This window comes from Hydrogenophaga sp. L310 (assembly GCF_055703065.1).
In genome coordinates this window covers 165640-223170 of record NZ_JBVPZA010000006.1, presented here as the reverse complement: position 1 = coordinate 223170, position 57531 = coordinate 165640, and the positions used below count along the sequence as shown (strand labels likewise).

General features: G+C 66.0%; 51 protein-coding genes, 1 tRNA gene and 1 pseudogene (2 of these 53 cut by a window edge). 33 read left to right on the top strand and 20 right to left on the bottom strand.

Features of this window, described 5'->3' with window-relative positions; translation table 11 throughout:
- From AC0GNO_RS12790 to AC0GNO_RS12770, 5 genes are all read right to left on the bottom strand, one after another.
- On the bottom strand, positions 1-1057 hold the 5' portion of the coding sequence (locus AC0GNO_RS12790; RefSeq protein WP_472904186.1) for a sigma-54 interaction domain-containing protein. Its footprint begins 434 nt before the window's first position; only the first 1057 of its 1491 coding nucleotides appear in the window; its start codon is at positions 1055-1057; its stop codon lies beyond the left edge, outside the window.
- Positions 1058-1225: 168 nt separating this feature from the next.
- Positions 1226-2719, bottom strand: a complete 1494-nt coding sequence (locus AC0GNO_RS12785) for a tripartite tricarboxylate transporter permease (RefSeq protein ID WP_472904185.1) — start codon at positions 2717-2719, stop codon at positions 1226-1228.
- Between the two features lie 30 nt (positions 2720-2749).
- Entirely contained in the window at positions 2750-3286 is a 537-nt protein-coding gene (locus AC0GNO_RS12780; RefSeq protein ID WP_472904184.1) for a tripartite tricarboxylate transporter TctB family protein, read from the bottom strand.
- Positions 3287-3362: 76 nt separating this feature from the next.
- Positions 3363-4322, bottom strand: coding sequence for a Bug family tripartite tricarboxylate transporter substrate binding protein (locus AC0GNO_RS12775; RefSeq protein WP_472904183.1), 960 nt, complete (start codon positions 4320-4322; stop codon positions 3363-3365).
- 123 nt (positions 4323-4445) lie between these two features.
- A complete protein-coding gene (locus AC0GNO_RS12770; RefSeq protein WP_472904182.1) occupies positions 4446-5462 on the bottom strand; it encodes a porin in 1017 nt (338 codons plus the stop codon).
- A 247-nt stretch (positions 5463-5709) separates the two neighbouring features.
- Here AC0GNO_RS12770 and AC0GNO_RS12765 point away from each other — a divergent pair, with 247 nt between their 5' ends.
- The 3 genes from AC0GNO_RS12765 to AC0GNO_RS12755 all read left to right on the top strand — a co-directional run bounded on the left by AC0GNO_RS12765 (position 5710) and on the right by AC0GNO_RS12755 (position 8312).
- Complete coding sequence (locus tag AC0GNO_RS12765) at positions 5710-6399, top strand: response regulator transcription factor (protein ID WP_472904181.1); 690 nt, start codon at positions 5710-5712, stop codon at positions 6397-6399.
- A gap of 68 nt (positions 6400-6467) precedes the next feature.
- The gene (locus AC0GNO_RS12760; protein WP_472904215.1) at positions 6468-7832 is read left to right on the top strand and encodes a sensor histidine kinase; all 1365 of its coding nucleotides are present in this window, start codon (positions 6468-6470) and stop codon (positions 7830-7832) included.
- An 18-nt stretch (positions 7833-7850) separates the two neighbouring features.
- On the top strand, positions 7851-8312 hold the full coding sequence (locus tag AC0GNO_RS12755; protein ID WP_472904180.1) for an RNA-binding S4 domain-containing protein: 462 nt from the start codon (positions 7851-7853) through the stop codon (positions 8310-8312).
- A gap of 120 nt (positions 8313-8432) precedes the next feature.
- Here the strand turns inward: AC0GNO_RS12755 and AC0GNO_RS12750 are convergent, their stop codons facing one another.
- Both AC0GNO_RS12750 and AC0GNO_RS12745 read right to left on the bottom strand, forming a co-directional pair.
- On the bottom strand, positions 8433-9344 hold the full coding sequence (locus AC0GNO_RS12750; RefSeq protein ID WP_472904179.1) for a DMT family transporter: 912 nt from the start codon (positions 9342-9344) through the stop codon (positions 8433-8435).
- Positions 9345-9614: 270 nt separating this feature from the next.
- Positions 9615-9872 carry a hypothetical protein gene (locus AC0GNO_RS12745; protein WP_472904178.1) on the bottom strand — a complete coding sequence of 86 codons (258 nt, stop codon included), beginning with the start codon at positions 9870-9872 and terminating at the stop codon, positions 9615-9617.
- A gap of 66 nt (positions 9873-9938) precedes the next feature.
- Here AC0GNO_RS12745 and AC0GNO_RS12740 point away from each other — a divergent pair, with 66 nt between their 5' ends.
- The 4 genes and pseudogenes from AC0GNO_RS12740 to AC0GNO_RS12725 all read left to right on the top strand — a co-directional run bounded on the left by AC0GNO_RS12740 (position 9939) and on the right by AC0GNO_RS12725 (position 13209).
- A complete protein-coding gene (locus AC0GNO_RS12740) occupies positions 9939-11732 on the top strand; it encodes an acyclic terpene utilization AtuA family protein (RefSeq protein ID WP_472904177.1) in 1794 nt (597 codons plus the stop codon).
- A gap of 150 nt (positions 11733-11882) precedes the next feature.
- A pseudogene (locus tag AC0GNO_RS12735) lies at positions 11883-12313 on the top strand (transposase); the annotation flags it as partial.
- Complete coding sequence (locus AC0GNO_RS12730; protein WP_472904216.1) at positions 12273-12518, top strand: hypothetical protein; 246 nt, start codon at positions 12273-12275, stop codon at positions 12516-12518. The pseudogene AC0GNO_RS12735 and the gene AC0GNO_RS12730, both read left to right, overlap by 41 nt.
- Before the next feature lie 4 nt (positions 12519-12522).
- A complete protein-coding gene (locus AC0GNO_RS12725) occupies positions 12523-13209 on the top strand; it encodes an enoyl-CoA hydratase/isomerase family protein (RefSeq protein WP_472904176.1) in 687 nt (228 codons plus the stop codon).
- Positions 13210-13398: 189 nt separating this feature from the next.
- Here AC0GNO_RS12725 and AC0GNO_RS12720 read toward each other — a convergent pair.
- From AC0GNO_RS12720 to cysS, 6 genes are all read right to left on the bottom strand, one after another.
- Positions 13399-13491, bottom strand: a tRNA-Ser gene (locus tag AC0GNO_RS12720).
- 56 nt (positions 13492-13547) lie between these two features.
- Entirely contained in the window at positions 13548-14828 is a 1281-nt protein-coding gene (locus tag AC0GNO_RS12715; protein WP_472904175.1) for an aspartate kinase, read from the bottom strand.
- A 100-nt stretch (positions 14829-14928) separates the two neighbouring features.
- Positions 14929-15930, bottom strand: coding sequence for a tRNA lysidine(34) synthetase TilS (gene tilS / locus AC0GNO_RS12710; protein ID WP_472904214.1), 1002 nt, complete (start codon positions 15928-15930; stop codon positions 14929-14931).
- 10 nt (positions 15931-15940) lie between these two features.
- Entirely contained in the window at positions 15941-16930 is a 990-nt protein-coding gene (locus AC0GNO_RS12705; protein ID WP_305363048.1) for an acetyl-CoA carboxylase carboxyltransferase subunit alpha, read from the bottom strand.
- 110 nt (positions 16931-17040) lie between these two features.
- Positions 17041-17688, bottom strand: coding sequence for a DNA-3-methyladenine glycosylase family protein (locus AC0GNO_RS12700; protein ID WP_305363049.1), 648 nt, complete (start codon positions 17686-17688; stop codon positions 17041-17043).
- Positions 17688-19076 (bottom strand): cysteine--tRNA ligase, encoded by a 1389-nt coding sequence (gene cysS / locus AC0GNO_RS12695; protein WP_472904174.1) that lies wholly within the window; start codon positions 19074-19076, stop codon positions 17688-17690. Before cysS ends, AC0GNO_RS12700 begins: the two co-directional genes overlap by 1 nt.
- A 317-nt stretch (positions 19077-19393) precedes the next feature.
- Between cysS and AC0GNO_RS12690 the strand changes: the two genes are divergently transcribed.
- Genes AC0GNO_RS12690 through AC0GNO_RS12665 form a run of 6 tightly spaced genes read left to right on the top strand, consistent with a single transcriptional unit; the run spans position 19394 to position 24743 of the window.
- The gene (locus tag AC0GNO_RS12690; protein ID WP_472904213.1) at positions 19394-20416 is read left to right on the top strand and encodes a tetratricopeptide repeat protein; all 1023 of its coding nucleotides are present in this window, start codon (positions 19394-19396) and stop codon (positions 20414-20416) included.
- Positions 20416-21921, top strand: coding sequence for a L,D-transpeptidase family protein (locus AC0GNO_RS12685; RefSeq protein ID WP_472904173.1), 1506 nt, complete (start codon positions 20416-20418; stop codon positions 21919-21921). Before AC0GNO_RS12690 ends, AC0GNO_RS12685 begins: the two co-directional genes overlap by 1 nt.
- Positions 21921-22538: a peptidylprolyl isomerase gene (locus AC0GNO_RS12680; RefSeq protein ID WP_472904172.1), complete on the top strand. Its 618-nt coding sequence runs from the start codon at positions 21921-21923 to the stop codon at positions 22536-22538. The genes AC0GNO_RS12685 and AC0GNO_RS12680 overlap by 1 nt, the downstream gene beginning before the upstream one ends.
- 2 nt (positions 22539-22540) lie before the next feature.
- Positions 22541-23047 (top strand): peptidylprolyl isomerase, encoded by a 507-nt coding sequence (locus AC0GNO_RS12675; RefSeq protein WP_472888505.1) that lies wholly within the window; start codon positions 22541-22543, stop codon positions 23045-23047.
- Between the two features lie 26 nt (positions 23048-23073).
- Positions 23074-23886, top strand: coding sequence for a UDP-2,3-diacylglucosamine diphosphatase (locus tag AC0GNO_RS12670; protein WP_472904171.1), 813 nt, complete (start codon positions 23074-23076; stop codon positions 23884-23886).
- A 5-nt stretch (positions 23887-23891) separates the two neighbouring features.
- Complete coding sequence (locus AC0GNO_RS12665) at positions 23892-24743, top strand: M90 family metallopeptidase (protein WP_472904170.1); 852 nt, start codon at positions 23892-23894, stop codon at positions 24741-24743.
- A 43-nt stretch (positions 24744-24786) separates the two neighbouring features.
- Here the strand turns inward: AC0GNO_RS12665 and AC0GNO_RS12660 are convergent, their stop codons facing one another.
- On the bottom strand, positions 24787-27540 hold the full coding sequence (locus AC0GNO_RS12660) for a DUF349 domain-containing protein (protein ID WP_472904169.1): 2754 nt from the start codon (positions 27538-27540) through the stop codon (positions 24787-24789).
- A 725-nt stretch (positions 27541-28265) separates the two neighbouring features.
- Here AC0GNO_RS12660 and AC0GNO_RS12655 point away from each other — a divergent pair.
- The 3 genes from AC0GNO_RS12655 to nrdR all read left to right on the top strand — a co-directional run bounded on the left by AC0GNO_RS12655 (position 28266) and on the right by nrdR (position 31180).
- Entirely contained in the window at positions 28266-29168 is a 903-nt protein-coding gene (locus AC0GNO_RS12655) for a lytic transglycosylase domain-containing protein (RefSeq protein ID WP_472904168.1), read from the top strand.
- Between the two features lie 286 nt (positions 29169-29454).
- A complete protein-coding gene (gene glyA, locus AC0GNO_RS12650) occupies positions 29455-30699 on the top strand; it encodes a serine hydroxymethyltransferase (RefSeq protein ID WP_472904167.1) in 1245 nt (414 codons plus the stop codon).
- A 31-nt stretch (positions 30700-30730) separates the two neighbouring features.
- Positions 30731-31180 (top strand): transcriptional regulator NrdR, encoded by a 450-nt coding sequence (gene nrdR / locus AC0GNO_RS12645; RefSeq protein WP_472904166.1) that lies wholly within the window; start codon positions 30731-30733, stop codon positions 31178-31180.
- Positions 31181-31252: 72 nt separating this feature from the next.
- Here the strand turns inward: nrdR and AC0GNO_RS12640 are convergent, their stop codons facing one another.
- Positions 31253-31801, bottom strand: coding sequence for a GspH/FimT family pseudopilin (locus AC0GNO_RS12640; protein WP_472904165.1), 549 nt, complete (start codon positions 31799-31801; stop codon positions 31253-31255).
- A 372-nt stretch (positions 31802-32173) separates the two neighbouring features.
- Between AC0GNO_RS12640 and AC0GNO_RS12635 the strand changes: the two genes are divergently transcribed.
- The 16 genes from AC0GNO_RS12635 to tolA all read left to right on the top strand — a co-directional run bounded on the left by AC0GNO_RS12635 (position 32174) and on the right by tolA (position 46640).
- Positions 32174-32587, top strand: a complete 414-nt coding sequence (locus tag AC0GNO_RS12635; RefSeq protein WP_472904164.1) for a type IV pilin protein — start codon at positions 32174-32176, stop codon at positions 32585-32587.
- Positions 32584-33087 carry a GspH/FimT family pseudopilin gene (locus tag AC0GNO_RS12630; protein WP_472904163.1) on the top strand — a complete coding sequence of 168 codons (504 nt, stop codon included), beginning with the start codon at positions 32584-32586 and terminating at the stop codon, positions 33085-33087. The genes AC0GNO_RS12635 and AC0GNO_RS12630 overlap by 4 nt, the downstream gene beginning before the upstream one ends.
- Complete coding sequence (pilV, locus tag AC0GNO_RS12625) at positions 33087-33668, top strand: type IV pilus modification protein PilV (protein ID WP_472904162.1); 582 nt, start codon at positions 33087-33089, stop codon at positions 33666-33668. Before AC0GNO_RS12630 ends, pilV begins: the two co-directional genes overlap by 1 nt.
- An 8-nt stretch (positions 33669-33676) precedes the next feature.
- A complete protein-coding gene (locus AC0GNO_RS12620) occupies positions 33677-34756 on the top strand; it encodes a PilW family protein (protein ID WP_472904161.1) in 1080 nt (359 codons plus the stop codon).
- Complete coding sequence (locus AC0GNO_RS12615; RefSeq protein WP_472904160.1) at positions 34756-35319, top strand: hypothetical protein; 564 nt, start codon at positions 34756-34758, stop codon at positions 35317-35319. Before AC0GNO_RS12620 ends, AC0GNO_RS12615 begins: the two co-directional genes overlap by 1 nt.
- A 65-nt stretch (positions 35320-35384) precedes the next feature.
- A complete protein-coding gene (locus tag AC0GNO_RS12610; protein WP_472904159.1) occupies positions 35385-38657 on the top strand; it encodes a pilus assembly protein in 3273 nt (1090 codons plus the stop codon).
- 97 nt (positions 38658-38754) lie between these two features.
- A complete protein-coding gene (ribD, locus tag AC0GNO_RS12605; RefSeq protein ID WP_472904158.1) occupies positions 38755-39876 on the top strand; it encodes a bifunctional diaminohydroxyphosphoribosylaminopyrimidine deaminase/5-amino-6-(5-phosphoribosylamino)uracil reductase RibD in 1122 nt (373 codons plus the stop codon).
- Between the two features lie 114 nt (positions 39877-39990).
- Positions 39991-40638 carry a riboflavin synthase gene (locus tag AC0GNO_RS12600; protein ID WP_472904157.1) on the top strand — a complete coding sequence of 216 codons (648 nt, stop codon included), beginning with the start codon at positions 39991-39993 and terminating at the stop codon, positions 40636-40638.
- Positions 40635-41765: a bifunctional 3,4-dihydroxy-2-butanone-4-phosphate synthase/GTP cyclohydrolase II gene (gene ribBA / locus AC0GNO_RS12595; RefSeq protein WP_472904156.1), complete on the top strand. Its 1131-nt coding sequence runs from the start codon at positions 40635-40637 to the stop codon at positions 41763-41765. Before AC0GNO_RS12600 ends, ribBA begins: the two co-directional genes overlap by 4 nt.
- Before the next feature lie 34 nt (positions 41766-41799).
- Positions 41800-42264 (top strand): 6,7-dimethyl-8-ribityllumazine synthase, encoded by a 465-nt coding sequence (gene ribH, locus AC0GNO_RS12590; RefSeq protein ID WP_472904155.1) that lies wholly within the window; start codon positions 41800-41802, stop codon positions 42262-42264.
- Between the two features lie 2 nt (positions 42265-42266).
- Positions 42267-42806: a transcription antitermination factor NusB gene (nusB, locus tag AC0GNO_RS12585; RefSeq protein WP_291187155.1), complete on the top strand. Its 540-nt coding sequence runs from the start codon at positions 42267-42269 to the stop codon at positions 42804-42806.
- Positions 42807-42827: 21 nt separating this feature from the next.
- Positions 42828-44048 carry a pyridoxal phosphate-dependent aminotransferase gene (locus AC0GNO_RS12580; protein WP_472904154.1) on the top strand — a complete coding sequence of 407 codons (1221 nt, stop codon included), beginning with the start codon at positions 42828-42830 and terminating at the stop codon, positions 44046-44048.
- Entirely contained in the window at positions 44045-44506 is a 462-nt protein-coding gene (ybgC, locus tag AC0GNO_RS12575) for a tol-pal system-associated acyl-CoA thioesterase (RefSeq protein ID WP_472904153.1), read from the top strand. The genes AC0GNO_RS12580 and ybgC overlap by 4 nt, the downstream gene beginning before the upstream one ends.
- Positions 44507-44536: 30 nt before the next feature.
- Complete coding sequence (gene tolQ / locus AC0GNO_RS12570; protein WP_305363075.1) at positions 44537-45229, top strand: protein TolQ; 693 nt, start codon at positions 44537-44539, stop codon at positions 45227-45229.
- Between the two features lies 1 nt (position 45230).
- On the top strand, positions 45231-45671 hold the full coding sequence (locus AC0GNO_RS12565) for a biopolymer transporter ExbD (protein ID WP_472904152.1): 441 nt from the start codon (positions 45231-45233) through the stop codon (positions 45669-45671).
- 12 nt (positions 45672-45683) lie between these two features.
- Positions 45684-46640 carry a cell envelope integrity protein TolA gene (gene tolA, locus AC0GNO_RS12560; RefSeq protein WP_472904151.1) on the top strand — a complete coding sequence of 319 codons (957 nt, stop codon included), beginning with the start codon at positions 45684-45686 and terminating at the stop codon, positions 46638-46640.
- A 44-nt stretch (positions 46641-46684) separates the two neighbouring features.
- Here tolA and AC0GNO_RS12555 read toward each other — a convergent pair whose 3' ends face one another.
- From AC0GNO_RS12555 to AC0GNO_RS12535, 5 genes are all read right to left on the bottom strand, one after another.
- Positions 46685-47548, bottom strand: a complete 864-nt coding sequence (locus AC0GNO_RS12555; protein WP_472904150.1) for a universal stress protein — start codon at positions 47546-47548, stop codon at positions 46685-46687.
- A gap of 13 nt (positions 47549-47561) precedes the next feature.
- Positions 47562-49040, bottom strand: a complete 1479-nt coding sequence (locus tag AC0GNO_RS12550) for a SulP family inorganic anion transporter (protein ID WP_472904149.1) — start codon at positions 49038-49040, stop codon at positions 47562-47564.
- 363 nt (positions 49041-49403) lie between these two features.
- Entirely contained in the window at positions 49404-51638 is a 2235-nt protein-coding gene (locus AC0GNO_RS12545) for an ATP-binding protein (RefSeq protein WP_472904148.1), read from the bottom strand.
- Between the two features lie 123 nt (positions 51639-51761).
- Positions 51762-55328 (bottom strand): DNA polymerase III subunit alpha, encoded by a 3567-nt coding sequence (gene dnaE, locus AC0GNO_RS12540; RefSeq protein ID WP_472904147.1) that lies wholly within the window; start codon positions 55326-55328, stop codon positions 51762-51764.
- Between the two features lie 48 nt (positions 55329-55376).
- Positions 55377-56120 (bottom strand): COG4648 family protein, encoded by a 744-nt coding sequence (locus AC0GNO_RS12535; protein ID WP_472904146.1) that lies wholly within the window; start codon positions 56118-56120, stop codon positions 55377-55379.
- Positions 56121-56329: 209 nt separating this feature from the next.
- On the opposite strand from AC0GNO_RS12535, the gene AC0GNO_RS12530 reads away from it, so the two are divergent.
- A protein-coding gene (locus tag AC0GNO_RS12530; protein WP_472904145.1) for a beta-ketoacyl-ACP synthase crosses the window boundary here: on the top strand, positions 56330-57531 show its 5' portion. It continues 19 nt past the right edge of the window; the window shows 1202 of its 1221 coding nt (coding positions 1-1202); the start codon lies at positions 56330-56332; its stop codon lies beyond the right edge, outside the window.

The following is a 57531-nucleotide window of genomic DNA, read 5'->3' as shown; positions in this document are numbered from 1 at the left end:
GGACTTCGATCAGCAGGGGGACATCGTCGCGGCGCTCGCGCAGCGGTGGTACCCGGATCGGCAACACGTTGAGCCGGTAATACAGGTCCTCGCGAAAACTGCCCTCGCGCACCATGTGCTGCAGGTCGCGCGAGGTGGCCGCCACCACGCGCACGTCGAATCGGACCAGCTTGTTGGAGCCCAGCGGCTCGATCTCGCCTTCCTGCAAGGCGCGCAGCAGTTTGACCTGCACCGACATCGGCATGTCGCCCAGCTCGTCGAGAAACAGGGTGCCGCCGTCGGCCAGCTTGAACTTGCCGTCGCGGCCCTTCTTGTCGGCCCCGGTGTAGGCGCCGGGCGCGACGCCGAAGAACTCGGCTTCGAGCAGGGTGTCGGGCACGGCCGCCATGTTCACGCTCACGAAAGGCCGACCAGCGCGCGGCGATGCGGCATGGATGGCGTGCGCCAGCAGTTCCTTGCCGGTGCCGGTTTCGCCCAGCAGCAGCACCGGGCTGGGCGACGAAGCCGCGCGCCGCGCCTGGCGTTTCACTTCCAGCGCGCCCGGGCTGGTGCCCACGAAACTGGCGAAGGTGTATTTGCTGCGGCGCTGGCTGGCGAGCTCGCGCCGGGCGTCGCTCAGGTCCTGCTCCAGCCGCGCGAACTTGGCGATCAGCGGCTGCAGCGTGGTTTCGGGGTGGTCGAACAGCACGATGCCCAGCACGCCGATGACCTCGCCCGCGTCGTCGCGCAGCGGGATGCGGCTGACCACGAAGGTGCCCGCCTTGTTGGTCAGCAGGTCGATCAGGATCGGCTTGCCGGTGGCCAGCACCTGGTGCATCTGCGTGTTCTGCACCACGCTGGAGACCGGGTGGCCGACGAAGTCTTCTTCGCGCTCGAAACCCAGCGCCGGCAGGAAACGGCGGTACTGGTCGTTGATCCAGACCACGCGGGCCTTGCGGTCCACCAGCATCATGCCTTCGCTGGCGGTGGCGAACAGGTCGAACATGGAGCGCGCGGCAAGCTCCAGGATGCTCTGTGCGTCACGGGGGAGTCGGTTGTCGGCGGTCATGGGTGGCATGGTAGCGCCCATGACCGATGCCCTTGCTTGCCCAAGCAGATCCTCTGTCGGAGCGTCACCCCTGCGAGTGAAACGGTGCCAGCCAGGGCACCGCCGGGCCGGCTCTGCCGGACGGCCAGTGCCGCCCCCTGGAGGGGGTCGCGCGCAGCGCGGCAGGGGTGTTCTGGCTCACGACCGCCGGTGCCAGGCCAGCAGGCGCGGCGTGACCAGCACCAGCACCACGATGGCCAGCAGCGTGGCCGACATGGGGCGCTGGAAGAACACCGCCACACTGCCCTCGCCGATCGACATGGCGTTGCGGAACTGCGCCTCGGCCAGCGGCCCCAGGATCAGGCCCACGATCACCGGCGCGGTCGGAAAGTCGAACCGGCGCAGCATCACACCCACCAGCGCCAGACCGAACATGACGAACAGGTCGAACGCGCTCTGGCGCATGCCGTACACGCCCACCGTGGCGAAGATCAGGATGCCGGCGTACAGCGGCGCCTTGGGGATCTTCAGCAGCTTGACCCACAGCCCCACCATGGGCAGGTTGAGCACCAGCAGCATCACGTTGCCGATGTAGAGCGAGGCGATCAGCGCCCACACCAGGGTGGACGATGTCTGGAACAGCTGCGGCCCGGCGTTGATGCCGTAGTTCTGCAGCGCGCTCAGCAGGATGGCCGCCGTCACCGAGGTGGGGATGCCCAGCGTGAGCAGCGGCACCAGCGTGGCCGTCACGGCCGCGTTGTTGGCGGCTTCGGGGCCGGCCACACCTTCGATGGCACCGGTGGTGCCGAATTCCTGCTTGAACCCGGGGTCGGCCAGCTTGCGCTCCGTCGCGTAGCTCAGGAAAGTGGGGATCTCGGAGCCACCCGCAGGGATGGTGCCGAAGGGGAAGCCGATGAAGGTGCCGCGCAGCCAGGCGGGCCAGGAGCGCTTCCACTCCGTGCGCGTCATGTGCGCCTTGTTCATCTTGTTCAGGCTGGCTTCGCTCTTGCCCTCGTACAAGGCGTTGTAGAGCGCCTCGGTGACGGCAAACAGGCCCACGGCCACCAGCACCACTTCAACGCCGTCCAGGAATTCGATGACGCCACCGGTGTAACGCACCTGGCCGGTGATCTGGTCCATGCCCACCAGGCCCAGCGCCAGGCCGAAGAACAGCGCCGTGATGCCGCGCAACGTGCTCTGCCCCAGCACCGCGCTCACGGTGGTGAAGGCCAGCAGCATCAGGCAGAAATATTCGGGTGGTCCGAGCTTCACGGCGAACTCGGCCAGGATGGGCGCGAACAGCGTCACCAGCACCGTCGCGATGCTGCCGGCCACAAACGAGCCGATGGCCGAGGTGGCGAGCGCGGCACCGGCACGCCCGCTCTTGGCCATCTTGAAGCCTTCGAGAGCGGTCACCATGGTGCCCGTTTCGCCCGGGGTGTTGAGCAGGATGGAGGTGGTCGAGCCGCCATACATCGCGCCGTAGTAGATGCCGGCGAAGAAGATCATCGACGCGGTGGCCTCCACCTGACCGGTGATCGGCAGCAGCATGGCCACCGTGACCGCCGGGCCCAGGCCGGGCAGCACGCCGATGGCGGTGCCCAGCGCGCAGCCGGCCAGCGCCCACAGCAGGTTGATGGGGGTGCCGGCGGTCACAAAACCGCCGAGCAGGTTGTTCCAGGTTTCAAGCATGGTGAATGCCTTTCAGGTCCGTCACAGGGCTCACAGCCAGCCGGTGCCCGTGAGGCCCGGCAGGTTGACGGCAAGGAATTTGGTGAACAGCCAGAAAGTGGGCGCCGAGATCAGCATGCCGATCACCGCGTCTTTCACCGTCTGCATGGCGTTGCCCGCAGGCTTGCCTTCGCTGATGCGCAGGCCACGCACCGCCAGCGTGAAGCACATCGCGCAACTCAGGATGAAACCGATGGTGGTGATCAGCGCCGCGTTGCCCAGGATGCCGGCCGACACCCAGGCCATGGCGTGCCAGTCGCCGCTGGCCGCGCCCGAGGGCTCGGGCATGTTGCGAAAGCCGCCGGTGCGCACTTCCCAGATCAGCAGCACGCCGCACAGCCCCATGGCGGCCGACACCACCCAGGGCAGGAAGTCCGGGCCGACGCCCGCGTAGCCCGCGTCCGACGGGATGTTGGCCGCGCCGTAGGCCAGTCCGGCGGCCAGCAGCACGGCGGCAATGCCCAGGGCCAGCTGGCCGGGGCTGTGGTCCGCGCGCGCGGGGGGGTCTCGGAAATCGGTGGTGTTCATGTGGGCCTCCAAGAAAAAGGCCGCGACAGCATGTGCCGCGGCCGGTGGGCAGCGCGCCGGGCGCGGCGCTGCCGCGTCAGGCCATGCCGGCGCGCACCATGGTGGCACGCAGGCTGGAGAAGTCGCGGTCCACGAATTCGTCGAAGGCTTTGCCGGTCAGCAGCGCGGGCGTCCAGTTGTTCTTGACCAGTGCATCCTGCCAGGCCTTGCTCTTGGTGGCCTTGACGATCATGTCGGTCAGCGCGTCGCGCTGCGCCGGGGTGATGCCGGCCGCGCCGTACACGCCGCGCCAGTTGCCGATCTCCACGTTGATGCCCTGCTCCTTGAGCGTGGGCACGTCGATGCCTTTCACGCGTTCGCCGGAGGTGATGCCGATGGCGCGCATCTTGCCGCTGTCGATGTACTGCTGGAACTCGCTGTAGCCACTGCCGCCAATGGTGACGTTGCCGCCCAGGATGGCCGCCACGGCCTCGCCACCGCCACGGAAGGGCACGTAATTGATCCTGGCCGCGGGCACGCCCACCGACTGTGCGATCTGTGCCGCCGCGATGTGCTCGGTGGCGCCGCGCGAACCGCCGCCCCACTTGACGCTGCCGGGGTCTTTCTTGAGCTGTTCGACCACGTCCTTCATGGTCTTGAAGGGCGAATTGGCCGGCAGCACGAAAACGTTGTATTCGGTCGTGAGGCGGGCAATCGGCGTGAGCTGGGTGACAGACACCGGCGGCTTGCCGGTGATGATGCCGCCCAGCATGACGGCGCCCATGACCATCATGGCGTTCGGGTCGCCCTTGGAACCGTTGTAGAACTGGGCCAGGCCGATTGCGCCCGCCGCACCGCCCTTGTTTTCAAAGGTCACCGAGTCGGCCACCTTGGCGTCGCGCAGGGCTTCGCCCAGGGCGCGGCCCGTGCCGTCCCAGCCACCGCCCGGGTTGGCGGGGATCATCATCTTGACGTTGGCAGCGGCCCAGGCCAGGTTCGGCAGGGTGCCGGCAGCGGCCATGGCGGCCAGGGATTTGAGGAAGGTATCGCGACGCATGTGGGTCTCCTTGTCGGTGATGGGATGTTGGGATCATCTGGCGGGGGCCTGTCAGTTCGCTGTCCAGTTCATCAGGACAAACCCTAGGACGGCAACAGGCCCCGGCCAGACGGCCGGCCCTGATCAGAAGCGGTGGCGAATACCGAACTGGATGCCGCTGGAGCTGCTCCCGGCCACCGGGCTGTTGAAGCCCAGCGCCGCGCTGCCCTCGTTCGACACCGCTGTCAGGTGCGAATAAAGCGCCGTGCGCTTGGACAGGTTGTGGCTGGCCTGCAGGGTGTAGATGCGGGCGTCGTCGGCCATGGCGTCGGCCGATCCGTTGACGTTGCGCGCCTGCGCGGCCCCGACCGACACCGTGGTTTCACCGAACTTGAATGCCGCGGCCACACCCATCACCTTCAGCTTCTCGGCGGCCTTGTCTTCCTGATCGAAATAGGCCGAGAGCTTGACCGCACCGAAGTCGTAGGCACCAGCCAGCAGCACCGCGTCCTTGCCCTGTTTGCCCGCTGCCGTGCCGTCGGCATCGGCAACCTTGATGAGCCCCACACCGAGCGTCAGCGGGCCGCTGGCGTGCAGCACGTTGGCGCTGACGAGCCGGCCGAAGTCCGGGCTGGCATCGCTGCGGTCGCGCTGGGCACCAAAGCCGTACTGCAGCTGGAACGTGGTGTTGCCCACCGAGGGAGACAGGTAGTTGATCGCGTTGTTGACCCGGTTGTAGTCACCGTTGCCGATGATGGGCACCACGCTGAGCACGTCGTAGGTCTTGGTGCCGATCACGCTCGCGATGTCGTCCATGGGCGAATACTGGCGCCCGGCGCGAATGGCACCGAAGCCACCCGCCAGACCGACATAGGCCTGCCGTCCAAAGCCCAGTCCCCCCTGCCCCAGGGCACCGGTGTTGAGACTCAGACCGGCCTCGATCTGGAACACCGCCTTGAGGCCCCCGCCGAGGTCTTCACTGCCCCGCATGCCCCAGCGCGAGCCCTGCTGCTGCCCCGAAGCCATGCGCACCGTCGAGGTGGCGCCCTTGACCCGTTCGACCGCCGCGTCAGCGACACCGTACAAAGTCACGGAGGATTGGGCCGATGCGAACCCACCCACCAGGCCCAACACCGCAAATACCGTCAGATTTCTGTTCATAGTCTCTTTCTGATTGAGTCAACAAGATGGCCATCGCGCCCGCCACCAGGACAGGCTCAAGACCCCAAGGCACACGTGAGTGATTGCAGCTCCTGCGCAGGCACTTCACGGAACGCGATGCTCGGTTTCAGCGCTGTCAGTTGGCTGTACAACCTCCTATGGAAAACCCTGACAGCGGGCCCCAGGCGAGGAACGGCTGCGAGCCAGGCTCGCGGCCGGCCGCCGGTGTGTTGATAATCCGCACAGCATGAAACTGCTCCTGATCGAAGACAACCCGACCATGCAGACCACGCTGCGGCGCACCTTTGAGCGGCGCGGCATGCAGGTGCTGACCTGCAGCGAGGGCGACCGCGCCCTCGCGCTGTGGGAGGCGAGCCTGCCCGATGCCGTGCTGCTCGACCTGAGCCTGCCCGGGCGTGACGGGTTGCGTGTGCTGGAGGACGCACGCGCCGCCGGCCTGAGCACACCGGTGATCATCCTCACCGCGCGCGGTACCGTGGGCGACCGCATCATCGGCCTGAACACCGGGGCCGACGACTACATGCCCAAGCCCTTTGACCTCGACGAACTGGAAGCCCGCGTACGGGCGCTGGTGCGCCGCTCGCACAACGCCGCGGACCCGACCCCCATGGGTGTCGGCAAACCCGTTGCCTGGTGTGGCATGCACACCGACCGCGACAGCGGTGCCGTGTACCACGAAGGCCAGGCCCTCGACCTCGCTCCGCGAGAGCTCGCCCTGCTGCGGGCGCTGCTGGGCAAGCCCGGCCATGCCATCGCCAAGGAACGCCTGTTCGAACTGGTCTTTCCCGGCGAGACCCAGGTGCAGCCCGAAGCCATCGAGGTGGTGGCCTACCGCCTGCGCAAGAAGATCGCCCACACGGGCGCCCAGCTGGTCACGCTGCGTGGTCTGGGCTACCTGTTGAAGGCAGCGGCGTGAGTCCGGCCCCGACCCGCCAGCGGTCCTTGTCGCTGCGGCGCACCCTGCTGCTCGGCATCCTGCTGCCGATGTTTGGTTTTGTGCTGATCAACACGGTGGTGCTCTACCGGCAGGCGCTGGCCGCGGCCGACACCGCCTACGACCGCACCCTGCTGGCCACGGCCAAATCCCTCGGGGAACAGCTGGTTCTGGTCGGCAGCGGCGCGCAGGCGCAGGTCCAGTCGTCGCTGCTGTACTCCGCTCTTGAAGCCTTCGAGACCGACAACCGCAGCCGCATCTTCTACCGGGTGAACGACTTTTCCGGCGCCATGGTCACGGGCTTTGAAGACCTGCCCGCCGTCCGCAAGCAGTTGCCCGAGCAGAAGATCTACGCGGCCCTGGTGCACTTCTACGACGATCAGTACCGCGGCGTTCCCGTGCGCATGGCCGTGCTGCTGCAGCCCGTCGCCGGGACCGATACCCAGGGCATGGCCACCATCCAGGTGGCAGAGACGCTGGAGCTGCGCGAGACCCTGGCACGCCAGATCCTCATCGACACCCTGTGGCGCCAGGCGGCGCTGGTGATCGTGATCGCCCTCGTGGTGGTGTTCGTGGTGCAGCGTGCCACCCGCCCGGTCCGCGCGCTCAGCCTGGTGCTGGCCTCGCGCGGCGAGAACGAGCTGACCCCGCTGCCCACCGAGGGCGCCCCGCGTGAACTGCTGCCCCTGGTCGAAGCCACCAACCAGCACATGCAGCGCCTGTCGCAGCTGCTGGAACACCAGAAGCGCTTCGTGCGCGACACCTCGCACCAGCTGCGCACGCCCCTGGCCGTGCTCAAGACCCAGGTGCAGTCGGCGCGCCGGGGCGATGTGGAGCCGCTGCTGGCGCTGGAAGAAATCGGCCACACGGTCGAACGCGCCACCGAGCTGGCCAACCAGATGCTGGCGCTGGCCAAGGTCGAGCAACTGCGCCAGGACCGGGACGCGCCGGTGGTGGACTGGGCCGACGTGGTTCGCGCCGTGGGACTCGATCTCGCGCCCCTGATCGCCGAACGCGCGCTCGACTTCTCGATGGACGTGTGCCCTGCCCGCGTGCGCGCGCACGAGTGGGCGCTTCGGGAGCTCAGCCGCAACCTGCTGCACAACGCCATCAAGAACACGCCCGAAGGCTCCCGCCTGGCGGTGACCCTGGTGCGCGACGCCCACGCCGCAGCGCTCACCATCAGCGACAGCGGTCCCGGCATTTCGGCCACGCTGCGCGAGCACCTGTTCCAGCCCTTCGCCACCGACCCGCAGCACGCGGGCGCGTCGGGCAGCGGCTCGGGCCTGGGACTGGCCATCTGCCACGGCATCACGCTGTCGCTCGGCGGCAGCATCGACCTGGTCAACCGCGAAACCCACGGGCGGGTGCAAGGGCTCGACGCCACGGTGCGTCTGCCACTGGCCACCACCTGAACGCCACGAACCCCTTCCATGAAGAACGCCCCACCCTCCAGCGCAGGCAGCGGCAAGATCCGGCTCGACAAATGGCTCTGGGCCGCGCGCTTCTACAAGACCCGCAGCCTGAGCTGCGAAGAAATCGACAAGGGCCGTGTGCGGCTCAATGGCCAGCCGGTCAAGCCCTCGCACGACGTGAAGCCAGGCGACACGCTGGAGATCCGGTCCGGCCCCATCGTCCGCACTGTGCTCGTGCGCGCACTCAGCGGCGTGCGCGGCCCGGCCCCGGTCGCTGCCCTTCTCTACGAAGAAACCGCGGAGTCGACGGCCCTGCGCCTGGCCGCTGCCGAGCAGCGCCGCCTGGCGCCCGAGCCGGCCCACAGCCTCACACAGGGTCGACCGACCAAACGCGACCGGCGCCACATCGAAGGCCTGCGCGACGAGGGCAAGGCCCCGGGCTGGAATGAACGCTGGAGCGCCTCGCTGGACGATGACTGATACGGGCTCGCATTCGAGCGCAGAACAAGGCGGGAGCCGCAGACAGTGCTGTAGCACGCCAAGGCGAACCAACGCAGTTATCCGTTTGAAGGCGAATCCGTATGAGCGTCGAGAGGCCGGTCAGCCTTTGCGCGTGCCCAGCCACACCACCGTGCCCACCACCAGCAGGCCCCCGGCCACCTGCACCGGTGCAATGCGCTGCCCCAGGATGGCCCAGGCCAGCAGCAGCGCGAAGATCGGTTCGATGTTCATGATCGCCGAGTTGCCCACCACGCCCAGCCGCGGCAACACGGTGAACATGATGGTGAAGGCCGTGCCGTACAGGGCCGTGAGCCCGAGCAGCCCCCACCAGCCCGCCGCAGCCACCGGCAAATGGAAGCCGCCCTGCGATGCAACCCCCGCCAGGGCCAGCACCGCCACGACACCCATGGTGCTCGCGGTGCGCAGGCGGCCATCCAGATCGGCCGTCTCGTGCTGGGTCAACACCAGCGCCAGGCCAAACGTCGCGGCAGCGGTGAGCGCGAAGGCCACACCCACGCCGATCTGCGCCCAATGCCCCGAAGCGCCCAGACCCGAGGCGGCACCGGACACATCCAGCGCCAGCGCCAGACCGAGCAACATCACCGGCATGGCGCGCACCATGCGGGCCTCGGGCCGGTGGCCATAAACCACACGCGCCCACAGCGCAGTCCACAGGGGGTAGGTGTTGAACGCCAGCAGCGCCAGCGCCACCGGCAGGCGGGCCACCGACGAATACAGGCACAGGCTCTGAACACCGACCAGCAGGCCAATCGCAGGCAGCGCCCTGCGGTGCCGAGGCCCGAGCCGTACCGGCACATGAAACCAATGCAGCAGCCAGGCGACCACCAGCGCCGTGACACCGCTGCGAAAGAGCACTGCGGTGGCCACGTCGACGCCGTTGTCGAACGCCATGCGTGCCGCCACGTGGTTGGCCCCCATCATGAAGGCGATCAGCAGCAGGGTGGCAAAGGCAGCGCGCGACAGTGCGGCTGGTGTTGAGGAAGAAGACATGCGTGAATTGTCCTTGAGCAAGCAGCCCCAAGAAAAAACCCGTTTCAGCGAAAGCTGGAACGGGTTTTTCTGCTGGCGAGAGGCGTTCAAATGATCGCCCGGAAGGCTTGTAAACAATGGGCATTCTTCATGGCCCTTGCGTGATGTGCCCCCAGATGTGCTCCCACGGTGTTTTGGCTGGTCAACGACCCATCCACATCAGCAAAAAATCAGGCCGCCGCTGGACGGCACGACCCGCAGGCCATGCGCACCACCCTGGAATGTTTGGAGTTACTTGTTGTGTTTGGCGATCAGAGCGTCGGCTTCTGCGGCAAGCTTTTCTCCGCTGATGCCACGCTTGCCAACATCCTGGTACCACATCGCCCGGACTCGGGAGGTCGCACGCTGCCAGCGCGCAGTCTCTGTGCCGTCAAGTGTGATGATGGTGTTGCCCTCTTTCTTGACGGCATCGATGCCGCGCTGGTCACCCTCGTTCATCGCACGCCCGAACAGTGCAGCCACTTGCGGGCCACTGTTGTTGTCGATCACTTGCCGCAAGCCACTGGTGGTACCGCCTGCTACGCTGCCATCGCATTCCATTCATCGGAGACCGACATGGCACAACAAGACAGCATCGTCCGCATCGGCGGCGCCTCGGGTTTCTGGGGCGACAGCATGGTGGGCGCCCCACAGCTCGTCAATTCCGGGCAGATCGACTACCTGGTGTTCGACTACCTGGCCGAGACCACCATGGCCATCCTGGCCGCTGCGCGCAGCAAGAAGCCCGAGCTGGGCTACGCCACCGACTTCGTGGACATCGCCATGAAGGCGGTGCTGCCCGAGGTCATGCGCCGGGGCATCAAGGTGGTGGCCAACGCGGGTGGCATCAACCCGCAGGGCTGTGCCGATGCGCTCAAGGTCCTGGCCGAGGGCTTGGGGCTGGCTCCGCGCATTGCCGTGGTGCTCGGCGACGACATCAACGCGCAGATGCCCCGCCTGCGCGAACAGGGCACGCGAGACATGTTCACCGGCGAGGCCTTGCCCGAGAAGATTCTCAGCGCCAATGCCTATCTGGGCGCGTTCCCGGTGGCCCAGGCCCTGGCGGCCGGTGCCGACATCGTCATCACCGGCCGCGGCGTGGACAGCGCCACCACCCTGGGTATCCTGATTCATGAGTTTGGCTGGTCTTCGGCCGAACTGGACCAGCTGGCGGGCGGCAGCCTGGCGGGCCACATCATCGAGTGCGGCTGCCAGGCCACCGGCGGCCTGCACACCGACTGGGAGCGCGTGGAGGACTGGCCCAACATCGGCTACCCCATCATCGAGTGCCGCGCCGACGGCAGCTTCGAGGTCACCAAGCCTGCGGGCACCGGCGGTCTCATCGCACGCGCCGCCGTGGCCGAACAGATGCTCTACGAGATCGGGGACCCAGGCGCCTACCTGTTGCCCGATGTGACCTGCGATTTCCGTTCCGTGGTGATCGAGCAGGTGGCGAGCGAGCGCGTGCGCGTCAGCGGGGCCCGGGGACGGGCGCCCACCGACAGCTACAAGGTCTCGGCCACGCAGCTCGACGGCTACCGCTGCGCGGGCACCATGGTCATCATCGGCATCGATGCCGCGGCCAAGGCCCGCCGCACCGGCGAGGCGGTGATCGCCCGCACGCGCAGCATTCTCCGGTCGCTGGGCATGCCCGACTACACCAGCGCCAACGTCGCCCTGCTGGGTGCGGAAACCCTGTATGGCCCGCACGCCCGGACCAGCGCCTCGCGTGAGGTGATGGTGCGCATCGCGGTCACCCACCCGATGAAGCAGGCGCTGGAGATTTTCGCCCGCGAGATCGTGCCGTCCGGCACCTCCTGGTCGCCTGGCACGACCGGACCGAGCAGCGGACGGCCCAGCGCTTCGCCCAACATCAAGCCCCTGTCGCTGCTGGTGAAGAAAAGCGATGTGCCCGTGAGCGTTGTCGTCGATGGCCAGAGCCATCCCGCCATCATTGCGCCAGGCACGGGCAGTGCCGAGCCACCGGCCCCGCTGGCACCGGCGGGGTGGGACGATCCCGCCGGCCCGCAGGTCGAGGTGCCACTGGTGCGCCTGGCCTGGGCCCGCAGCGGCGACAAGGGCGATATCTCCAACATCGGCATCATCGCGCGCGACCCGGCCTGGATGTCACTGATCTGGGCCCGCCTGACCCCCGAGGTGGTCAAGGCCTACTTCGCCCACCTCGTCCAGGGTGAGGTGCGGCGCTTCTACCTGCCCGGCATCCATGCCCTGAACATCACCATGAACGACGCCCTGGACGGCGGCGGCCCCGCATCCAGCCGCATGGACCCGCTGGGCAAGGGCATGGGACAGATGCTGCTGGACCTGCCGGTGGCCATTCCGGCGGCACTGGCCCGGCAACTGGACTGACCTGGTCCCAGGCCCATTCCTGCGGCCCAGGGTGTTAATAAGCTGATGACAAAAACCAATGAAATCAAGGGTTTGGCGAGGTTTTTGGCGGTAATCCCCGTGAAAAACCAGAGGAGCGAGAAGTAGAAGGTTTCGATGGAAAATTTCTACATGAAGAAGTCAAGGTTTTCGGATAGCCAGATCATGGACGCGCTCAAGCGTGCGGAGGCGGGACTGTTAGTGCCTGATGTCTGCCACGAACTGGGCATCGGTTCGGCGACGTTCTACAAATGGCGCGCCAAGTTCGGTCGCATGGACACCTCTCTCATGACCCGCATGAAGGAGCTTGAGGAAGAGAACCGCCTGCTCAAGAAGATGTACATCGAAGAGGAAATCAAAGCCGAGATCGTGGCCGAGGCGCTCGCAAAAAAGTGGTGAGGCCATCTCACCGGCGTGGGATGGCCAGACGAGCTGTGAATGGCAAGCGCCTGGTGCGAGAGAAGCCCGAGCCGCTGGCGGTACCGCAGCACAGCAATCAGGTCTGGTCCATGGATTTCATGCATGACCAGCTGGAAGATGGGCGTAGCTTTCGTCTGCTCAATGGTGAGCTTCGTGCGCATGCGCAGTGGCCATGGCATGCCGGGCGCCATCGCACTGCGTGAGGCATGCAAAGGGCAAATGGCGGCCTATGAGGTGCCCAAGGAGTTTCTGCCGTGGGAAGGCGAGTGGCCCGTGACGCCCGAGGGCAAAATCGATTTCAAGTCCCTTCTGAAAAAGGCCCTTGAACTGCTTGCCCCAGAACGATAGCCCCATGTCCACCACCACCACCAGCGAGCTCATCCACTCTTTACACGGTCGCGTGCTCGAACTGCGGCTGAATCGGCCCGCTCGGCTGAACGCGCTCACGCATCAGCTGGCCAGGGAACTCGCGAAGGCCGTCAATGACGGCATGCACAACGACCAGGTCCGCGTGATCCTCATCACCGCAGAAGGACGAGGATTCTGTGCCGGCAAGGACCGCGACGATCCGCCCACCGATGGCTTCGTACAGACGCTGCAGACACTCGCATCCGGGCTGCTTCAGGGGCCCAAACCGGTGATCGCAGCGGTCCAGGGATGGGCCGTGGGTGCGGGCTTTGAATTGGCACTGGGTTGCGATTTGATCGTCGCGGGCACCGATGCGCGTTTCAAGCTGCCCGAGACTCCGCTGGGATTGCCGGCCACGGGTGGCATCCATATGCTGCTGCCAAGCATCGTGGGCACCAGCCGTGCGAAGGGACTGCTGTGGCTGGGGCAGGAAATCCACGCGGAGCAGGCACACCAATGGGGGATCGTCTGGGAGCTGGCCGAGCCGGCTGATCTGCGCGAACGTGCGCTTGCGCTGGCACAAACCCTGGCCGCGTTGCCCACCGAGGCGCTCGTCAGGGTCAAGCGCCTGGTTCACGCTGAGCACCTGCCCGACGTCCCCGCCGCTCTCGGGCGCGAGTCCCGGCCCTGAAGAGAAAGCCGAAGTCCGTTCCACCATCCTCGGCCGTCGGCTGTTTTTTGGGGGAAGGGGAAAACACCCGGGTCGGTCTTGATCGACAACCACGGTTGCATTCCCCACGCCGTAGACCGCCGCAAGCCCGCGGAAACAGGGACTTCAGAAAGACAAAAGGCCCCCACTTGCGTGGGAGCCTTGTCTTACTGGCGGAGCGAGAGGGATTCGAACCCTCGATGAGGCTCTACACCCCATACTCCCTTAGCAGGGGAGCACCTTCGGCCACTCGGTCATCGCTCCGGAACCTCATATTATGCCTCAAGTTGCCCGGCTCTCACAGGGCAACACAGGCCATTTCAGCCGGCAATGCTGTCTTCGGTGCGGTCCAGATCGAACTCGCGGTGCAGTGCGCGCACGGCCAGCTCCATGTACTTCTCGTCGATCACGACCGAGGTCTTGATTTCCGAGGTGGAGATCATCTGGATGTTGATGCCCTCGTCGCTCAGGCACTTGAACATGCGGCTGGCCACGCCGACATGGCTGCGCATGCCGATGCCGACGATGCTGACCTTGCAGATGCGCGCGTCGCCCACCACGTCGGCCGCGCCGAGCTCGGGCACGACCTTGCCCTTGAGCAGGTCCATGGCCTTCTGGAAATCGTTGCGGTGCACCGTGAAGCTGAAGTCGGTCTTGCCGTCCTTGCTCAGGTTCTGGATGATCACGTCGACCTCGATGTTGGCCTCGGCCACCGCACCCAGGATCTGGTACGCGATGCCGGGCTTGTCGGGCACGCCGAGCACGGAGATCTTGGCTTCGTCGCGGTTGAAGGCAATGCCGGAAACGACGGCTTGTTCCATTTGTTCGTCTTCCTCAAAAGTGATCAGGGTGCCGGAGGCGGCTTCTTCATTCAGGTCGATGTCCCAGGGCGTGAAACTCGAAAGCACACGCAGGGGCACCTTGTACTTGCCGGCAAATTCCACCGAACGGATCTGCAGCACCTTGCTGCCCATGCTGGCCATTTCCAGCATCTCTTCAAAGCTCACGCGCAGCAGGCGGCGCGCTTCGGGCACCACGCGCGGGTCGGTCGTGTAGACGCCGTCCACGTCGGTGTAGATCAGGCATTCGGCCGCCTTCAGCGCGGCGGCCACGGCCACGGCCGACGTGTCGCTGCCGCCGCGGCCCAGGGTGGTGATGTTGCCGTCCGGGTCCACACCCTGAAAGCCGGTCACGATCACCACCTTGCGTGCATCCAGGTCGGCGCGCACACGCTGGTCGTCGATCGATTCGATGCGTGCCTTGGTGTAGGCGCTGTTGGTCTTGATCGGCACCTGCCAGCCGGCGTAGCTCACCGACGCCAAGCCTTCGGCCTGCAGCGCAATCGCCAGCAGGGCCGAAGAGGCCTGTTCGCCCGTGGCGGCCAGCATGTCGAGTTCGCGGCCGTAGGCGCTGCCGGCCTTGCTCGGGGCCAGCTCCTTGGCCAGGCCCAGCAGGCGGTTGGTTTCGCCGCTCATGGCGCTGGGCACCACCACCATCTGGTGACCGGCCCGGTGCCACTTGGCCACGCGCCGGGCCACGTTGCGGATGCGCTCGGTCGACCCCATGGAGGTGCCGCCGTACTTGTGAACAATCAAAGCCATCGGGTTGGAATGGGTTGGAAAAATCGAGGAAACAGGGCGCACAACACCTGACATGGCGGCCCAGGCGAGGGCGCAAAACGCGCCCGGCAAAGCCTTGAAATTATATCGACGGGACGCCGTCCACCGGTGCAAAGGCCAGATGCCCGCCTTCGCGCGTGACGAAACCGCTGGCCACCTTGATGCGGATGCGGTGGCCGCGCGTGCGGCAATCGGCCACCTGGTCCAGCAACTCGTCCAGCTGAGCCGTGCTCGCGGCCACACCCGCAATCTGGCGCAACCAGTGGCGCAGTGCATTGCCCTGGCGCTCGCGGCTGAGCAACTGCAACGCCGGGATGGCGGGGGGCATGCCGGCCTGCGCCAGATCGATCCGGGCCAGATCGTCCAGCAACACCTGCGCCTGAGCCGCATGACCCGCGCTGCGCGCGAGCAGCGGTCGAAAGCCCGGAAAACAGGCCTCCCAGGCCGGCATCAGGATTGCCCGGATGCGGTTGCGGGTGTAGCGCAGGTCGGTGTTGGTCGGGTCTTCCACAAAGGCGTGTCCCGTGACATCCAGCCATTCGCGCAAAGCGGCAGACGGCAAGCCCAGCAAGGGACGGCCAAACACCACACCGTGCCGTTCGAACCGGTCGGGCATGGCCGCCAAGCCGGGCAGTCCGGCGCCCCGGCTGAGCGCGAGCAGCAAGGTCTCGGCCTGGTCGTCGGCGTGCTGCCCGAGCAGCACAATGGACGCACCCGCCTGCTGCGCCATGTCGGCGAGCGCGGTGTAGCGCACGGCCCGCGCGGCATCTTCAGGGCTCTGTCCCGGAGCATGTGCCGCCTGCACGCGGCGCACCTGCAGGCCAATGCCGTGGAGCTCGCAAAAACTGCTGGCGAAGGCTTCAAAACCGTCGGCCGCCGCCTGCAGCCCGTGGTGAACATGCAGCGCCAGCACGCAGTCGGGCCAGCGTTGTTTCGCCGCCAGCAACAAGGCCGTGGAATCGGCACCGGCGCTGAAGGCCACAGCCACCGGCTTCAAGGCGGTGTGAGCGGCCCCGCTGGCAGACAACCAGTGCGCGCACCACGCCGCCAACGCCTGCTCGCAGGGGTTGGCGGGCGCAGGCAAGGCGCTCACCTCAGCGCTTGTCCGACTTGCTCTCGGCCTTGGTGTCGGTGTAGCGACCGTAGCTGTTGAGGCGCGCGTAGCGGCGGTCCACCAGCTCCTTGACCTTGAGGTCGGCCACCTGGCGCCACGCATCGGTCAGTGCGCGCTTGAGGAACGCGGCCATCTGCCTGTGGTCGCGGTGCGCGCCACCCACCGGTTCGTTGACGATCTTGTCCACCAGGCCCAGCGCCTTGAGGCGGTGCGCGGTGATGCCCAGGGCATCGGCGGCATCGCTGGCACGGTCACTGGTCTTCCAGAGAATGGAGGCACAGCCCTCGGGACTGATCACCGAGTAAACCGAATACTGCAACATCAGCACCTGGTCGGCCACCGAGATGGCCAGCGCACCGCCCGAGCCACCTTCACCGATGATGGTGGAGATGATCGGTACCTCGAGTTGCGCCATCTCGAAGATGTTGCGGCCAATGGCTTCGGACTGGCCACGTTCCTCGGCGTCGATGCCGGGATAGGCGCCCGGGGTATCCACGAAGGTGAACACCGGCAGCCTGAACTTCTCGGCCAGCTTCATCAGGCGCAGCGCCTTGCGGTAGCCCTCGGGCTTGGTCATGCCGAAGTTGCGCAGACCACGCTCTTTCGTGTCGCGCCCTTTCTGATGGCCCAGCACCATGCAGGGCTGCCCGTTGAAGCGGGCCAGGCCGCCGACGATGCTCAGGTCGTCGGAGAAGTGGCGGTCACCGTGCAGTTCCTGGAAGTGCGTGAAGATGTCGCGCACATAGTCCAGCGTATAGGGCCGATCGGCGTGGCGCGCGATCTTGGTGATCTGCCAGGGCGTGAGGTTGCTGTAGATGTCTTTGGTGAGCTGCAGGCTTTTGCCCGACAGCTGCTCGATCTCGGCGGAGATGTCGACCGCCGATTCGGTCTGGACGTAGCGCAGTTCTTCGATTTTGGTTTCGAGATCGGCAATCGGTTGTTCGAAATCGAGAAAGTTCTTTTTGGCCAAGGTGTGACTCCTGTGGTCTTGTGACGACCCTTCCGCGCTCCGCACGCATGCGGCTCGCGGTTCCATGTCCTGAAGGAATCAGGACGGTGTTTCAACGACGTCTTTTTGTATCAATAGGCCACGGGGGCCGGGTCCAGCGAGCGCCAAATATACCAAGTCGCCACACTGCAGAACGGCGCCCAGGAAGCGGCCACTTCGCGTATCTCGCTGCGGCTCACCGGTTCGCCCGAAAAATAGCAGCGGCTGATGCCATTCTGCAAGCCCACGTCGTCCAGCGGCAGCACGTTGGGCCGCATCAGGTGGAAGATCAGGAACATCTCGGCGGTCCAGCGACCGATGCCGCGGATCGCCACCAGCTCGGCGATGATGGCCTCGTCGTCCATATCGGCCCAGGCATTCACATGCACCTGGTCGTTGGCGAAGTGCAGGGCCAGGTCCACCAGGTACTCGACCTTGCGGGCCGACAGGCCGGCCGCGCGCATGTCGTCCACCTTGAGCTTGAGCACCTGGGCGGGCAACATCTTCTTGGGCAACACGGCAAACCGGTCCCAGACCGATTGCGCCGCCTTCACCGAAATCTGCTGGCCCACGATGCTGCGCGCCAGCGTGACAAACGCGTCACCCCGCGACTGCAGGCTCACGCCGCTGTGCAGGGGAATGAGCTTTTTCATCACCCGGTCGCGCTTCATCAGGTGACGACAGGCCTCCTGCCAGTACACCGGGGCCTCGGGTCCCACGTCGGGCAACACAGACGCCATCAGCTGCGCTCCCAGGTGGTGCCCTGGGCGCTGTCTTTCAGCACCACGCCCTGCGCCAGCAGCTCCTGACGTATGCGGTCGGCTTCGGCAAAATTCTTCGCCTGCTTGGCAACGGCACGGTCCCCGATCAGCGCCTGAATCGCCGCCTCGTCCAGCCCACCTGCCGCGCCACCACCGCCCTGCAAGAAGGCCGCCGGCTCAACCTGCAGCAGTCCCAGCGTGCCGCCGAGGGCACGCAACAGCCCGGCCAGCGCCGCATCCTTGCTGCGATTGACTTCGCTCGCGAGATCAAACAGCACGGCCACCGCTTCGGGCGTGCCAAAGTCCTCGTCCATCGCGGCGCGGAAACGCTGGGCAAACGGATGCGACCAGTCGATGGTGGCCACCGCTTCGGCAGACACCATCGACAAGGCGGTGTAGAGGCGCTTGAGGGCTGAACGGGCATCGTCCAGATGCGCGTCGCTGTAATTGAGCGGGCTGCGGTAGTGGGTGCGAACCATGAAAAAACGCACCGTCTCGGCGTCGTACTTGGCCAGCACCTCGCGGATGGTGAAAAAGTTGCCCAGGCTCTTGGACATTTTTTCGTTGTCCACGCGGACAAAACCGTTGTGCATCCAGAAGCGCGCCAGCGGCTTTCCGCTCGCCCCTTCGGACTGGGCAATTTCGTTCTCGTGGTGCGGAAACTGCAGATCGGCCCCGCCACCATGGATATCGAAGGTCTCACCCAGCAGCGCGCAACTCATGGCAGAGCACTCGATATGCCATCCCGGTCGTCCTGGCCCATAGGGTCCTTCCCATCGGGCTTCTGCCGGTTCATCGGGCTTGGCGGACTTCCAGAGCACAAAATCCAGTGGATCGTTCTTTTCGCTGGCCACCGCCACCCGCTCGCCGGCACGCAGATCGTCCAGCGACTTGCCCGACAACTTGCCGTAGCCGGGAAACCGGCGCACCGCGAAATTCACGTCGCCATCCTGAGCGCGATAGGCCAGGCCTTTGGCTTCGAGCTGGCCAATCATTGACAGCATCTGCGGCACGTAGGCCGTGGCGCGCGGCTCGAAGCTGGGCGCCTCGATGCCCAGCGCAGCGATGTCCTGGTGCATGGCCAGCGTCATTTCGTCGGTCAGTGCCCGGAGGGTGATGCCTCTGGCGAGCGCCCGCTGGATGATCTTGTCGTCGATGTCCGTGATGTTGCGGACATAGGTCACACGGTAGCCACTGACCTTGAGCCAGCGTTGCACCACATCGAACGCCATCATCATCCGGGCGTGGCCGATGTGGCACAGGTCGTAGATGGTCATGCCGCAGACATACATGCGCACATGACCCGCCTCCAGGGGTTCGAACGGCTCCGGCCGACGGGACAGGGTATTGAAAATGCTCAGGGTCATGGGAACAGGATTCGGGGAGTGAACGGAAGCGGGGGGGCCGAACACAGCACCTTCCACTTCGCACCGGCCAGCAGGTCCGAAACGGAACAAAAAGTCGGAACAGTGGGTGCGAGCGGGCCGAATGTCACGTCCGACCGGCATCAGGAAGCCATTGGACTTACACCCTCAGATACAATCTGCCAGTATAGCCAGCTTGGTCTTGGGCGAGCGCACTCGGACAGGCGCTATATTCATGTTTACAGGCCCGCCCGCGGTCTTCGGTCTGCCCGCATTCGCTCTTCTGAGGTCCCATGCATCACCCCGTCAAACCTTCGTCCATGCTGTCCGCTTCCAGTCGCGGCGGCACCTCCACCCTGGTCACATCCCGGCTGCGCCTGCTGGCGCTCTCGGTGGCTGTTTCGGCCGCGCTGGGGGCAACCGTGGTCATGGCCCAGACCGACGATTACGCCGAGGTCAACCGCCTCATGCGGGCCGGGCAACTCAGCGAGGCCTTGAGCAAGGTGGATCAGTACCTCACCAGCAAGCCTCGCGATCCCCAGATGCGCTTCCTCAAAGGCGTGATCCAGACCGAAGGCGGCAAACACAGCGATGCCATTGCCACCTTTTCCAAGCTGACCGAAGAATTTCCCGAACTGCCCGAGCCCTACAACAACCTGGCCGTTCTATACGCCGGACAGAGCCAGTTTGACAAGGCGCGCGCAGCCCTCGAAATGGCCATCCGCACCAACCCCAGCTACGCCACAGCCCATGAGAACCTGGGTGACGTGTACGCCAAGCTGGCCAGCCAGTCGTACAGCAAGGCACTTCAACTGGATTCCGGCAACACCGCCGTGGCCCCCAAGCTCAGCCTGATCCGCACCCTGTTCAGCGCCGACGCCAAGGGCGGTGCCCGCCCGGGTGCGGCGCTGGCTCCGGCGGCGGCGCCCGTTGCCACCGCACCCGTGGCGGTGACCAAGCCCGCAGTCCCGGCTCCGACGCCCGCACCCGCCGCTTCGGGCAACGCCGAAGCCGCCGTGGAAGCCGCCGTGGCTTCCTGGGCCAAGGCCTGGTCCAGCAAGAACATGCAGGCTTACCTGGGTGCCTACGCCGGCAACTTCACGCCCCCCGGCGGCCAGGCCCGCAGTGCGTGGGAAGCGGACCGCAAGGCCCGCATCGTGCCTCGTTCGCGCATCGGCGTGGACATCAGCGATCTGTCGGTATCGGTTGATGGTGATCGCGCATCGGCCAGCTTCAAGCAGGACTACAGCTCCGACACGCTCAATGTCACCAGCCAGAAAAAACTTGATTTCGTCAAGAGCGGCAGCCGCTGGTTGATCGTGCGCGAAACCACGGGTTCCTGATGGCCGGTCGGCGGTACCTCCAGCATGGCCACGCCAGCATTCCAACCGCCAACCTGAGCTCGGGCATTGGCAGCCTGCTGCGTCCGGCCACCGGACTGCTCGTTCTGGCCGCGTTGGCGCTGGCCATCGGTTTGATCAGTTCCTGCGGGGGTCCGATGGGCTTGTCCGGCGGCCTGATGGACCGGATAACCGCTGTGGTCACGACCGCTGATCCAGCCAGGGCATCCTCCGAGCCGTCCATGCTCGACAGCGCACTGAGCAAGGTTCAGGACGCAGCCCAGTTGCTTGGGACGCCCCAAATGGTGTCCGGGCTGCAATCCAGCCCGCTCTCCGGTGAAGCCCTGCAGCAGGTGATGCCGCTGATGGGCCAGGCCGAGGCCCGCCTCATTGAAATCTACCAGTTGATCAGCCAGGGCCTGGCGCGCGAGGCGCTGACCAAGGCCGACACCTTGGTGCGTGACCATCCGAACTTTCACCTGGCGCACCTGGTGCACGGCGACTTGCTGAGCCTGCAAACGCGCCCGGTCCGCCATCTCGGCGATGTGCCTGACACCAAGGCGCTTGCTGCTTTTGAGCAACTCAAGACGTTGCGTGAAGAATCGCGCCGCCGTCTGCGGGCCCTGATGGAGCGACCACCCGCCGGGAGCATCCCCGCACAGTTCCTCGCCCTGTCATCCCAGAGCCGGCATGCGATTGCCATCGATGCATCCCGTTCACGCCTGTACCTGTTCGAGAACCAGACCCCCTCTGCGTCGGGCAGCCTGATCGCTCAGCCGCCCCGGTTGCGCCTGGTGGGTGATTTCTACATTTCCGTTGGCCTGTCCGGCATCGAGAAAACCGTCGAGGGCGACAAGCGCACACCGCTGGGCGTTTACTACATCACCAGCAACCTCAACCCGGACAACCTGCCCGACCTGTACGGCGTGGGTGCACTGCCCATCAACTACCCCAACCCGCTCGACGTGCAACGCGGCAAGACCGGCAGCGGCATCTGGCTGCATGGCACGCCCCGCGAGCAGTTTGTGCGCGCCCCTCAGGCCTCCGATGGCTGCGTGGTCCTGTCCAACCCCGATCTGGAGCGGCTGCTCAAGACCGTGCAGATCCGCACCACGCCGGTCGTGATCGCGCCCGAGCTCCAATGGGTGCGACCCGAGGCACTCGACACCGAGCGTCAGGCCTTTGAGGCAGCCCTGGAAGCCTGGCGCGTCGCCAAGAGCGAGGGCAATCTCGGGCAGCTCAAGGGGTTTTGCTCCAGCCGTTTCCAGAACCAGGGCCGCGATCTGGCCCAATGGTGGCCGCGCGTCGAGAGCGAACTGAGCCCCGCGAAAGGCCCCCGGGAACTGCAGCTCAAGGAGCTCTCCCTGCTTCGCTGGCGCGACGCCCAGGACACCATGGTGGTGACCTTCGGCGAGGTTCCTCTGGGCCAATCCCGCGGCGTCACACGCCGGCAGTACTGGGCGCTGGAACGCGACCAGTGGAAAATATTCTCAGAAGGTACCCTTTGATGCAAAACACCCCTTTCAAGCAGCACCCTTTGCGCCGTCATCTGGCTTCCCTGCTCGTCGCAAGTGCTGCAGCGGTCCTGCTTCCGGTGGCCGCATGGGCCCAAGGCACGCCGGTCGCCGAGACGCCCAAGGTGCGCCTGAACACCTCCATGGGTGACATCGTGCTGGAGCTGTATCCCGACAAGAGTCCGAAAACGGTCGAGAACTTTCTGCAATACGTGCGCGACAAACACTATGACGGCACCGTGTTCCACCGCGTGATCAACAACTTCATGATCCAGGGCGGCGGTTTCAACGCCGACTTCCAGCAAAAAGCAACCCGCCCGTCCATTCCGCTGGAAGCCAGCAATGGGCTGAAAAACGACCGTGGCACGATCGCCATGGCCCGAACACAAAATCCCAACTCCGCCACGGCACAGTTCTTCATCAACGTGGTCGACAACGCCGCCTTGAACGCACCCAACCCCGACGGATACGGCTATGCCGTTTTTGGCAAGGTCACCGCGGGCATGGATGTGGTGGACAAGATCAAGCTCGTTCCAGTCGGCAACCAGGGCATGCACCAGAACGTGCCCAAGACACCCCTCACCATCCTCAAAGCCACCCTGGAGAAATGAACATGGCCAATCCCCAAGTCGAACTGCACATCGCCAACTTCGGCGTCGTCACCCTGGAACTGGACGCCGAAAAAGCGCCCCTGTCCACCGCCAACTTCCTGTCGTACGTGAACAAGGGTCACTACAACAACACGGTGTTTCACCGCGTCATCCCCGGCTTCATGGTGCAGGGTGGCGGCTTTGAGCCGGGCATGAACCAGAAGCCCGCCGATGCCCCCATCAACAACGAAGCCAACAACGGCCTGAAGAACGAGCTCTACACCGTGGCCATGGCGCGCACCAGCGACCCGCACTCGGCCAGCGCCCAGTTCTTCATCAACGTGGCCAACAACGCTTTCCTCAACCACACCGCACCCAGCGCCCAGGGCTGGGGCTACGCCGTGTTCGGCAAGGTGGTTTCCGGGTCTGACATCGTGAAGAAGATCGAGGGCGTTGCCACCGGCCGCAAAGGCTTCCATGACGACGTGCCCAAGGAAGACGTCGTCATCGAAAAAGCCGTCGCCCTTTGATGGCAGGGGCTCCTTGCCCCTCTCCCATGCCAGACACGACCTCCGACCGCTTCGCCACCCTGCGCGCACCCGCGCACTGGCAAGCGGTCGATTTCATTTCCGACCTCCATTTGCAGGCGTCGGAACCGGCCACACTGGCCCTGTGGGAACGCTATCTGCAGCAGGCCCCTGCCCTGCGGGCCGATGCCCTGTTCATCCTGGGCGATCTCTTTGAAGTCTGGATCGGCGACGACGTGCTCGCGCCCCAGACCTCCAACACCCCGTCCTTCTGGCACACCTGCGCCCAGCTGCTGCGGGAGCACAGCCGTCACACCCCGGTGTATTTCATGCACGGCAACCGCGATTTCCTGCTCGGTGCCCAGGCACTGGCCGCCTGCGGGATGGTCGGGCTGAACGATCCGACGGTGCTGGAATTTCACGGCCAACACTGGCTGCTCAGCCATGGCGACGCCCTGTGCCTGGCCGATACCGACTACCAGCGCTTCCGCGCCGTGGTGCGTTCTGCCGACTGGCAGCGCGATTTCCTGGCCAGGCCGCTGAACGAGCGTGAAGCGATTGCACGCGGGCTGCGCGAGCAAAGCGAGGCCCGCAAACGCGGCAGCGCGCACGATCACACCCTCTGGGCCGACGTCGATGCGGATGCGGCCAGACAGTGGCTGCAGGCGACCGGTTCACAGACCCTGATCCACGGCCACACCCACCGCCCGGATCAGCACGATCTGGGACAGGGCCTGCGGCGCGTGGTGCTCAGCGACTGGGATCCGACCGCCCAGCCACCGCGTGCCGATGTGCTGCGCCTCAGCGCGCTGGACGGGTTGCAGCGATTGCCCTTGTGTTGAAGCCGGTGGCCCGTCTGCTGCAACGCTGGCTCCCCAGGCGCTGGCGCAGCCCGCAGCCGCTGCCCGCAGCGCTGTGGCGCGAAACGCTGGCACAACACCCCTTCCTGGCCGAACTCACCGCAACGGAACAAAGCCACCTGCAGCAGCTGTGCAGCCATTTCCTGCTGGAGAAGGAGTTCCACGGCGCCCACGGCCTGAAGATCACCGACACCATGGCGTTGAGCATCGCGGCGCAGGCCTGCCTGCCGCTGCTGCACATCGCCAGTCCGGCGGACCGGGACCACCAGAACCCGATGGATGCGCTGGACTGGTACGACGATTTCGTCGGCATTGTGGTGCAGCCGGGTGCTGCGGTGGCCATGAGGGAAACGGCCGACGCCGCGGGTGTGGTGCACCGCTACCGCGAAGTCCTCGCGGGCGAAGCCATGGACCGTGGCCCCGTGATGCTGAGCTGGGAGGAAGTCGCGCAAGCCGGCCAGACCGCGACCAGCGGAAACAACGTGGTGATCCACGAGTTCGTGCACAAGATGGACATGCGCGGCATGCAAGCCGGTGAAACCCCGGATGGGGCACCCGTGCTGCCCCAGGGTTTGTGGGGCGCGACCCGTCCGGCCCAGGCGAGGAAGCACTGGCGCGACACCATGTCCATCGCCTTCACCCAGTTTCGCGAAACGCTGAGTCTGGCCGAACGCTTCGGTGGCGAGCGCCCCTGGCTGGACAGCTATGCCGCCAAGGACCCGGCCGAGTTTTTCGCGGTGACCTGCGAGGCCTACTTTGTCAACCGCGAGCGCTTCGCTCTCGAGTTCCCGACCCTGCTTTCGCTGTATGACGGGTTTTTTCGGGCTGACCAGGCATAGTGGTCGGTAGCCCGCCAATGGCAGGCAGGCCACCGACGTCCGCTCAGCGCTTGAGCAGGACCTTGAGCGTGTTCTGCAAACGGCGCGCAGCGCCTGCGTCGTAAACACCAGCCAGCACACGCGACACATCCTGAGCCCAGGTATCGACCGGCGCAGCTTCGTGGCGGCGCGTGAGCAACTGCAGTTGCAGCATGCGGCGGGTATCCAGCAGTTCGGCCGGCGTAGGCACTTCGGCCGCCATTTCCAGCCGCAACAAGGCGTCGGCAGGCACCGCGGCGGGCGCACCCCCGTTCAGGCTTTGCGACCACGCGCTGCGGGTTGCCGCGTTGACCCGCGAACCCAGCGCCTGCGCGGTCGGCAGCTGCGACGCATCGCGCTGCTCCCAGGCGGTCAGCAACTGGGTCAACACCTCACCATGCGCTTGGGCCGCAAGCTTGCGCAACGCCGCTTCGGCGTGTTCGATCGCCTGGCGCTGGGCGCGGAAAGCGGCGTCCCCCAGGCGCGGGCCCCGCGGCTCGCGATCAAAGCGGTCACCCCCTCGCCCATCCCGCGCATCACCGCGAGCACCAAAACCACCCCGTGCATCGCGGCTGTCACGGCCCGGGGGGCCACGGCGGTCGTCACGTCCGGCGGGCTCGGTCTTTTTCATGCCCGGGCGGTCATCACCACGCACCGCCACGATCTTCTTCGGCGGGGCGGCTGGTTTGGCGGGCACGGCGGCTTCCACCGCGGGAGCTTCGCCTTCGCCTTCGGCATCGGCCGGCGCAGATCCCTCCGCAGCCGGAGCCAGGGCTTGATCCTCTGCCATCGCCTCCGTGGACCCGACCCCGGCCTGCGACGCAACGGCCTTCACCGTGCCGCTGGCCGGTTCGTCTGCGGCCGCGGCCTGGCCGCGCAAGGCGGCCTCCAGCGCCGCCATGGCGGCGCGGATCTGCTGGACATCGCCGCTCGCACTGGCCGCATCCACCGCCTGCGAAGCTTCAAGCACCCGCTGGTCGTGGGCGTTGAGTGCCGTGGACGCCTTCTCGCGTTCGCTGCTCTTGCGGGCAAAAGCCTCGTCAATGGGCTGGCGGAAGGCCTCCCACAGCTTCTGTTCCTGCTTGCGCTCCAGCGGCACCGCGTGCGCCTCGGCCTGCCAGCGCTGCTGCAGCGCCTTGACCGCGTCGATGCGCAACTGGGGCGCGGCGCCCATGGCCTTGGCTTCGTCGATCAGGGCCCGGCGGCGCTCGACGCTTTGTGCCTGCGCAGCTTCGAGACCGGCGTGCGCGGCGTGCATGGCGGTTTTCCAGAGCGGCTGCATTTCGGCAAACGCCTTTTCGCTCAGGTGGCCCGCTTCCCGCCAGCGCTCGGAGAACGCGTGCAGTTCACGCACCTGGGCCTTCCAGTCGGTGCTCTCCGCGTGCGCAGCCGTCCAGGCCTTGAGTTCTTCAATGATCGCCATGCGCTGGGTCTTGTGGGCCTCCGCCTGCTGGCGGACCTGGGTCAGCCAGGCCTCGACGCCTTTGTGGGCCTCGGTGCAGGCTTCGTCAAAACGCTTCCACAACGCGTGGTTGGGCTGGCCGCCCTGGTCGGTTGCTTTCCATTGATCGCGCAGGCTGCGCAGGGTCTCCTGCATCTTGCGCCCGCCGAGCCGCTGGCCTTCGGGCGGCTGCAACAGGGCCTCGGCCTTTTTCACCAGCTCTTCGCGCAGCTGATCGGCGCGCCAGCGCTGCCAGTCTTCCAGATCACCGGCCTGGGTCAGCGCCGCGTGGGCGCGGGCCTCCAGCTCGGGACCGATGAGGCGGGCGTGCGACTTCAGCACCGCACGCACATCGGCCGCGGCCTTCGGCGTGGCTTTGCCATGCCCCTCGGCCAGCTCGCGCTCCAGCACACCCAGGGCACGGTCCAGCTCGGCCAGCACCTTGGCCCGGCGTTCCTGGGCGGCCTGGGCATCGTGAGCGGCTTTTTCACCTGGCACGGCGGCGTCGACACCGCGCGCGGCGCGCAACTCGTCCGCCCACACCGGCACAGCAGGCAGCGGCGCCTGCGGGTTCGCATCGGCCGCAACAGCCTGGGCCAGGGCCGCTTCGAAAGCCTCCCACACCAGTTGCAGCTGACTGCGGGAAGCCTGGAGCATCGGGGGAAACTTGGGCTCGACGCTGGGCCACTGGGCGTCGTCGGCCAGGGTGCTGGCCTGCTGCTGCCATTGAGCCACGTCGGTGCGCAGCGCTTCGGCGCTCTGCAGGGCTTCGCGCCACGGCTTGGTCGACATCACTTCGATGCGCTGGGCCATCAGCACCGCCGACTCGCGCTCCACCTGAACGCGGTGCTGCACATCCTCGATCGCCTTGACGCGTTCGGCCAGGGCCTGCTTCAGCCCCGCCAGGGGTTCGCGCGACAACGGCGCTCCGGCACGCGCGGCGTCGCGCTGCCAGGCCATGGCATCGGCCAGGTTCAGACGGGACTGCCCGATGAGGGCCTCGGCCTTGACGGCCCACTCGGCGGCAATCTGTTCCTGGGCCTTCAAACGTTTCTGTTCGTCCAGCTTTTCCTTCAGCGGCTTGGCCGCACCCCGGTCGCGCTGCGACAGCTCCTTGAACACCTCGGTCATCTGCTCCAGCCCCGGTTCGCTGGCCAGCCATTCGCGGATGCGGGACGCGCGTTCGCCCGTGGTGGGCGCAGAAAACGCGCCACCGGTCAGGGCATCCAGGGGATGAGCGGCGCTGGCAGCGGCTGGCTTGGAGCTGGCGGGCGTGTTCACGGCAGATTCCGGGGCATTGGACTGGGGGGGACTTCTTCGCAGGGAAAACAGCGACATACAGGGATCGTTCTATATAGGAGCCGGCGCGTCGAAGCGCCTGGCGAAGCCCGTATTGTCGCTGCTGTTGCTTCCGATGCCGATCACGCACGTCCAAAAACAAGAAACCCCGGTGAGCAGAACCCACCGGGGTTGACGGCGGGCAACTTGCACTTGCCGTCAGTTTTGGCGGAGGGAGTTGGATGTCTCTCCAGCCTGGAAGCAACAGATTGCTCCCGTTTGGAACCGGTTGGCGGATGCTCCGCGTCGCCGGTTTGATGCCCATCAACGACGGGCAACTGCAGATTAACCGGGTTCCGGATCGGGTTCAAGGTGTTGACCGGAACAAGGTCATGGAAATTTTCAATCGCGATGCGAGCGTGATGCAAGCCACCCGGTTAGCAGCCGTAACAACCACCCGCCCCCACCCGAATCGACCAGCGGCGCCCTGATCGCTGACCGGCGAGCAGCGCCGGGCCGGGCTGGTATCCGTGCTAGCACGAGACACCAAGGGTGGCCAAAACCACCATTCAATATACTTTTAAGTAGTTAGAGTTTAAATCTTAAACATTGACTTGATATTAAACCTCCCCTAACATTCGCCGGTTTTGCCCATTCAGGGTAAACCCGAGCCGCTGACCCAGCAGGGTCCATCGACCGCATGGCTCACAAAGCCCGCCTCGATGAGGTGCCCAGCCAGCCGCACCGACCCATCCGGTCACCGCGGCACCGACAGGAGAGACCACATGAACGATATCCACCGCCCACACAAGAGCACCTCAGGTGCCACGGCATCCCTCAAAACCACCCTGAGCGACGCGTACCAGGGTTTTGTCGCCATCACCCACAATGGCCTGGCCCTGATGGGCATGGCCCTCGCGCTGGGCCTGATCACCCTCGCAGCACGCAGCGACCTGCGCCAGGACGCCGAGCAACACCTGCTCGGCTGGTTGCAGCAACGCCAGGAGGCCAACGAGCCTGTGATCGCGTTTGAACCCGAACCCGACGCCGTGCAACGGGTGACCGCCGTGTTGCCCCACCACCTGCCCAAACAGCAGGCCAACGTGGCCTTCTGGCTGAGCCGCAAGTACCGGGTCGCGCCCGAACCACTGGGCGTGCTGGTGGCCGAAGCCTTTGAGGTCGGCGAAAAGGCGCGCATGGACCCGACCCTGATCCTCGCGGTCATGGCCGTGGAATCGCGCTTCAATCCTTTTGCCCAGAGCCCTGTCGGCGCGCAGGGCCTGATGCAGGTGCTCACGCGCGTGCACACCGAAAAATACGAAGACTTTGGCGGTCAGCTGGCCGCCTTCGACCCCGTGTCCAACCTGCGGGTGGGTGCGCGGGTGCTGCAGGACTGCATCAAACGGGCGGGTTCCATCGAAGGCGGCTTGCGCCTGTACGTCGGTGCGGTCACCACCGATGGCAGCGGCTACATCAACAAAGTGATGGCCGAACACCTGCGCATCCAGAGCGTGGCGCTGGGCAAGCCCATGCCCACCCGCTTCCCGGTCTACAGAAGAGCCACGCCGGTCGTCGCACCCGCGGAGACCGAGGCCTTGCCAGCGTCCGACGCGCCCGAACTGGAGGCCGCCGACGCTGCGCCCCCCGCTGCGGAAATCATGGAACCCCTGCTGCTGGTCCGTTCGTGACCGGCTCGGGCCCCGGGAATATCTTCCACCCGGGCGCCGGGCAGCCCTGCTCGGCTAAACTAGGCCCCGTACGCAACTGGCGATAGGCACCCAAGGCGCAGGGCTCCCTGCCCGACCTTCGGTGCTGACGTGGCCCCCCTGCCCCCATCCGGGACCGCAGGGACAACCACTGGGAAGCGTGCCGCCTGGCTGCCAAGACAGGTGATCAGCCGTTCGCCTGGGCAGCCCCTGCCGTCGTCACCCCGCTGACGCGCGCCGGGATCCACGTTACCCAAGACTGCCAACCATGTACGACCGCAACATCCTCATCGAGCAAACCGACCCCGAGCTGTTTGCCGCCATCCAGGCCGAAAACGCGCGCCAGGAACACCACATCGAGCTGATCGCCAGCGAAAACTACGCCTCGCCCGCCGTCATGGCCGCCCAGGGCACCCAGCTCACCAACAAATACGCCGAAGGCTACCCCGGCCGTCGTTACTACGGCGGCTGCGAATACGTCGACATCGCCGAGCAACTGGCGATCGACCGCGTCAAGCAGATCTTTGGCGCCGACGCGGCCAACGTGCAGCCCCACTGCGGTGCCTCCGCCAACGAAGCCGTGTTCCTGGCTTTCCTGAAACCCGGCGACACCATCATGGGCATGAGCCTGGCCGAAGGCGGCCACCTCACCCACGGCATGCCGCTGAACATGAGCGGCAAGTGGTTCAACGTGGTCAGCTACGGCCTGGACGCCAACGAGGCGATCGACTACGAAGCCATGGAGCGCAAGGCGCGGGAAACCAAACCCAAACTCATCATCGCCGGCGCATCGGCCTACAGCCTGCGCATCGATTTCGAGCGCTTCGCCAAAGTGGCCAAGGAAGTCGGCGCCATCTTCATGGTCGACATGGCGCACTACGCCGGCCTGATCGCTGCGGGCGTGTACCCCAACCCGGTGCCGTTTGCCGACGTCGTGACCTCCACCACCCACAAGAGCCTGCGCGGCCCGCGCGGCGGCATCATCCTGATGAAGGCCGAACACGAAAAGGCCATCAACAGCGCCATCTTCCCCGGCCTGCAGGGTGGCCCGCTGATGCACGTGATCGCCGCCAAGGCCGTGGCCTTCAAGGAAGCGCTGCAGCCCGACTTCAAGCTGTACCAGCAACAGGTGATCACCAACGCCCGCATCGTCGCCGAAACCCTGGTTTCGCGTGGCCTGCGCATCGTCAGCGGCCGCACCGAGAGCCACGTCATGCTGGTCGACCTGCGCGCCAAGGGCATCACCGGCAAGGAAGCCGAGGCCGTGCTGGGCAGCGCCCACATGACGATCAACAAGAATGCCATTCCCAACGACCCGGAAAAGCCCATGGTCACCAGCGGCGTGCGCATCGGCACCCCCGCCATGACCACCCGCGGCTTCAAGGACGAAGAAGCCCGCCTGACCGCCAACCTCATTGCCGACGTGCTCGACAACCCGCGCGACCCGGCCAACATCGAGGCCGTGCGCGCCAAGGTCAACGCCCTGACGGCCCGCTTCCCGGTCTACCGTTGAGCAGCCACCGCAGCAAGGTGCCATTGAAACCATGAAATGCCCTTTCTGCGCTCATCTGGAAACCCAGGTCGTCGAGACCCGGATCTCCGAAGACGCCGACTTCATCCGCCGCCGCCGCCAGTGCGGCCATTGCCAGAAGCGCTTCACCACCTATGAAAGGCCGGAAGTCAGCTTCCCGGCCGTGGTGAAGAAAGATGGCCGGCGGGTCGACTACGTGCCGGCCAAGCTGCGGGCCTCGTTCGCGCTGGCGCTGCGCAAACGCCCGGTCAGCACCGAGCAGGTCGACGCGGCCATCGAGCGCATCGAAGAAAAGTTGCTGAACCTGGGCGCCCGCGAAGTCCCGGCCACCCGGCTCGGCGAAATGGTCATGCGCGAACTCAAGAAGCTCGACAAGGTGGCGTACATCCGCTTCGCCAGCGTGTACCGCAGCTTTGAGGACATTGACGAGTTCCGGGCGCTGGTGGACGAAGTGAGGAAGTGAGCGCCCGTTACTGTGGCGAATCCTCGAAAATGCTGGTTGCCGCTGGCAAAAAGCGACCACCGGATTGTGCTTTCATGGGCAGGATGTCAACACCGCCCTGACCGTCCGCGGTCGGCCCGCACTGTTGATGATGATCCGTGAAGCCTGGGCAGCCACGTCTGTTTTTCGGCAAACGGTGATACTTCCCGCCTGAAAAGCGCCATTCACCAGATGGCTGGACCCTGCGCCAGAATAGGAAACGAACCTGGAAACCGGCGCATTTCCAGAAATCAACCAACTGCCTGGCATGGCCGACTCCGTCAACAACAGATGTTCACCCGGATCGAGTTGCACATTGTTGTTGGGATCGGAAAAAACGATCCACCCTTGTGACCAAGGTCCATCGGAGGTACAAGACTGTCCATCGCGTGATTTGCAGAGGGCCACCCGGGAATTCCGCTTGATGGCCTCGCTTCTGGTCAAAAGAAGCGCCGCCAAGAACCTGTTCGAATAAGCCGAAAGGCGAGTGCCATGCCCGAAACCGGACAAATCCGGAAGGGCCATGGCCAGCAAAATACCGATTATGACCATGACAAACAGGGATTCAACCAGCGTGAATCCGTGATTTTTTCTTCTATTCATACCCTTCCCTTCTGCGCATTTTTTAGGACCCGACTTCTTTCAAACACAGGTCGTTGCACCCGCAAGCATACGGCCTGAATTCGCAAGCTGCTGCAAAAATGGCGAATGCCAGATACCGCATTCGATTATGTAAACCATGAAACCGGAATGCACCCTGAATACCTGCGGTTCATCCCTCCGGATGGGCATGAACCGACCAGGTGCGGGAGACCCAGGCGCCGGGATATCACCGCCCGAGCGGTCCCTTGCCGCCTCCGGCAAAGGCACTTTGCACCGCAAAATACCGTCGAACCGGACTTCCCGGCCGCTCATCAGCCAGGGCGCTCCCATTCGATGTCAACCGCTACGATGCAGTGGAAACATCCAAACACCATGAACGTCCTACGCACCAGCCTGCAGCGCGGCTTTACCCTGATTGAACTGATGATCACCGTCGCGATCATCGGCATCCTGGCTTCCATTGCCTTGCCCAGCTACCAGGATTACGTGCGCAAGGGCCGGCGTGCTGATGCACAGGCTTTCATGTACGAAGTGGCCTCGCGCCAACAACACTTTCTGGTGGACCGGCGCATGTATGCGAGCACATTGGTCGCATTGGGCCTGGCGGCCCCCAGCAGCGTCAGCCTGTATTACGACATCACCCTGCCCATCGTGGTCAACAATGTTCAACCCATGGGTTTCACCCTGCAGGCGGCACCCAAAGGCGGTCAGGCCAACGACACCTGCGGCACCTTGACCCTGAATGCGCAAGGCGCCAAAGGCGCCGCCAAAGGGGGTTGCTGGTGAAATCACGGGCAGCCTTGGGCCGCGCGGCCGGCTCTCCAAAGCAAAGCGGTTTCACGCTCATTGAAGCGCTGATGGTGATTGCCATTCTCGGCATCTTCACGGCGCTCGCGGCCCCCAGCTTCAGCAACACCATCGCCACCATGCGGATCAAGTCCATTTCATTTGACCTGGTGAATGATCTGAACATCGCGCGATCGGAAGCCATCAAGCGAAATGCGGTGGTGGTAATGGCATCCGAGGGCGATGACTGGAATCAGGGGTGGCGCATCACATCCGGTGGCACCACCTTGAAGACCCGCGAGGCCCTCACGGGGTCCATTGCCATCGCATCCGATGAGACCGAGATCAGCTTCCTACGCAATGGCAGGCCCGATGTGGTTGCCGATGGCGATGACGCGACCGACTTCAGCATCACTTCCAGCCTGACCGGTGTGACCGGCCGTTGCGTCAAGCTGCAGCCAACCGGATCGGCCCGCTCTGTCAAAGAGGCTTGCCCATGATGACCTCGCGCCAAAGCCCCTCGGTCCAGCCCGCCACGCAACGCGGCTTCCTGCTGATCGAAATCCTGGTGTCGCTGGTCATCATCGCCTTCGGCTTGCTGGCCCTGGCCGGCTTCGTCACCAAGGCCACCACCCTCGCGGTCGACACGGTCCAGCGCACACGGGCCTCCACCCTGCTCAGCGACATGGCGGGACGCCTCATCACCAACAAACAACTGGCCGTGGCCGGCAACTACGTGGCCGCGACACAGCCCGCCACCGGCTACGGAACGCCCAGCGCCACCAGTACGGTGTGTGCTGGCGTCGGGGTGGCGGCGGTGGATCTTTGCAGCTGGCACAACCTGCTGCTGGGCACCAACGACGCCCAGGCCGGAGGCAATGCCGCTGCGCTGGGCTACCGGGGCTGCCTGAGCCGGGATCCGGTGGCGCCCATCTTCACCATCACGGTGGCCTGGGGCGGCACCACCCCCGGCGAACCCGACACGGTTCCAAACAGCGACTGCGGTGAAGGCCAGTTCGGCGACGACGCCTACCGGCGCGTCCTGCGCACGACGGTGCGCATTCCTTCCCTGGCCGAATGATGCGCACCATGAAACCCAACCATTTCCCCCGCGCCGGGCGCGCAGCAGGCATGCGTGGCTTCACCCTGGTCGAGCTGATGATCGGCATGACCATAGGCCTCATCGTGCTGCTCGGGCTGACGGTTTTTTTCTCCTACAACTCGCGCAATCAGCACGATCTGGAGCGCAGCATCGGGCGCCTGGAAAACGCGCGGTTTGCGCTGGACACCCTGACCGAAGACCTGTTGCACGCGGGTTATTACGCCCAACACGTGCCCGGCAACGCCACCACCTACCAAGCCATCGTTCCCTGTCCTGAGCCTTTGATCCCCCCAAACCCTGATAACCCCTGGAACCTGGGCTGGAACGCGGCCGCGACCAGAATGCCGCCGGCCGTGCAAGGGTTTATGGCCGACGAAGACGATGGCACGCAGGACTGCCTGACGGGCCTGCGCGACAAAGTCGACAAAACCGAGCTCATCACCGTGACCCACGCCGAGACCGGGGACCCCGACCCCGATCTGCGGGACGAGACGAAGACAACCGACCTGTACATCCAGACGAAGGGGTCTGACGCGAACACCCAGGCCACGAGTTGCGCCCCCGACCCCCAGGTCATCGTCGCCACAGGCCCTGCAAGCAACTTTGTGCTGAAGAACGCGGCCTGCAACGCGTTCAATAACGTTCACCGCCTGTCGCAGCGCACCTATTTTTTATCGAAGTGCAACGACTGCACCAACAACGACGGCATCCCGTCCCTCAAGCGGGTTGAGCGTATCGGCGGCAGTTTTGTCGTCAACACGGTGGCCGAAGGGGTTGAACAACTCCAGTTTGAATACGGCGTGGACACCGATGGTGACGGGCAGGTGGATGAAGTGCTGCCTTTTGCCGGCATCACAGCGGTGGATCCCTACGAGTGGCGCAATGTCATGGCCGTGCGGGTGCACATGCTGACCCGCTCCAGCCTGCCCGATCCAGGCCACAAGGAAGAACGCAGCTTCCAGATGGGTGCACTCATCCTCACGCCGGCCGATCTGCCGTCCGGCTTCAAGCGCACCCTGCTCACCACCACCGTGCCGCTGACCAACGTGACGGGCCGGAGAGAATGATGAAACCACGCCTTCAACAACGGTCCGGCAAACAGCAAGGCTCGGTGCTGCTGGTCACCATGGTCTTCCTGCTGCTGTTCGCCGTCGTCGCGACCGCGGTGTTCCGTGGCTCCCAGACCAGCGTGCAGGCGGTGGGCAACATGCAGTGGCGCACCGAGGCCATCAACGCCAGCAACGAGGTGGTGGCCAACATCCTCAGCGACTACGACGGCTTCATCCAGCCCGCACTGACCCACGGCATGGCGGGCCCGGGAGCCCCGAATGCGGCCTTTTCGTCCGATGTCAACGGCGATGGCAAAGCCGATATCGCGGTGAAGGTGGACAAAGTCGAATGCCACTATGTGGCCCCGGTCAAGTGGGAAGATCTCGACGAGGAGAAGAAGGAAGACCAGCAATGTTTCGGCAGCAGCGCCAACCAGATGGGCGAACCGCCAGCGATCTGCTCTGAAGTCCAGTTCTCCGTGGCGCTGACCGCCACCGATACGGTGAGCGCAGCCAACGTCCAGGTCGAGCAGGGTGTGGGCGTGCGCGTGAACAGCGTTACCGATGTTTGCGATTTCTGATCCCCAAGCCGCTTCGGCCCCCCAACACGCCCTCCGTTGACCCGCCCGCGGGAAAGGACCCAACCATGACCACCAGCCCGACCCTCCCCCCCCGCACCCGGCGTCAGCTGCGCCTGCTCCAAGGCAGCACCGTGCTGTTCTCGCTCACCGCCGTGGCCGCGGTCTGGGCGGCAGACACCGACATTTACGGCCCGTCGGCGAACGCCTCCCTGGCGCCCAATGTGCTGATCCACTTCGACAACACGGCGAACTGGTCGGCCCAGAGCAATGCCTGGTATCCCGGCAGCGTCTACGACAAATGCAAGGCGTCGGACACCGGCGGGAAGACCCCCTGCCAGGATGCCGTCACGGCGGTTTTCGGCGCCTACAAGACCGCCTCACTTCTTTGGCCGTGGCAAACGGGCTTTAACGAGTGGAACAGCAGCAAAGCGCCCACCCAGGGGCAGGTGCAGCTGCAGGCCCTGAAATACGTGCTCAACGACATGGTGTGCGCGGCGGCTTCACCCAAAATCGCGATCAACGTGGGACTCTCGCTGTTCAACAGCACCAAGGGTTCCTATCTCAGTTCGAATGACCCAACGGCGGTGATCCACCACGCGGTCCAGCCCCTGAAAAAAGACACGTGTGCGGCCCTGATCGACAAGATCGATACCCTCGCCAAGAACATCAACGACCCCGACTACAAGGCACCGGGGGACGCCAACTACGGATCGGCGGTGTACGAAGCCTTCAAGTACTTTGGCGGCTACACCAACCCCAACCTCGTTGCGACCGACGAGCCGGGCAGCCCTGTCAGCCGTGTCGGGTATGGCACGGGTCGCTTTGGCAACGGCGTTGGCAAAACTGAACTGGCCGATCCTTCGGCGTTCACCGATGCGGGACTGACCAACTACCAACCGCCCGAATCCCAGTGCAACCGCAACTACCTGCTGCTGGTCGGCAATGGCTACCCCAATGCCGAACCCAATGCGGGGCCGCTGGCGTTCAGCGGCATCGGCTATACGCCGCCCACCCTGTCGGCGACCAGTTCCGACACCAGCCGCCTGGCCGACGAATGGGCCTACTTCGCGGCCAACACAGACGTCAACGCCGCCTCGGGGGTGCAACCCTTGTACACCTACACCGTGAACGTGTTCAACGCGCAGAGCGACCTGAAGCAGACCAAGCTGTTGAAATCCATGGCCTCGGTGGGCAGCCCGGACAACGTCTACGTCGAAGTCGGCGGCGACCTGCTGAAACTCATCTCCGAGTTCGAGGATGTGTTCCTCAAGGTCGCGACCGTGGACAGCGTGTTTGCGTCCACGGCGCTGCCGGTGGCGACGAACGCCCAGGGCACCTTCCTTAACCAGGTCTACGTCGGCATGTTCCGCCCCGACGGCGAATTCCGTCCGCGCTGGATCGGCAACATGCGCCAGTACCAGATCGGCACCGTCAACAGCGCGCTCACCCTGGTGGACGCCAACGACAAAGCCGCTACGTCCGGCGGCTTCTTCGCCGCCACGGCCCAGAGCTTCTGGACCTTCGACAGCGTGTTCTTTGACAAGAACCCCATGGGAACGCCCGCCAGCGCCAGCGACAGCCCCGACGGCGCGGTCACCGAAAAGGGCGGCGCGGCGCAGATGTTGCGCCAGGCCAACTTGCAAGACGCCAGCGACCGCAAGGTCTACACCCTGCCGGACAGCCCCGCCGGCAATGCGCTCCTGTCCAACACACCCTTCAATACCACCAACACGGGCCTGGATGCGGCCCTGGTCGCCTGGGCCCGCGGCGAAAACAACTTGCTGGGTCAGCCCTTGCACCTCGGCGCAGAGGCTTTCAACGGCTCCTACAAAGTCGGCTCCACCGTGACCGAACTGGGCAACACCGGCGCGCGCCACAGCATGCACGGCGACGTGCTGCATGCCACGCCCACGGCCATCAACTACGGCGGCAAGGATGTGGTGGTCTATTACGGCACCAACGACGGCTTCTTCCACGCCATTGACGGCCGCAAGAGCGGCACCGGCGCGGGCTCGGAACTGTGGTCCTTCGTTCCGCGGGAACACTACGCCCTGCAAACGCGTCTGCGCAATGGGGAACCCCTGCTGCAGCTTCCCGAGAACGACGACAAGGGCAATCTCATCGCGCCGACCGGCGGTCAGGAGCCGAGAAGCTACGGCATGGACGGCCCGATCGGCAGCTACACCCGCTACGACACCAGTGGCGCGCTGCAGGAAGCCCTCATTTACCCGACCATGCGCCGCGGCGGTCGCACCGTGTACGCGCTGGACGTCACGTCCAAAACGGCGCCCCGCTTCAAGTGGAAGATCAGCGGTGGCAGCGGCGACTTTGCCAAGCTGGCGCAGACCTGGTCCATGCCGCGCACCATCCCGCTGGACAAAACCGCGACGCCCGAGCTGCTCACCGTGATGGGGGGAGGCTACGATCCCAAAGAAGACGACAACGGGTCCGACAACATCGGCAACGCGGTGTTCATCATCAACGGGCGCACGGGTGCCCTGGTCAAGCGCCTCGACACCACTTATTCGGTGCCCAGCGACATCACGCTGGTCGACACCAACCGGGATGGCCGGCCCGACCGGCTGTATTTCGCCGATGTGCGCGGCAACCTCTACCGCGTCTCGGTGCCCGCCAGCGGTGACCTGCTGTCGTCCGCCACCTGGAACACGGTCGAGACCACCAAGATCGCGAATCTGGAAGGCAAGGTCTTTTACCGGCCCGACGTGGTGATGACCAAAACCTACGCGGCGATTCTGGTCGGCACCGGCGACCGGGAAAAGCCCGCACTCAAGGTCACCAGCGACCGCTTCTTCCTGATCAAGGATCCGCTGGCGGCCCCGATCACCACGGCGCTGAGCCTGACCGACATCACCAAGATCGCCACCGTCAACAACACCACCATGGTGCCAGTGCCTACAGGTGACACGGTCAACGCGAACGGCTGCTACATCCAGTTGGCCACCAACGGCGAGAAGGTCATCAACGCGCCCTTGACGGTGTCGGGCATCACCTATTTCGGCACCAACCGGCCGGCGCCGGACAAAACCGACAGTTGCGTGGGCAACCTCGGTCAGGGCTTTGCCTACCAGTTCCCGCTGTTCTGCGGCGTGCCGCTCAAGCCCACCGAGATCCTGGGCGGCGGCATGATTCCCTCGCCGGTGGCCGGCGTGGTCTTGCTGGAAGGTCCTGCGGGCGACGATGGCGAACCCACCACCACCAAGCAGCATTTCCTGATCGGTGGTGCGGGCCCCTCACCCTTGACGGTGACCGATCCCACGCCACTGTTGTCGCCCAAGCGCCGCCCGCTCTACTGGCGCATCAACAACAACAACCGTTGAGATTGCCACCGGTTCGACCCGCCCGTCCCGCGTCCGCGCAGGGCGGGCCGGCTGAGAGATGACGGCGAAGATGGCACCGGCGAACCAACCTGAACCCATGGAATCCCTGAGCCAGCTCGCGACCCACGCCATCAGCCTGTCGGAACCGAATCCCCGGGTCGCCTGCCGCATCGAGACCCCCGACGGTCAGGTTTTCAGCGGCCACACCCAACAGGCGGGCGGTCCCCACGCCGAGGTCATGGCCTTGCGAACGGCACAGGCCGCTGGCGTCTCAGTGCGCGGCGCCACGGTTTATGTCACGCTCGAACCCTGCTCCCACCACGGCCGCACCCCGCCCTGCTGCGACGCCCTGATCGCCGCGCAGGTGGGCAAGGTGGTGGTGGCCACGAGCGATCCCAATCCGCTGGTGGCGGGTCGTGGCCTGGAGCGCTTGCGCGCCGCGGGCATTGCGGTGGAGCTGCTGCCACCCGACAGCGAAGCCGCCCGCGCCTCGCGCGAACTCAACATCGGCTTCTTCAGCCGCATGATCCGGAAGACACCCTGGGTGCGTTTGAAGGTCGCTGCCTCGCTGGACGGCAGCACGGCACTGGGCAACGGGGTGAGCCAGTGGATCACCGGCGAAGCCGCGCGCAGCGACGGCCATGCCTGGCGCGCCCGCGCCTGCGCGGTGTTGACGGGCATCGGCACCGTGCTCGAAGACGATCCGATGCTGGATGTGCGGCTGGTGGACACGCCGCGCCAGCCGCATCTGGTGATCGTTGACAGCCGGCTGGAAACCCCGCTGACCGCCCGCCTCTTCGGCCCGCCCGCCCAGGGGCTGGCGCGCAAGATCTTCATCTATTGCGCCGCCACCGAACCGCAGAAGCAGGCGGCGCTGGAAGCCCGGGGTGCCACGGTGGTCTGCCTGCCCGGCCCCCAGGGCAAGGTGGACCTGGCGGCGATGCTGCGCGATCTGGGCCAGCGCGAGGTCAACGAGCTGCATCTGGAAGCGGGCCACAAACTCAATGGCTCGTTCATCCGCGAAGGCCTGGTGGACGAACTGCTGCTCTACCTGGCCCCGCTGCTGCTCGGCACAGGGGGCCACGGCATGGCCGGTTTTGGTCCGCTGCAGACGCTGGAGGACGGCACGAAGCTGGCTTTTCATGCCATCGACCCGGTGGGTGAAGACCTGCGGATCGTGGCCCGGGTGCGCGGCCACGACGCCTTTTTGCACCCCTGAACACCCCGTTTGCCCTGGGCAGGCCCCCTTCTGGTGCCCGGCCGCCCGGCATTTCTGCCTTTCAGGTGACCCTCGGCCGGAAAGCGCGCGCAAACCCTGCGAAAATACGCGCCTATGTTTACCGGCATCATCACCGGCGTGGGGCGTATCGCCGACCTCCACGCTCTGGGCAGCTCTTTGGACCACGGCAAGCGACTCACGATCGAGGCGCCTCCGGGCTACCTTGACGACGTGGGTCTGGGCGACAGCATCGCGCACAACGGCGCCTGCATGACCGTCACCTCACTGGACGTGCCCAACCACCGCTACACCATCGACGTGTCGGCCGAATCGCTGGCCTGCACCGCGGGCCTGGACACGGTGGGCAACCGCGTCAACCTGGAAAAGGCCTTGCGCGGCAATGACCGGCTGGGCGGACACATCGTTTCCGGCCATGTGGACGGCATCGGCACCGTGACCCGTTTCGCCCGCGTCGGCGAAAGCTGGGAGCTGCGGGTGATGGCGCCGCCCGATCTGGGCAAATACCTCGCCTACAAGGGCTCCATCACCGTCAACGGCGTGAGCCTGACGGTGAACCAGATCCAGGACAGCGCCGCCGGCTGCGAGTTCAGCATCAACCTCATTCCCCACACGGTGGAAAACACCTCGCTCGGCCAGTTGGCCGATGGCAGCCAGGTCAACCTCGAAATCGACACCGTGGCGCGTTACGTGGAGCGCATGCTCAGCGCTTCCGGCACCCAACCCAAGGACTCTTCAGCATGAACGCTCCCGAAACCCTGGCGCCCGTGGCCATCTCCCCGGTGGAGGACATCGTCGCCGACATGCGCGCCGGTCGCATCGTGATCCTCGTCGACGAGGAAGACCGTGAAAACGAAGGCGACCTGGTGCTCGCCGCCGATCATGTGACGCCCGAAGCCATCAACTTCATGGCCCGCTTCGGCCGCGGCCTGATCTGCCTCACGCTCACGCGCGAGCGCTGCGAACAGCTCAAGCTGCCGCCCATGGTCGTGCGCAACGGCGACAAGAAAGGCACGGCGTTCACGGTGTCGATCGAAGCGGCCGAGGGCGTGACCACCGGCATTTCGGCGGCCGACCGCGCGCGCACCGTGCAGGCCGCCGTGGCACCCCAAGCCCAGGCCGACGATCTGGTGCAGCCCGGCCACATCTTTCCGCTGCAGGCTGTTGAAGGCGGCGTGCTCATGCGCGCGGGCCACACCGAAGCCGGTTGTGACCTCGCCGCCATGGCCGGCTGCTCGCCCGCTTCCGTGATCTGCGAAATCATGAAGGACGACGGCACCATGGCCCGCCTGCCGGACCTGCAGCTGTTCGCCGCCGAACACGGCCTGAAGATCGGCACCATCGCCGACCTGATCGAACACCGCAGCCGCGTTGAGAGCCTGGTGCAGAAGCTCGGCACCCGCAGCCTCAACACCGCCTTCGGCGAATTCACCGCCCACGCCTTTCGCGACGGCCCCAGCGGTGCCTTGCACCTCGCATTGGTCAAGGGCCAGTGGGCGCCCGACCAGAGTGTGGCCGTGCGCGTGCACGAACCGCTGTCCGTGCTGGACGCGCTGGAAGTGGGCCGCTCCATGCACAGCTGGAGCCTCGAAGCCAGCCTGCGCCACATCGCCGAATCCGGCGCGGGCGTCGCCGTGCTGCTCAACTGCGGGGAGACGGCCGCGCAATTGCTGGCCCAGTTCGAAGGTACGGCCCGCTCGGCCCAGGCACCCGAACGCGGCCGCATGGACCTGCGCACCTACGGCGTGGGCGCACAGATCCTGCGCGAATGCGGCGTGCACAAGATGCAGCTCATGGGCAACCCGCGCCGCATGCCCAGCATGACAGGCTACGGCCTCGAAATCACCGGATACCTCAGTCGCAACGCCTGAACCTTTTCAGACACAACCAGAAAGAAAATCCCCCATGTTCGGCGCAGACAAAGGCACTCCCAATCCGCTCGATGGCAAAAAGCTCGCCATCGGTATCGTGCAGGCCCGCTTCAACGAAGGCGTCACCGATGCGCTATTCAACGCCTGCCACGCCGAGCTGCTGGCGCTGGGCGTGCAAGAGAAAAACATCACCCATGTGAAGGTGCCCGGCGCGCTCGAAGTGCCCGTGGCCCTGCAGGCCCTGGCCGAGCGCGACGACTTCGACGCACTGATCGCCCTGGGTTGCATCATCCGCGGCGAGACCTACCACTTCGAACTCGTGGCCAACGAATCCGGCTCGGCCGTGACGCGCCTGGCACTGGACTACCAGGTCCCGATCGCCAACGCCATCCTCACCACCGAAAACCTGGAGCAGGCGGTCGCCCGCCAGGAAGACAAAGGCCGTGACGCGGCACGCGTGGCCATCGAAATGGCCCACCTGCTGGAAGACATCGGCTGAACATGAACGACACCACCTCGACCACCACCAGCGCTCCCAAGGCGCGCAAGGCCGCCGACAAATCGGCCCGCACCCGCGCCCGCGAGTTCGCCCTGCAGGCGCTCTACCAGCACATGGTGGGCCGCAACGAAGCCAGCGACATCGATGCCTTCACGCGCGACCTCTCCGGCTTCCACAAGGCCGACAGCGTGCATTACGACGCCCTGCTCCACGGCTGCGTGGCCCAGGCCGACGCACTCGACACGCTGATCACGCCCCTGCTCGATCGCCCGCTGGTCGAACTCTCGCCCATCGAGCGCGGCGTGCTCTGGATCGGCGCCTACGAGCTCCAGCACTGCCTCGACGTGCCCTGGCGCGTGGTCATCAACGAGTGCATCGAGCTGGCCAAGTCTTTCGGCGGCACCGACGGCCACAAATACGTCAACGGCGTGCTGCACCAGCTCGCCGCCCAGCTGCGACCGGCCGAGATCGCCGCCGCACCGAGCAAGGCGCCTGCGCGCAAGCCCTCGGGCCCGCGCAGCGATGGTGCCGACGAAGCCTGAGACCGGAACAACAGCCACAGCATGCGGATTTCCCAACGCGCCCAGCGGGTCGAGCCTTTTTACGTGATGGAGCTGGCCAAGGCCGCGGCCGACATGGCGGCCGCAGCCCGACCCGGCGACCGCCCGATGATCACGCTCAACATCGGCGAGCCCGACTTCACCGCGCCACCGCTGGTACAGCTCGCCGCCGAGCGGGCCATCCACGACGGACGCAGCCAGTACACCGCGGCCACCGGCCTGCCCGCCTTGCGCCGCGCCATCAGCGGCTGGTACGCGGCGCGCTTCGGGCTGGACATCGACCCGGGCCGCATCGTGATCACCGCGGGCGCCTCGGCGGCGCTGCAACTCGCCTGCCTGGCGCTCATCGAGGCCGGCGACGAGGTGCTGATGCCGGACCCGAGCTACCCCTGCAACCGCCAGTTCGTGCAGGCGGCCGAAGGCAAGGCGGTGCTCATCCCCTCCGGCCCGACCGAGCGCTTCCAGCTCAGCGCAGCCCATGTGGAAGCGGCCTGGACACCGGCCACACGCGGCGTGCTGCTCGCGTCGCCGTCGAACCCCACCGGCACCAGCATCGCGCGCGACGAGCTGGAACGCATCGCCCGCTTCGTGCGCGAGCGCGGCGGCGTGACCCTGGTCGACGAGATCTACCTCGGTCTGAGCTACGAGGATGACTACGGTCACAGCGCGCTCGGCCTGCCCGACGGCCTGGGCGATGAAATCATCAGCGTCAACAGCTTCTCCAAATACTTCAACATGACCGGCTGGCGCCTGGGCTGGCTGGTGCTGCCGCCCGCGCTGGTGCCCGTGGTGGAGCGGCTGGCGCAAAACCTGTTCATCTGCGCCAGCACCATCGCGCAACACGCGGCGCTGGCCTGCTTCGAGCCCGAGAGCCTGGCGGAATACGAGCGCCGCCGCGCCGAGTTCAAGGCCCGGCGCGACTATTTCATTCCCGAACTCAACCGCCTCGGCCTGACCGTGCCGGTCATGCCCGACGGTGCGTTCTACGCCTGGGCCGATGTGAGCGGGCTGTGCGAGCGCTGGGGCATCCCGCCGCAGGGCGCGCGGCCCGACGAAGGCGGCAGCTGGGCCCTGGCCTTCGAGCTGATGAAACGCTGCCAGCTCGCCACCACGCCCGGCCGCGATTTCGGCAACGCGGACCCCGGGCGCTACCTGCGTTTTTCCACCGCCAATTCGATGGCCCAGCTGCGTGAAGCGGTGGCCCGGCTGGAGGCGGCCCTGTGAACATCGGGCACGAAGCCACGGACAGCCCTCCGTTCAACTGGCCGGTGCGCGTGTACTGGGAAGACACCGACGCCGGCGGCATCGTGTTCTACGCCAACTACCTCAAATTCTTCGAGCGCGCCCGCACCGAGTGGCTGCGCGGCCTCGGCATCCAGCAGCAAGGCCTGCGCGACAAGCTGGGCGGCATGTTCGTGGTGACCGACACCCAGGTGCGCTACCTGCGCCCGGCGCGCCTCGACGATTTGCTTTTGGTTACCGCCCGTGTGCTGGAAGTCGGCAAGGCGTCCCTCACAATCAGGCAGACTGCGCTCCTGAAAGCGCAGCAGGATGGCGAAGCCGGTTCGCTGCTGTGTGAAGGCAGCATCCGCATCGGCTGGGTGAACACCGCTACGATGCGGCCACAGCGGATCCCTGCCGAGGTGCTGGATGTGATCCAGGCGCCCGCACCCAACACCTGAACCTTTCCCCCTCCAACCACTCCGAACGACATGACCCAAGATCTTTCCATTGTCCAGTTGCTGCTCAACGCCAGTTGGGTGGTCCAGGCCGTGGTGCTGCTGCTGGTGGTGGTGTCCATCGTCAGCTGGGCCGCCATCTTCCGCAAGGTCTTCGCGCTCAAGCGGGTGAACGCGCACAACGAGGTTTTTGAACGCGAGTTCTGGTCGGGCGCCAACCTCAACGACCTCTACGCCGCTGCCGCCCAGAGCGCGCGCCACGGCGGCCCGCTGGAACGCATCTTTGCCAGCGGCATGCGCGAATACCAGAAACTGCGCGAGCGCCACATCAGCGACAACGGCACCCTGCTCGACGGCGCACGCCGCGCCATGCGCGCGAGCTTCCAGCGCGAACTCGACGTCATGGAAGCCAACCTCTCCTTCCTCGGCACAGTCGGCTCGGTGGCGCCCTATGTCGGCCTGTTCGGCACCGTCTGGGGCATCATGCACGCCTTCACCGGCCTGGCCGCGCTCGCCCAGGTGACGCTGGCCAGCGTGGCGCCCGGCATCGCCGAAGCCCTGGTGGCCACCGCCATCGGCCTCTTCGCCGCCATCCCCGCCGTGGTCGCCTACAACCGCTTCGCCCACGACATCGACCGCGTGGCCAACCGCATGGAAACCTTCATGGAAGAGTTCTCCAACATCCTGCAGCGCAACCTGGGCCACCAGTCGGCTTCGGGTCACTGACATGGCAGCCAGCTCCTTACGCCGCGCGCGGCGCACCAAGAACGAGATCAACATGGTGCCGTTCATCGACGTCATGCTGGTGCTGCTGATCATCTTCATGGTCACGGCGCCGCTGATCTCGCCGAGCCAGATCGATCTGCCCAGCGTCGGACAGGCCAACGCGCAACCCAAGGATTTCGTGCAGATCATCATCGACAAGGACGAGATGATCGAAGTGCGTCAAGGCCTGTCCAACAAGGACGGTCGCGACGTCAATATGACGCAACTGGCCGACGAAGTGCGCAAGCTGCAGGCGGCGGCCGAAGGCGGTGAAGCCGCCAAGGTACCCGTCGTCATCAGCGCCGACAAGGGCATCAAGTACGAGACCGTGGTCAAGGCGATGGACACCCTGCAGCGGGCGGGGGTCGAACGCGTCGGCCTGTCTGTTCAAACTTCGCGCTGACCCGCCACGCCGATGCAGATCACCGCCGACACCCACGACCTCAAACCGCCACGCCCGGGCCGCTGGCTGGGGCCCGTGGGTCTTGCGCTGGTGGCCCATGCCCTGCTCATGGGCGCGCTGACCTGGGGCGTGCACTGGCAGAAGGACGAACCGCTGGTGTCGTTCGAAGCGGAACTCTGGTCCAGCGTGCCGCGCGAAGCCGCGCCCCGCGCGGTACAGCCTCCCCCACCGCCTCCGCCACCGCCCGAACCCGAGGCGCGGCCCGAGCCCAAGCCCGAACCCAAACCCGAACCGCGCCCGGCACCACCGCCACCGCCTGCGGTGAAACAGGCCGACATCGCCACCGCGCAGGCCAAGAAGAAGGTCGAGGCCGAGAAGCGGGAGCAGGAGCAGGAGCAGGCCAAAAAGGCCGACGCCAGACGCAAGGCCGAGGCGCTGGAAAAAGAAAAAGAGGCGAAGCAGAAAGCCGCTGAAAAACTCGCGCAGGACAGGAAAGCCGAGGAGCAGAAGAAAAAACTGGCGGAGCAGAAGAAAAAACTGGCGGAGCAGAAGAAGCAGGAACAGGAACGCCAAGCGGCCGAACGCCGCCGCGATGAGCTCTCCGCCAAGCTCCGCGCCGATCAGATGGCCCGGATGATGGGGCAGGTCGGCGCCAGCGGCAGCCCCGATGCACGCGGTTCCGCTGCCCGGTCGAGTGGCCCGTCGTCCGGCTATGGCAACCGGGTGCGTGAGCGCATCCGCCCCAACATCCGCTACTCGGAAGAGTTTCCCCGCAAGCTGCTGGCCGAGATCGAAGTGCGGGCCTTGGCGGACGGCACCATCACCTCGCGCCGTCTGCTGAAAAGCAGCGGCAATGCCGCCTGGGACGATGCCGCCCTGCGCGCCATCGACCGCACCGGCAGCCTGCCGCGCGACGTCGACGGGCGCGTGCCATCGCCGATGATCGTGGAGATGCGCCCGCTCGACTGAGACCCGCACAGCCCAGCCCCCACACCGGGGCCAGGCTCGGCCTCTCAGCGCAGCAGCAGCGTCGGGATGCGCGCCGAACGCAGCAGGTCGGCCGTCTTGCTGCCGAAGAAGAGGCTGCGCAGGGGCGAGTGGGTGTAGGCGCCCATCACCAGCAGGTCGATGCCCCGGGACTGGATGGCCTGCGCGATAACGGTCTCCGGGTCGCCCGGCACGATCTCCCCCACCACGCCAAAGCCGGCACTTTCCAGCTTCTCTGTCGCCCAGGCCATCTGCTTCGGACCCTCCTGGCTGGCCTTGCCCGACATCAGCAGGTAAACGGGCAGGCCTTTGAACAAGGGGCTGGCCGCCACCATCTCGACACCCCGGCGCGTGATGCTGCTGCCGTCGAAGGCGATCAGCACGCGCTCGGGGGCCTTGAAGCCGTCGGTGACGGTCAGGATGGGGCGGTCCAGCGCGCGCACCACCCGCTCCACGTTGCGCCCCAGGTCGCGCTGTGTGCTCCTGGCCGACTCACCGCGCCGGCCCAGCACGAAGAGGCGCACACCGGCCTGCTGTTCGTGCAGGGTCTCGTCAAGATGGCCCATGCGCTGGCGCACGTCCACGGTGATCACGCCGGCTGCCAGCGCGCGCTCGCGCAGGCGGTTGAGAAACAGGCGCCCCTGTTCGCGCGCGGCCTTCGTGCGCGCTTCGTCGGCTTCGGCGAGTTCGCCCAGCAGGTGTTCCTGGGCGTTCGGCGTGAGCGAGCCGCTGTGGTCCTGGATCTGGCTGGTTTCCGGGTGGCGGTCGATCACGTGCAGCAACTCCAGGGGCGCAGCCATGCGCCGGGCGGCCCAGGCGGCGTAGTCGGTCACGTGGTCGGCATAGGTGGACTGGTCCACACAGGCGAGAACTTTGTTGTCGGTGGTCATGTGGTGCTCGCTTTCAGTGACCGGTGAGCAGGTCTTCGGCGCCTTCCTTGTCGTGCACGCCGAACTTGTCCACCATCGTGGCGCTGGCTTCGTTCAAGCCGATGACCTCGACCTCGGTCCCCTCGCGCCGGAACTTGAGCACCACCTTGTCGAGCGCGCTCACGGCGGTGATGTCCCAGAAGTGCGCGCGGCTCACGTCGATGCGCACGCGCTCGATCACTTCCTTGAAGTCGAAGGCGTTGTTGAAGCGGTCGGCCGTGGCGAAAAACACCTGGCCGGTGACGGTGTAGGTGCGCAGGCGGCCTTCATCCTCGGCCAGCGACCGGATGCGCAGGATCTGCCCCACCTTGTGGGCAAAGAAGAAGCCGGAGAGCAGCACGCCCGTGAGCACGCCCTTGGCCAGATCGTGCGTGGCCACGGTGACCACCACGGTCGCCACCATCACCACACTGGAGCTGGCCGGGTGTTCGCGCAGGCTTTTGATCGAACCCCAGCTGAAGGTGCCGATGGAGACCATGATCATCACGGCCACCAGCGCGGCCATGGGGATCTGCTTCACCCACTCGCCCAGGAACACCACCTGGATCAGCAGCACCACGCCCGCCACCAGGGTGGACAGGCGCCCTCGCCCGCCCGACTTCACGTTGATCACGCTCTGGCCGATCATGGCGCAGCCCGCCATGCCACCGATGAAGCCGGTGGCGATGTTGGCCACGCCCTGGCCCACGCACTCGCGGTTCTTGTCGCTTTTGGTGTCGGTCAGGTCGTCGACGATGGTCGCCGTCATCAGCGATTCGAGCAGGCCCACCACCATCAGCGTGAGCGAATAGGGAAAGATGATCTTCAGCGTCTCGAGGTTGAGCGGGATGTCGGGGATCAGGAACACCGGCAGGCTGTCGGGCAGTTCGCCCATGTCACCCACGGTGCGGATGTCCAGGTCGAGGAACATGTAGACACCCGTGAGCACGACGATGGTGACCAGCGGCGAAGGGATGGACTTGGTGATGTAGGGGAAGCCGTAGATGATGGCCAGGCCGGCGGCGGTCATGGCATAGACATGCCAGGTCACGTTGGTCAGCTCGGGCAGCTGCGCCATGAAGATCAGGATGGCCAGCGCGTTGACGAAGCCGGTGACCACCGAGCGCGACACGAAGCGCATGAGCACGCCCAGCTTGAACCACCCGGCGAGCACCTGCAGCACACCCGTCAACACCGTGGCGGCCAGCAGGTAGTCCAGTCCGTGGCTCTTGACCAGGGTCACCATCACCAGCGCCATGGCGCCGGTGGCGGCCGAGATCATGCCGGGCCGCCCACCCGTGAAGGCGATGATGGTGGCGATGGAGAACGAGGCGTACAGGCCCACCTTCGGGTCGACACCCGCGATGATGGAAAAGGCAATCGCCTCGGGGATCAGAGCCAGCGCGACGACCAGACCGGCCAGCACATCGTTGCGGACATTGGACAACCAGTCCTGCTGGAAATTCTTGAACACAACAGACACTCCAGTGACAAAGCGGACAAGCCGCCGCCGCACAAAACGACACAGGGGAAAATCAAAGATCACCGGCCCGTTGGGCACCAGCACAACGGGAGGCACAACGGCCATGAATCCCGGCCAGTTCCGATCCAGTCCCCGGCCTGTGTCTCACCCGGCCTGTGCACCGGCATGCGCGGGGGGCCGGGCAGCCCTGGACGAGGGGATCACTGGAACTTACAAGGGTGACTCCGGGATCTGGACCGAGCCGGGCTGGAGACGCCATGCAGCGCAACCCGGTGGTCATGAAAGCCAACCATTCTAACGGGGCGCTTCGGGCAGCGCCCTGTCGGTGACGGCTGGCGATCAGGGGGGTGCCGCTCAGCCCTCTGTCGGCGAGGTTTCGGCGCCAGCGAGCACGTCTTGCAGCACGCGCTGCAGCTCAGCCGCATCCACCGGCTTGTGCAGCACGGCGGCAAACAGCGACTGCAGCAGCTCGGGCGCGACCTCGTTCGCATGCCCGCTCATCAGCACGATGGGCGGGGGTGAGGTGGTGGCGCGGATGCGATGCGCCAGCCCCACGCCGTCGAGCCCGGGCATGGACTGGTCGGTCAGCACCACATCCCAGCGTTTGCCGGTCTGGGTGAATTGCGCCCAGGCTTCTTCCCCGTCGCGCGAGCGGGTCACGTTCCAGCCCTTGCGCTCCAGCAGCGCGCTCCAGGCGTGACGCACCAGCTGGTCGTCGTCCACAAACAGGAGCTGGTGTCCCGGGTCGTGTCCACCGCCGGGCGCGGCGATCGGGTCAACCGCCACTTCGCGCCGGCTGGCCGGCAGATAGAGATGGAAGCAGGCGCCCCCATCGGGCTCGTTGCGCAGCCCGAGGGCTCCGTGATGGCGCACCACGATGCCCTGTGCCACCGACAGGCCCAGGCCGGTGCCGCGTCCCTTGGCCTTGGTGGTGAAAAACGGTTCGAACACCCGGTCCAGGTGCTCGGGCGCAACGCCAGGGCCATGGTCGCGCACGGTCAGCACCAGGTAGCGACCGGGCTCCAGCCCGGCCGCGCCAGGTGGCACGGCGTGCGCCGGGGGCAGCGGCAGGTCCAGGGCATTGAGCGTGAGTTCGATGCGACCCTTGCCCTGCATGGCGTCGGCTGCGTTGATCAACAGGTTCACCAGCACCTGCTGCAGCTGGGTGGGGTCGGCGTCGACCTCGTCGTCGACGACCCGGTAGTCCACCACCAGCTCGCAATCGCGCGTCAGGCCCGCACCCACCAGTTGCCGGGTTTCCTCGATCAGGCTGGTCCAGTGCAGGCGCCGCAGTTTCGGCGGGGTCTGGCGACCAAAGGCCAGCAGCTGGCGCATCAGGCCATCGGCATAACCCGTCGCCTTCAGGGCCTGCTGCAAGGCTTCGTGACTGGGGTGTCCGGGATCCGGCAGGTCTTCGACGGCCAACCGGACCCAGCCGGTGATGGCGGCCAGCGAGTTGTTGAAATCGTGGGCAATGCCACCGGTGAGACGGCCCAGCGCTTCGGTCTTCTGGCTCTGCATCAGCTGCATCTGCAGCGCTTCCTGGTGTTCGTGTGCGGCGCGCTGTGCATCGGCGTCCTGCCGCGCGCGTGCCAGCAGGCTGTTGATGCCCTCCGCCAACCGGGTCAGTTCGTCGTTGCCCTGCACATGCACCAGGCCCGGCGATGCGATGCCCTGCTGTGTGACGAGATGGAGATCGGTGTGCAGCCGCTGCAGGCGTCGCAGGAGCAGGCGGTCGAGCAGCAACACCAGCAACACGCTGGCCAGCAGCCCCGCCAGGGCGGCCAGTCCCATGCCCTGCCAGGCCAGCGCCTGTCCCTGCTGCTGCAGGCGGCGGTCCAGCGTCAGCACCAGTTCGGCGACGGGCCGGCCCTGATGGTCTTGCAGCACGGCGTGAAGATCGTCGTGGTCGTCGTCCACCGGGACCAGGTGGATGTCCGATCCTCCGTGATCGGGCGCACCGAAGCTCAGGCGCGTCGGCGTCATCAGCACGTCGGCCAACCGCGCGACTTCGGTCTGATCGAAATGGCGCACCATGATGATGGTGCCCTGCGCTGGCTGGTCAGGGTGGTCGGGGTGGTGCACGGCGGCCCCCACCACGATTTCCAGCTGGCCGTTGATCACGCGCAGGGTCTGCAGCACGGTCTTGACGTTGCCGGAAGCCAGGATGGGTGCGATCAGCTCGCGCAGCGGTGCGACGCGTTCGGCCGGCACCTCGGCCAGTCCGTCTTCGCCGCTGCGGGCCACGGTGGCGATCGCCCGGCCCTGCGTATCGAACACCACGACCTCCGAAATGCGCAGGTAGCCCAGGTTCTCGGCACCGAAGTTGTCCGACATGAACCCGGCTTTTCTGCCTGCCACGTAGTCCACGGCATCGCCCCAGTAGGCGTAATCGCGTGCGGTGGCGCCCAGCGCCTGGACCTGCTGGTTGAGCACGCGGCGGGCGCGCTCACCTTCCTGCGCAGCGCGATCGGCCTGCAGGTCGGCGAACGAGTCGCCAATGATGTAGCGCGAGCCCAGCACGACGCTGGTCGCACTGAGGCCGACGATCACGAGCACCAGCGCCCAGGCCTTGTGTTGCAATTTCATGGTTGCATGCACTATCGGCTCCATCGGGCCGGGGTTGAGGAGCGAAAGCCACGACGACATGATGCCATTGGCACTGAGCCCACTTCTGGCGCCCGGTCGGACGGACGGCAGGGCGCGCAACCGTCAGTCGAACACGATTTCGGCGCGCCGATCGTGCGCCTGCGCCATCCAGCTCGCGAGCGCCGCGTCGGTGGGGAAAAACAGCGCCCGGTCGTCGAGCTGCAGCTCACATTGTGCTCCGGCGCGTTGCAATGCCAGCCGCACCGGCAGGCCACGCACCAGCTCACCCTGATCGGTGGCCTCGCGCTTGGGCGGGAACGCCTTCACCAGCTCGGCCACCGCCGGTGCATGGCCGTTGACCGCCACGCGCAGGTATTTGCCAAAACGGCAGCGCGCCGCGGCCAGGTCCCAGATCTGCTGGATCTTCAGCCGCAGGCCACCCGAAAAACGGTCGGGCTGGGCTATGGCCTGCACGACGATGAGTTCGTCGTCTTTCAGCAGGTTGCGGTGCAGGTTGATCAGGTTTTCGTCGGCGCTGACTTCGAGCACCGCGGTCTTGTCGTCGATCTTGAACAGCGCGAGCTTGCCGCGCTGGCCGTTGATGATGCGGAAGTCGGTCACGATGCCGGCCAGGATCACCGGGTCGCGGCTCTCTTTCACATCGCCCAGCTCGGTGCGGGCAAAGCGGCGCACCTCGCGTTGCACCTCGTCGAACAGATGACCGGAGAAGTAGAAACCGAGGGCGGTCTTCTCCAGCGTGAGCTGTTCTTTCACGCCCCAGGGCGTGGTGGGCACCAGGTCGGGCTCCTGCGTGCTGGAGCCGTGGTCGTCCTCGCCCATCATGTCGAACAGGCCGCCCTGGTTGGCGTTGGCCACGCTGGCGGCAGCGAAGTCGAATGCCCGCTCCACCGAGGCCAGCACCTCGGCGCGGTTCAGGTGCAGCGAGTCGAAGGCACCGGCCTTGATCAGGGCCTCCACCGTGCGCTTGTTCAAGCGCTGGCGGTCCACCCGGCGGCAGAAATCAAACAGGCTCTTGAACGGGCCGGCCTCTGCGCCGTTGGGGCCTTCGCCGCGGCCTTCACGCGCGGCCACGATGGCGTCGATGGCCTGCTGGCCCGTGCCCTTGATGGCACCCAGGCCGTAGCGGATGGACTTGTCGGTGATGGGCTCAAAACGGTGGAAGCCGCGGTTCACGTCGGGCGCCTCAAAGGCGATGCCCATCTTCTTCGCGTCTTCCCACAACACCCGGAGCTTGTCGGTGTCGTCCATTTCCACCGTCATGTTGGCGCAGAAAAACTCGGCGGTGTAGTGCACCTTGAGCCAGCCGGTGTGGTACGCCAGCAGCGAGTACGCAGCGGCGTGCGACTTGTTGAAGCCGTAGCCCGCGAATTTCTCCATCAGGTCAAAAACCTCGTCGGCCTTTTCCTGGGAAATGTCGTTTTTGGCCGCACCGGCGCGGAAGATCGCGCGGTGTTCGGCCATCTCTTCGGCCTTTTTCTTGCCCATCGCGCGGCGCAGCATGTCGGCGCCGCCGAGCGAATAACCGCCCAGGATCTGCGCGGTCTGCATCACCTGCTCCTGGTAGACCATGATGCCGTAGGTCTCGCTCAGCATCTCGGCCACCAGCGGGTGCGGGTACTCGATCACCTCGCGCCCGTGCTTGCGCGCCACGAAGCTGGGGATCAGGTCCATGGGTCCCGGGCGGTACAGCGCGTTGAGCGCGATCAGGTCTTCGAGGCGGCTGGGTTTGGCGTCTTTCAGCATGCCCTGCATGCCGCGGCTTTCAAACTGGAACACGGCCTCGGTCTGACCGCGCGAGAACAGCGCATAGACGCGCTGGTCGTCCAGCGGAATGTCTTCGAAGCGGAAGTTTTCCTGGCCCTTGTGGCGCTTCATGATGAACTCGCGCGCGATCTCCAGGATGGTCAGCGTGGCCAGACCCAAGAAGTCGAACTTCACCAGGCCGATGGCCTCCACGTCGTCCTTGTCGTACTGGCTCACCGCCGAGTCGCTGCCGGGCTGCATGTAGAGCGGGCAGAAGTCGGTCAGCTTGCCCGGCGCGATCAGCACGCCGCCGGCGTGCATGCCGATGTTGCGCGTCATGCCTTCGAGCTTCTGCGCCAGCTCGATCAGGGTCTTGACGTCGTCCTCTTTCTGGATGCGCTCGGCGAGCGCCGGCTCCATCTCGATCGCGTAGTTGTTCTTGTCGCCCTCCGGCTTCGGATTCGGCGGGTACTGCAGCGTGACCGACATGCCCGGCTTGTTCGGGATCAGCTTGGAAATGCCGTCGCAGAAGCCGTAGGAAAAGTCGAGCACCCGGCCCACGTCGCGGATGGCCGCGCGCGCGGCCATGGTGCCGAAGGTCGCGATCTGGCTCACGGCGTCCTTGCCGTAGCGCTCCTTCACGTAGTCGATCACGCGGTCGCGGTTGGACTGGCAGAAGTCGATGTCGAAGTCGGGCATCGAGACGCGTTCCGGGTTCAGGAAGCGTTCGAACAGCAGGTTGTACTGCAGCGGGTCCAGGTCGGTGATCAGCAGCGCGTAGGCCACCAGCGAACCGGCACCGGAGCCGCGGCCCGGGCCCACCGGGCAGCCGTTTTCCTTCGCCCACTTGATGAAGTCCGACACGATCAGGAAGTAGCCCGGGAAACCCATCTTCAGGATGGTGTTGAGCTCGAACTCCAGGCGCTCCACGTAGCGCGCGCGCACGGCTTCACGTTTGGCCTCGTCGGGAAAGAGGTGCTTCAGCCGCCCCTCCAGCCCCTCGTACGAGACGTGGCGGAAGTAGTCTTCCACGGACATGATCACGCCGTTCACCGGCGGGATCGGGAAGTTGGGCAGCTGCGGTTTGCCCAGCACCAGCGTGAGGCTGCAGCGTTTGGCGATCTCCAGCGTGTTGGCCACGGCGCTGGGGATGTCGGCGAACAGCGCCTCCATCTGCGCCGCGCTCTTGAAATACTGCTCGCGCGTGAAGCGGCGCACGCGCCGGTTGTTGCCCAGGATCTCGCCGTCGGAAATGCAGACGCGCGCTTCGTGCGCCTCGTAGTCGTCGGGCTCCAGGAACTGCACCGGGTGCGTGGCCACCACCGGCAGGTGCAGCCGGGCCGCCAGCTGCACGGCGGCCGTCACATGGCGTTCGTCGTCCACGCGGCCGGCGCGCTGCAGCTCGATGTAGAAGCGGTGGGTGAACAGGCCGGCGAGCTTCAGCGCCACGTCGGCGGCGCGGTTCGCATCGCCCTGGATCAGCGCCTGCCCGACCGGTCCGGCCTGCGCACCCGAGAGCATCAGCAGACCGCCGTTGAGTTCTTCCAGCCATTCGCGCTGCACCAGCGCACCGCCCCGGCCGTCGCTGCGCGTCCAGGCGCGCGCCAGCAGCTCGCTCAGGTTCAGGTAGCCCTGCTTGTCCTGCACCAGCAAAATCACGCGCGGCGCGGCCGGCTGGTGGCTGCCGGGCATGGCGTTCGGGGTTTCTTCGGTGAAGCCCTGCAGCATCACTTCGGCACCCAGCAGTGGCTTCACGCCCTGACCGCGGGCAGCCTTGTAGAACTTGACCGCGCCAAACAGGTTGCTCAGGTCGGTGATCGCCAGCGCGGGCTGGCCATCGGCGGCCGCGGCAGCGACCACGTCGTCGATGCGGTTGGTACCGTCAACGACGGAGAACTCGGTGTGCAGGCGAAGGTGGATGAACATCGGTCTAACTTGTCTCGGGGTGGGTCTGCGGGCGAAGCTCAAAGCCCTTCAAGGCGCTTTGTCCGAACGCTGGGCCTTCCAGGCGCGCACGGCGTCTGCCATGGTCGCTCGCGTCTCCTCGGGCAAGGCGTGGCGGCGCCAGAGGTATTCGCCCACGAACATCAGCGCGATCAACGGTCCTCCCAGCAGGTTGGCAAAGAGGGACCAGGCCGCCACCGGTGCGAACAGGAACAGCAGCGTGGAAATCAGCGCCATGCCGGCAAAGAAAACGCACCAGGCCAGGGTGACCTGGCGGGTGTAGGCGGCCTGTGCGGGCGAGAGCACGCCGCCGTGCACGCTGCGGGCCATGCGCGTCACCAGCGACTCTTCGGGCCCGAACAGGCTGCGGCCAAAAAATGCCGACAACAGGATGTAAACCCCCAGGTGCTCCAGGTAATAAAGGAGCGCCACCTGGCCCCTGAGAAAGGGCCAGAGCCACACCAGACCGGCCGCCACCGCCATGCCGATCAGTGCGCCCAGCCAGCGGGCGGGCAAACGCCAGAGCAGCAGCGCCAGGGCAGTGCTCATCGGGGTCAATGCCAGTGCGGCCCCCCAGCCCGAGGACTCGTTGCCCGCGCTCGTGACGTGGGCGATCAGGGCCCAGGCCACCGCCAGCACGGCAATACCCAAGCCGCGCAAGACAGGCCAGAGCATCGCTTTCGGGGCAGCCACCACCGGGCGCTCCGGCGCCAGCCCCGCGCCGATCGGTTCGGGCAGCAGGGCGTCGGCGGTTTCGGGCAACTGGGGCGGCATCAAGGGGGGTGTTTCGTCTGGGAGAAGGTGCGGCCCGACGCGAGGGCGAGGACGCCTGGGGAGGGTGCCGGGCACGCCCGCTGGGTCGAGGCGCGCCGGTGAAGCAGTTGGCACCATTTTAACGAGTCCCCTGTCGGGCACGGTCTTTCAGGCCCTCCCTACAATCCCGGTGCGCCATATTGCCGATCTTCGCCCTGACGAGCCCCGCCGTGACGTCCCGCCTGTGCCCCGTTCGTGTCAGCGCCTACACCGCCGTATCCGCCCTGGGGGCGGGCAAACCGGCCCACCTTGACGCCGTGATCCACGGCCGCAGCGGTCTGAGCCCACTGGGGCGCCACGACTTTGGCGTTGCCCCGCTGGCCCAGACGCTGGACACCTGGGTTGGCCAGGTGCAGGGTCTCGAAGTCCCCCTGCCCGACCCCTGGCGACACTGGGACTGCCGCAACAACCGCCTGGCCTGGCGGGGACTGCAAAGCGATGGCTTCATGAACACCGTGCGGCGCGCCACCGAGCGGCACGGTGCGCACCGCGTGGGGCTGGTGCTGGGGTCGTCCACCGCCAGCATCGGCGCTACCGAAGACGCCTACCAGCAGCTCGCCCAGTGCGGCGAATTTCCCCCTCAGCCCGACAACCCCGCGTTGCACACCTTGCATTCGCTCACCGGCTTTGTCCAGGAAGCGCTGGGCCTGCGCGGCCCGGCCCAGACCATTTCCACCGCCTGCTCGTCCAGTGCCAAGGCCTTTGCCTCGGCCGAGCGGCTCATGCGCCTCGGGCTCGCCGATGCGGTGGTCGTGGGCGGGGTGGACAGCCTGTGCGGCAGCGTCGTTTTCGGCTTTCACGCGATGCAGCTGGTGTCGACCGAGCCCTGCCGCCCCTTCGACACGCGGCGCCGCGGCATCAACATCGGCGAGACCGCCGCCTTCGCCCTGCTCGAACGCGCGCCGGGCGGTCTGCAGCTGCTGGGCTGCGGCGAGTCCAGCGATGCGCACCACCTGTCGGCGCCCGATCCGGGGGGTCAGGGCACACAGGCCGCGCTCGACATGGCGCTGTCCAGGGCCGGACTGCCGGCCAGCGCCATCGGCTACATCCACCTGCACGGGACCGCCACCCCCCAGAACGATGACGTGGAAGCCCGACTCATCGCGCGCCGCTTCGCGCCCGGCACACCGGCCAGCGCCACCAAAGGCATGACAGGCCACACCCTGGGCGCCGCCGGGGCACTGGGGGCGGTGTTCGGCCTGCTGGCGCTCGAACACGGCGTCCTGCCGGGCACAGCGAATACCACGTCGGTGGAGCCGGGCATGCGGGCCTACCTGCGCGTCGAGCCGACACGGGCCAGGGTGCGCCATGTGGTGAGCAACAGCTTCGCGTTCGGCGGCAGCAACTGCGTGCTGGTGTTCGGACACGGCGC

Excerpts from the sequence above, each read along its gene's own strand:
- AC0GNO_RS12785 (WP_472904185.1), bottom strand. The coding sequence starts at position 2,719 with ATGCTTGAAACCTGGAACAACCTGCTCGGCGGTTTTGTGACCGCCGGC.
- AC0GNO_RS12780 (WP_472904184.1), bottom strand. The coding sequence starts at position 3,286 with ATGAACACCACCGATTTCCGAGACCCCCCCGCGCGCGCGGACCACAGC.
- AC0GNO_RS12775 (WP_472904183.1), bottom strand. The coding sequence starts at position 4,322 with ATGCGTCGCGATACCTTCCTCAAATCCCTGGCCGCCATGGCCGCTGCC.
- AC0GNO_RS12770 (WP_472904182.1), bottom strand. The coding sequence starts at position 5,462 with ATGAACAGAAATCTGACGGTATTTGCGGTGTTGGGCCTGGTGGGTGGG.
- AC0GNO_RS12765 (WP_472904181.1), top strand. The coding sequence starts at position 5,710 with ATGAAACTGCTCCTGATCGAAGACAACCCGACCATGCAGACCACGCTG.
- AC0GNO_RS12760 (WP_472904215.1), top strand. The coding sequence starts at position 6,468 with ATGTTTGGTTTTGTGCTGATCAACACGGTGGTGCTCTACCGGCAGGCG.
- AC0GNO_RS12755 (WP_472904180.1), top strand. The coding sequence starts at position 7,851 with ATGAAGAACGCCCCACCCTCCAGCGCAGGCAGCGGCAAGATCCGGCTC.
- AC0GNO_RS12750 (WP_472904179.1), bottom strand. The coding sequence starts at position 9,344 with ATGTCTTCTTCCTCAACACCAGCCGCACTGTCGCGCGCTGCCTTTGCC.
- AC0GNO_RS12740 (WP_472904177.1), top strand. The coding sequence starts at position 9,939 with ATGGCACAACAAGACAGCATCGTCCGCATCGGCGGCGCCTCGGGTTTC.
- AC0GNO_RS12730 (WP_472904216.1), top strand. The coding sequence starts at position 12,273 with ATGACCAGCTGGAAGATGGGCGTAGCTTTCGTCTGCTCAATGGTGAGC.
- AC0GNO_RS12725 (WP_472904176.1), top strand. The coding sequence starts at position 12,523 with ATGTCCACCACCACCACCAGCGAGCTCATCCACTCTTTACACGGTCGC.
- AC0GNO_RS12715 (WP_472904175.1), bottom strand. The coding sequence starts at position 14,828 with ATGGCTTTGATTGTTCACAAGTACGGCGGCACCTCCATGGGGTCGACC.
- AC0GNO_RS12700 (WP_305363049.1), bottom strand. The coding sequence starts at position 17,688 with ATGGCGTCTGTGTTGCCCGACGTGGGACCCGAGGCCCCGGTGTACTGG.
- cysS (WP_472904174.1), bottom strand. The coding sequence starts at position 19,076 with ATGACCCTGAGCATTTTCAATACCCTGTCCCGTCGGCCGGAGCCGTTC.
- AC0GNO_RS12690 (WP_472904213.1), top strand. The coding sequence starts at position 19,394 with ATGCTGTCCGCTTCCAGTCGCGGCGGCACCTCCACCCTGGTCACATCC.
- AC0GNO_RS12685 (WP_472904173.1), top strand. The coding sequence starts at position 20,416 with ATGGCCGGTCGGCGGTACCTCCAGCATGGCCACGCCAGCATTCCAACC.
- AC0GNO_RS12680 (WP_472904172.1), top strand. The coding sequence starts at position 21,921 with ATGCAAAACACCCCTTTCAAGCAGCACCCTTTGCGCCGTCATCTGGCT.
- AC0GNO_RS12675 (WP_472888505.1), top strand. The coding sequence starts at position 22,541 with ATGGCCAATCCCCAAGTCGAACTGCACATCGCCAACTTCGGCGTCGTC.
- AC0GNO_RS12670 (WP_472904171.1), top strand. The coding sequence starts at position 23,074 with ATGCCAGACACGACCTCCGACCGCTTCGCCACCCTGCGCGCACCCGCG.
- AC0GNO_RS12660 (WP_472904169.1), bottom strand. The coding sequence starts at position 27,540 with ATGTCGCTGTTTTCCCTGCGAAGAAGTCCCCCCCAGTCCAATGCCCCG.
- AC0GNO_RS12655 (WP_472904168.1), top strand. The coding sequence starts at position 28,266 with ATGAACGATATCCACCGCCCACACAAGAGCACCTCAGGTGCCACGGCA.
- glyA (WP_472904167.1), top strand. The coding sequence starts at position 29,455 with ATGTACGACCGCAACATCCTCATCGAGCAAACCGACCCCGAGCTGTTT.
- nrdR (WP_472904166.1), top strand. The coding sequence starts at position 30,731 with ATGAAATGCCCTTTCTGCGCTCATCTGGAAACCCAGGTCGTCGAGACC.
- AC0GNO_RS12640 (WP_472904165.1), bottom strand. The coding sequence starts at position 31,801 with ATGAATAGAAGAAAAAATCACGGATTCACGCTGGTTGAATCCCTGTTT.
- AC0GNO_RS12635 (WP_472904164.1), top strand. The coding sequence starts at position 32,174 with ATGAACGTCCTACGCACCAGCCTGCAGCGCGGCTTTACCCTGATTGAA.
- pilV (WP_472904162.1), top strand. The coding sequence starts at position 33,087 with ATGACCTCGCGCCAAAGCCCCTCGGTCCAGCCCGCCACGCAACGCGGC.
- AC0GNO_RS12620 (WP_472904161.1), top strand. The coding sequence starts at position 33,677 with ATGAAACCCAACCATTTCCCCCGCGCCGGGCGCGCAGCAGGCATGCGT.
- AC0GNO_RS12615 (WP_472904160.1), top strand. The coding sequence starts at position 34,756 with ATGAAACCACGCCTTCAACAACGGTCCGGCAAACAGCAAGGCTCGGTG.
- AC0GNO_RS12610 (WP_472904159.1), top strand. The coding sequence starts at position 35,385 with ATGACCACCAGCCCGACCCTCCCCCCCCGCACCCGGCGTCAGCTGCGC.
- ribD (WP_472904158.1), top strand. The coding sequence starts at position 38,755 with ATGGAATCCCTGAGCCAGCTCGCGACCCACGCCATCAGCCTGTCGGAA.
- AC0GNO_RS12600 (WP_472904157.1), top strand. The coding sequence starts at position 39,991 with ATGTTTACCGGCATCATCACCGGCGTGGGGCGTATCGCCGACCTCCAC.
- ribBA (WP_472904156.1), top strand. The coding sequence starts at position 40,635 with ATGAACGCTCCCGAAACCCTGGCGCCCGTGGCCATCTCCCCGGTGGAG.
- ribH (WP_472904155.1), top strand. The coding sequence starts at position 41,800 with ATGTTCGGCGCAGACAAAGGCACTCCCAATCCGCTCGATGGCAAAAAG.
- nusB (WP_291187155.1), top strand. The coding sequence starts at position 42,267 with ATGAACGACACCACCTCGACCACCACCAGCGCTCCCAAGGCGCGCAAG.
- AC0GNO_RS12580 (WP_472904154.1), top strand. The coding sequence starts at position 42,828 with ATGCGGATTTCCCAACGCGCCCAGCGGGTCGAGCCTTTTTACGTGATG.
- tolQ (WP_305363075.1), top strand. The coding sequence starts at position 44,537 with ATGACCCAAGATCTTTCCATTGTCCAGTTGCTGCTCAACGCCAGTTGG.
- AC0GNO_RS12565 (WP_472904152.1), top strand. The coding sequence starts at position 45,231 with ATGGCAGCCAGCTCCTTACGCCGCGCGCGGCGCACCAAGAACGAGATC.
- tolA (WP_472904151.1), top strand. The coding sequence starts at position 45,684 with ATGCAGATCACCGCCGACACCCACGACCTCAAACCGCCACGCCCGGGC.
- AC0GNO_RS12555 (WP_472904150.1), bottom strand. The coding sequence starts at position 47,548 with ATGACCACCGACAACAAAGTTCTCGCCTGTGTGGACCAGTCCACCTAT.
- AC0GNO_RS12545 (WP_472904148.1), bottom strand. The coding sequence starts at position 51,638 with ATGAAATTGCAACACAAGGCCTGGGCGCTGGTGCTCGTGATCGTCGGC.
- dnaE (WP_472904147.1), bottom strand. The coding sequence starts at position 55,328 with ATGTTCATCCACCTTCGCCTGCACACCGAGTTCTCCGTCGTTGACGGT.
- AC0GNO_RS12535 (WP_472904146.1), bottom strand. The coding sequence starts at position 56,120 with ATGCCGCCCCAGTTGCCCGAAACCGCCGACGCCCTGCTGCCCGAACCG.